We start from the raw sequence: 57,671 nt of genomic DNA, 5'->3' as shown, positions 1-57,671 counted from the left end.
GGTTAATTATTGGAGTGAACTCAAATGAATCTGTGAGGATATTGGTGAATATATGCGCCGAAAACAAGATATGAGATCCATGAAATAGCTGACTGACCGGAAATATTGAAAGGGTAAGCAAACACTGAATCTGTCCATTTGGCATTGCAACGGTCGATATCCTTCTCCGACATATCATAATACCTTGTGGGACGCGGTAGTTATGCCAGCGTAGGAGTAATAAAGATATCGTAAGGTAAAAGCTGGGTTGACAACTCACGCCCAAGCAGGCGAATGTGCTCTATATCATTTGAATGAGTTACACCATTTGTCGGTTACTCACTGAAAAGTAACCTGAAAAATGAATAGTATATCAGTATGTTTTTCTGCACATAATATTTGACATCACATGATACATTAATAACACTGATATTTTTACCTCTAACGGATCTAGGGAAATAATGACTATATATGATCTAAAACCCCGTTTTCAGAACCTGTTACGGCCTATCGTCATTCGTCTTCATCATCTGGGATATACAGCCAATCAAGTCACATTATCCGCTCTGTTTTTATCACTTTTTATCGGTTTATTATTAAGTTTATTTCCCACATCTTCCCTATATTGGATACTGCCTGTTTTTCTGTTTATTCGTATGGCACTGAACGCAATTGATGGAATGCTGGCGCGGGAACATAACCAAAAATCTCATTTAGGCGCTATTTATAATGAGTTAGGGGATATTATTTCTGATGTTGCCCTCTATCTTCCCTTCTGTTTTTTACTCGGTGTCAACAATATCAGCTTGCTGATAATTCTATTTCTTACCATTTTAACCGAGTTTATTGGCGTATTAACGCAATCCATTGGCGCATCACGACGCTATGATGGCCCGATGGGAAAAAGTGACCGTGCTTTTGTTTTTGGTGCTTATGGGTTAATTATTGCCATTTTTCCTTCGGCTTTAAGTTGGAATAGTTATCTGTTTCCTTTTATCGCTATCTTACTCTTAATGACTTGCTATCAGCGGGTTGTCAAAGCCCTGTATGAGATCAGGCAAATTGAACAATCCCAGTCCAGATAAGGCCTCCATAATGTCACAACTATTCAAACAACGTATTGCTGAAGAACACTACTTCACTACATCTGATGATGTATCTCTGTTTTATCGTCACTGGCCACAGCAACAAATTAAAGCAGAAAAAGCGATTATTATTTTTCACCGTGGTCATGAACACTCCGGACGCGTCCAGCATATTGTTGATGAACTCAATCTGCCTGATTTTGCTTTCTTTGCGTGGGATGCCCGTGGTCACGGTCTGACAAAAGGAGCACGTGGCTACAGTCCGTCAGTCGGCACATCAATTCGTGATGTAGATGAGTTTGTCCGGTTTATTGCCGCTGAATATGATATTGCGATGGAAAATATCGTAGTAATTGGTCAGAGTGTCGGCGCTGTGTTAGTGTCCGCATGGGTACATGATTACTCCCCGAAAATCCGGGCGATGATCCTTGCTGCTCCGGCTTTTGATATTAAATTGTATATTCCTTTCGCCACTCAGGGATTGAAGTTGATGCAGAAAATGCGCGGGATTTTCTTCGTCAACTCCTATGTAAAAGCTAAGTTTTTAACCCACGATGAAACCCGGATTGCCTCTTATAATAACGATCCACTGATTACCCGTGAGATTGCAGTCAATATCTTGCTGGAGCTTTACCAAACCTCAGAACGTGTCGTTAAAGATGCCGCCGCGATTACACTTCCTACTCAGTTATTCATTTCAGGCAGTGATTATGTTGTGAACTCAAAACCACAGCACCAGTTCTACCAGCAATTAAGTAGCCCAATGAAAGAGAAACATGTTATGGCAGGTTTCTATCACGATACGCTGGGTGAAAAAGATCGACACCTTATTTTTGATAAGATCCGGCTCTTTCTGGAGCGTATTTTTGCTATTCCACGTTACCAGCATGACTATGCGCAGCAAGATATCTGGAGCTATTCCGCCGATGAGTTTCGTGCACTCAGTACGCCGCTTTCCCATTTCAGTGCCAAAAACCTCGCTTATCAATTAATACGTAAGGCCATGGAGAGTCACTTAGGTAAGGCTTCAGAAGGAATACGATTGGGTCTTACAACAGGGTTTGATTCTGGTTCTACGCTGGATTATATCTACCGAGATCAGCCACAAGGTCAGGGAATTTGGGGGAGATTGCTGGATAAACACTACCTGAACAGCATTGGCTGGCGTGGTATACGGCAACGTAAAATTCATATCGAAACGCTGATCCGACAGGGCATTCGTTGTTTGCATAAACAAAAAATGCCAGTACACATTGTGGATATTGCTGCCGGTCATGGGCGCTATGTGCTTGATGCCATCAATGAATTCAGCAAAGTTGATTCTGTTTTACTGAGAGATTATAGCGATATTAATGTGCGTCAGGGGCAGGCTTATATTGAAGAACGCCATCTGTCAGAAAAAATTCGGTTTGTTATCGGGAATGCTTTTGATGCTGACAGCATAGCCTCAATAACACCTGCGCCAACACTGGGAATTGTTTCAGGCCTCTATGAATTATTTTCTGATAATAATCTGGTCAGAAATTCCCTGCACGGTCTTGCTGAAGCTATTACAGAAAATGGTTATCTGATATATACCAGCCAGCCGTGGCATCCGCAGCTTGAAATTATTGCTCGTGTTCTTTCAAGCCACCGAGAAAATGAACCGTGGATCATGCGACGTCGCACACAAGGTGAAATGGATGCACTAGTGGAAGCGGCCGGATTTGAGAAGTTATACCAGTTAACAGATAACTGGGGTATTTTTTCCGTTTCCATTGCTAAACGTGTTTATCGTTGAAAATAATATGAGCCAGTATTCACTGGCTCATATTATTTTATTAAAACTCTTTATAACGATGAATTAATATCCACATTAATATAACAAAGTCATAAAAGCATCAAAAACAGCATTCGATTGATTTTTATTTATTCAACGCTAACCTATCAGATAACTTTTTGACGTATAACACTTTTATTAGGTAATTAAAGCGATATCCTTATCCCTGTTTCTTATTTCAATCCACTATACACAATGGATTTCAAGATACATCGCGGCGACAAACAACTTGAATGACGAAGTGTATAAAGGGATATTTTATTCTTAGGTCTTACATGAAATGAATACTAAAAAAATCAATGGAATACGGATTTTTAGCGCATTTATTGACGCCTGCTGGAAAGAATCTTACTCTTTCTCCCGTTTTATCAAAGATATCATTGCCGGTATCACTGTGGGTATTATCGCTATTCCTCTGGCAATGGCTCTGGCTATAGGGAGTGGAGTGGCACCGCAGTATGGTCTTTATACCGCCGCAATCGCCGGTATCGTTATCGCCATTACCGGCGGTTCACGTTATAGCGTATCCGGGCCGACTGCCGCTTTTGTCGTCATTCTTTATCCGGTATCACAACAATTTGGCCTGAGTGGCCTATTGATAGCGACACTCATGTCCGGTGTTATCCTGATTGTTATGGGTCTGGCACGTCTTGGTCGTCTTATCGAATATATTCCGCTTTCTGTAACCCTTGGGTTCACTTCCGGCATTGCTATCACGATTGCCACCATGCAGATACAAAATTTCTTTGGCTTGCAAATCAGCGAAGTTCCGGAAAACTATATCGATAAAGTCATTACTCTCTCTCAGGCAATTCCTTCATTTCATTTTAGTGACACAATTATTGGCTTGACTACCCTTCTGATATTAATCTTCTGGCCCAAACTGGGATTAAAGTTACCGGGTCACTTACCCGCTTTAGCTGCCGGAACGGCTGTTATGGGAATAATGCATCTGCTGGGGCATGATGTAGCTACTATCGGCTCTTCATTCAGTTATATGCTGGAGGATGGAACACAAGGTCAGGGCATTCCGCCAATCCTGCCCCAGTTTGTATTGCCGTGGAATTTACCGAATTCGCCTTCTTTCGATATTAGCTGGAATACGATTTCCGCATTAATGCCTGCTGCATTTTCAATGGCTATGTTAGGCGCTATTGAATCTTTACTGTGTGCGGTCATTCTTGATGGTATGACAGGAAAAAAACATCATTCTAACAGTGAGTTGGTCGGGCAAGGCTTAGGCAATATTGCTGCTCCCTTCTTTGGTGGTATCACAGCAACCGCCGCTATTGCCCGTTCTGCAGCTAATGTGCGAGCCGGAGCAACCTCCCCTGTCGCCACAGTGATTCACTCTTTATTGGTATTATTAACTTTACTGTTTCTGGCCCCCATGCTTTCATACTTACCGTTAGCTGCAATGTCCGCTATTTTACTTATTGTGGCCTGGAACATGAGTGAAGCCCATAAAGTGGTGGATTTAATCCGCCATGCCCCCAGAGATGACATTATTGTGATGCTGCTATGCATGTCATTGACAGTTCTGTTTGATATGGTGATCGCAATTACTGTCGGCATTGTTCTGGCATCACTACTGTTTATGCGTAAAATCGCCAATATGACCCGTATCAGTACTTCTGCCATAACAGATGCTGAGAAAGGGTTATTGGTCGTTCGGATTAACGGGCCACTTTTCTTTGCAGCTGCTGAACGTATTTTTACTGAATTAAAAGAAGAAAGTGCTGAATATCAAAACATCATTATGCAGTGGGATGCAGTTCCTGTACTGGATGCAGGCGGGTTACATGCTTTTCAGAGTTTTGTACGCGAGATGGCTAAAGAGTCGAAACAGGTTGTTGTCTGTGATATCCCCTTCCAGCCTTTAAAAACACTGGCAAGAGCTAAAGTCACACCCATTGCAGGGCAACTCAGTTTTTATGCTACTTTACCTAAGGCATTAAAAGAGATGAAAGTGGAATATTCACCTGAAATTTGTGTTTCAGCGGATAAAGCCAGCCATCAATAACTAAAATATGCGGTTACAACGTATAAATAAATATATACCCAATGGATTTCAAGTTGCATCGCGACGGCAAGGAAGTTCATCCCCGGAAGCATAGATAACCGTATATTTATAAAAACGGTGACCGGGGTGAGCGAGCGCAGCCAACAAAGAGGCAACTTGAAAGACGAAGGGTATAACCGCAATTTCAGCAAAAAATTCGATCAGCTCAAAAATTATTTACTGGTATCCAGCTCTGGAAAACCTTTCACTACATCATCAATGGCTTTCATCTGCATCAGGAATGCTTCCAGTTTTGCCAGTGGCAGTGCAGATGGCCCGTCACATTTTGCATTTTCCGGATCTGGGTGCGCTTCAAGGAATAAACCTGCGATACCCACTGCCATTCCCGCACGAGCCAGTTCAGCAACCTGCCCGCGGCGTCCGCCGGAAGCTGCACCGAATGGGTCACGGCACTGTAAAGCATGAGTCACATCGAAAATGATCGGTGAACCGTTGGTTGCCTGTTGCATCACACCGAAGCCCAGCATATCTACAACCAGATTGTCATAACCGAAGTTGCTGCCACGGTCACACAAAATCACCTGATCATTACCGCCTTCTTTGAATTTCTCGACGATATTGCCCATTTGCCCCGGGCTGACAAACTGGGGTTTTTTAACATTAATCACTGCACCCGTTTTCGCCATCGCTTCCACCAGATCGGTCTGGCGAGCAAGAAAAGCAGGAAGCTGGATAACATCAACCACTTCAGCTACAGGTTGTGCTTGCGCGGGTTCGTGTACATCAGTAATAATTTTTACGCCGAAGGTTTGTTTCAGTTCCTGAAAAATTTTCATTCCCTCTTCAAGACCCGGGCCACGGTAAGAACGGATAGAAGAGCGGTTAGCCTTATCAAAAGAGGCTTTAAAAACATAAGGAATGCCCAGTTTTTGTGTCACCGTGACATAGTGTTCACAAATCTTCATGGCCAAATCCCGTGATTCCAGGACATTCATGCCACCGAACAACACAAATGGCAGATCATTTGCGACCCTGATATCACCAATATTAACCACTTTCTGTTGCATGCTTATACCTTCTGTTGTTAAGGGTAAAAAATTTTAATAAAACACCAAATCAGGTGTGAATAACTCTGCCACCATCCACTTAATACCTGCCTACCAATACAATAGTAAGGTTAGTGCAGCACTATGGTTCGGCGTTCTCTATCTATAGAATTAATCTGCATTTTTATCATCTCTGAGATAGGGTCTTCAGGACAATGTTCTACAAAGTAACTCAGATCTGAAACCGCAATATGATCACAATCAAGCTGGGCATAAATAAGCCCACGATCACGGATTTCATACGGGTCATCCGGATCAAACATCAGCACCACTTCACTGGCTTTAAGTGCCAGTTCCATCTTTTTTTCTTCCATCAGAGAAACTTTGATCGTATCAGTGATTTTGCGTACTAAGCTGCTGTTATCGGCTTCCTGTAAGTCTTTCTTTTCCAGCCGGACAGTCGGGCCAATGTTACCTTTCAGCCAGACATCAAGGATATGTTCATTAAGCGTTTCCCCATTCATGGGGTTAATAAACCAGGCAGGTTGATCAGGCAAATCAATACGTAATATTAACTGTGTCGGAAATATTACCGGCGTTATAGGAATAGCCAACATCTGAGCGATATGCACAAATAGCGCACCCAGTGCAACCGGTGCACCCTGACGGGAAGCAATTACACTATCCAGCCATAGAGTATCCGATAGACAGTACACCCCATTTGCTCCACCAAACTTCCACTCCTGATAAAAAAGTGTCAGTAATGATTGCAGTTTTTCTTTATGGTCATTGATTGAAAAAAGTGCCTGCTGTGCTTCTTCGACTAAAGCAGTTAGCTGCTCTGACACTAATGCCTGAGGGAAATCAGGACGAATAGCCTTTGATACCAGAATAATACCATCAATCAGGGGAGCATCATTGAATTCATAATTAGTTATGGGTTTCATTTTTATTCCATCGACCTACCGTGATACGTTCATTACCACCATAATCCTGAAAAGTCACTATCTGATGATAACCCTTCTCTAAAAACAGGTTCCTGACAACTGCTCCCTGTTTCCAGCCATGCTCCAATAACAGCCATCCATTCGGTAATAGAAAATGGCGGGCCTGTTCCACGATTGCCTGTAAATCCGCCAAACCATTTTGTGCGGCAATCAATGCAGTGGCCGGTTCAAACCTAACATCCCCTTCTTTCAGATGAGGGTCATTCTCATCTATATACGGGGGATTACTGACAATCATATCAAATTGTCTGTCACCCACTGCAGAAAACCACTCACTTTGTAAAAAATTCACATTGTGAATAGCTTCTTGTCCATTGACTTTTCCAATATTGATCTTTTCAATATTGTTTTTTGCCAGTGCGACTGCTTCAGGATTAATATCGACTCCCGTGACATGGCAATCACGCCTTTCAGATGCCAATGCCAGAGCGATCGCGCCCGTTCCCGTACCAAGATCGAGGATTTGTGCCGGTGTTTCCGGCAACAATTCAAGTGCTTTTTCCACCAGACACTCCGTGTCAGGCCGCGGGATCAGAGTTGCGGGTGAGACTGCGAGTGGTAATGACCAGAACTCTTTCTCACCAACGATATAAGCGATTGGCTCACCTTTCAGTCGGCGAGCCAGTAAGCCATCAAGCTGAAGGGATTCTTCTCCTGAAATGGACGTTTCGCTAAACGCTATCAGGTAGGTACGGGAGCGACCTGTCACATGCCCTAACAGAATCTCCGCCTCTCGCTTAGGGCTGCTATCAGCAGGCAAATTATCAGATAACTGAGCCGCGGCGTATTGCAGCCAATGTTGATAATTCATTAATCCTGCTCTGACAGTGCTGATAACTGGTCAGCCTGATATTCGGTAATGATTGGCTGGATCAACATATCCAGTTTACCTTCCATAACTTCATCAAGGCGGTATAGCGTCAGGTTGATGCGGTGGTCAGTCACTCGCCCTTGCGGGAAGTTATAAGTCCGGTTGCGATCTGAACGGTCACCAGAGCCAAGCAGGTTACGGCGCTCAGAGGCTTCAGCTTCCTGGCGTTTCTGCATTTCAGCAGCACGAATACGGGCACCCAGCACAGATAATGCTTTAGCTTTATTTTTATGTTGCGAACGTTCGTCCTGACATTCCACCACAATTCCGGTAGGAATATGGGTAATTCGGATCGCGGAATCGGTGGTATTAACATGCTGACCACCCGCACCGGAAGAACGGAAGGTATCAATTTTCAGGTCTGCTGGGCTGATTTCCGGCAATTCAGCTTCCGGAATTTCCGGCAGTACCGCTACTGTACAGGCCGAAGTATGGATACGACCCTGAGATTCTGTTTCCGGCACACGTTGAACACGATGACCGCCTGATTCAAATTTCAAATGCCCGTAAACCTGCTCACCAGAAACCTTCGCGATAACCTCTTTGTAACCGCCATGTTCCCCTTCGTTGGCACTCATAATCTCTACTTTCCAACGACGAGATTCGGCGTAACGGCTATACATGCGGAACAGATCTCCGGCAAATATTGCCGCTTCATCACCACCAGTTCCCGCACGCACTTCCAGAAAACAGTTGCGCTCATCATCCGGATCTTTTGGCAACAGCAATAACTGGAGTTGCTGTTCCAACTCTTCATTACGAATTTTTGCGTCCTTGAGTTCTTCCTGCGCCATTTCCCTCATTTCAGGATCATCAAGCATCATCTCGGCTGTCTGTAAATCATCCTGCGTTGTTTTCCAGGATTTAAAACAGCTAGTTACATCGGTAAGTTGAGCATATTCCTTTGATAATGCACGGAAACGCTCTTGATCAGCGATCACTTCGGCATCACCGAGGTGAGCCAGTACTTCTTCATGGCGTTCTTGCAATGCTTCCAGTTTAGCGACAATAGAAGGCTTCATTCGTAATATCAGACCTTATTTAGAATAGGGTTATGGATCCAGCCCAAGGCCGTCCCGCAGGAGATTCAGGCGTTCTAAATCGCCGTCACTGGCAGCCTTTTGGAGTGATTTAGTTGGTGTATGGATCAGACGATTCGTCAATTGGTGAGTTAACTGGTTGATGACCTGTTCTGCATCAGCACCCTGCTGTATGGACATTAATGCTTTTGCAGTCATCTCAGCCCTGATTTTTTCTGCCTGTTCCCGATATTCGCGAATTGTATTAACTGCGCCCTGCGAACGCAACCAATCCATAAAATGAGTGCTCTCTTGTTGTACAATTCCTTCAGCAATCACAGCCGCTGCTTTACGTTGCGCAAGATTCTGCTGAATAATGGCCTGTAAATCATCAACACTGTACAAATAGGCGTCACTCAATTTCTCAACATCCGGCTCGATATCTCGGGGAACAGCAATATCAATCAGCAGCATGGGTTGATTACGGCGTAATTTTAGTGCCCGTTCGACCATGCCTTTACCAATAATCGGTAAAGGGCTGGCTGTAGAACTGATGACGATATCTGCTTCTGCCAGTCGGGTATCAATTTCCGACAGGGATATCACTTCCGCATTCACCTCATTCGCCAGCGTATACGCCCGCTCTTTTGTGCGGTTGGCAATCATAAGATGGTTAACCCGGTGCTCTTTAAGATGACGGGCGACAAGCTCAATCGTTTCCCCGGCTCCCACCAGCAGAATATTTAACTGAGAAAGCGACTCAAAGATCTGCCGGGCGAGCGTACAGGCAGCAAAAGCGACAGAAACCGCATTCGCCCCAATTTCTGTTTCAGTTCTGACCCGTTTGGCAACAGAAAATGATTTCTGGAACAGACGCTCTAATTCCCCTGACAAGGATTGGTAGCTCTGCGATTCAGAAAAGGCTTTTTTCACCTGACCTAAAATTTGAGGTTCACCAAGCACCAGTGAATCCAATCCGCTGGCAACCCTCATTAAGTGGCTGACAGCATCACTCCCCAGATGCCAGTAAAGGCTCGTGTTGAGTTCATCGTGGCTTAACTGGTGATATTCGCATAACCAATTGATGAGTTGCTCTTTCAGGTTGTCCTGCTGTTCGACACTGAGATACAGTTCGGTGCGGTTACAGGTTGACAGCACAACCCCGCCCCTCACCAGCGGCTGCTGGAGCAGGTTATCAAGTGCCAGCCCTATCGTATCGGGAGAAAAGGCTACCCGTTCACGCAAAGAAACAGGCGCTGTTTTGTGATTTATACCGAGTGCTAATAAAGTCATCTTAACTGCGTTGAGTTATCTGGCATGGGCTCATAACAATATTAATAATCATTCTCATAAACCTACACCTTTCGTAAGGACTCTCATTGGTTGAGCATTCTACTTGATGCAACAGTTCAATAAAAGTCAATCAAACAGTTCGACTATAATTATTCGGGAAATTTTAACGAAACTTCGCTAAATTACCTCCTTGATTATAGACTTTGATTGCACATTACTCGCTATCACACCATTGGGCTACCCTATGAAAATACCATCATTTTTTCGTTTACTCCCTCTCTCCGCTGTTTTGCTGACGGCCTGTACCGTTACACAGGCACCAGACGGAACAGGGTCAATGAGTTCCCCGCAATGGAATGATCGCAAAACACAATTACAAAATTTGACTCATTATCAAACCCGGGGCTCTTTCGCTTATCTGGCAAATGAAAAGAAAGTGTATGCCCGTTTTTTCTGGCAACAATATGCGGCCAATAACTACAAACTACTTCTGCTCAATCCCTTAGGGACAACTGAGCTTGAATTATCTGTTCAGCCAAATATCACCCAGATTACTGACAGTGAAGGGAAAAAATATATCAGTAATAATCCGGAAGAACTGATTTATAAGCTGACCAATATGAATATTCCTTTGGATAATCTGAAAAGCTGGATTATCGGCCTGCCCGGAAATGCCCAAAATTTTGAGCTGGATAAAAACTATCTGCTTAAATCGGTAAGCGATAAAGAAAATGGTGAAATCTGGCAGGTAAATTATCAGGGATACGATACGTCAATGACTCCTGCCTTACCAAACCGGCTGGAACTGACCCAAGGTAAAAACCGTATTAAACTGAAAATGGATAACTGGACTACCCAATAATGACTTTAACCTGGCCTTCTCCGGCAAAATTAAATTTATTTTTATATATCACCGGACGCCGTTCTGATGGCTATCATGAACTACAAACACTGTTTCAGCTTCTGGATTATGGTGATGAAATAACAATTACTCCCCGTCAGGATAATCAGATCCGCCTGCTGACACCCGTTAAAGGCGTGCCAAATGACGATAATCTGATCGTCCGGGCTGCGCGGTTATTACAAGAGCACGCTGAAAAGCAGTCAATCAGCACCCAATACCGGGGCGCAGATATCCACATTCATAAACGTTTGCCCATGGGTGGCGGACTGGGTGGTGGTTCTTCCAATGCAGCCACGGTACTGATTGCCCTGAACTATCACTGGCAGACAAACCTGTCGGATGATGAACTGGCACAACTTGGTGTCACTCTCGGCGCAGACGTCCCTGTCTTCGTTAAAGGGCACGCAGCTTTTGCCGAAGGTATCGGTGAAAAATTGCAACCAGCTTCACCTGAAGAGAAATGGTTTCTGGTTGCTCACCCCGGAATTGAGATCCCGACCCCAAAAATATTCACAGATCCTGAATTAAAAAGAAATTCTCCGATCCGCACTTTACCCGCATTATTACAGGCACCATTCAAAAATGATTGTGAGCCAATCGCAAGAAAACGTTTCCGTGAGGTTGAACAGCTTCTTTCATGGCTGTTAGAATACACCCCGTCACGCCTGACCGGGACAGGTGCATGTGTTTTCGGCGAGTTCGAATCAGAAGCATCAGCCCGTAAGGTGTTAAATCAAGCCCCAGAGTGGATGCAGGGCTTTGTTGCGCGTGGCGTTAATATTTCACCATTGCATACATTTCGCTGCAAACAAACAGCTCTGGGATAAACATGTTATTGAACCAATGGATCGTTGTTTTGCTTTAATGAGTAGCGGTTTGATTGGTCAACAATATCTCTCTGGACGCAAGCCTGAGGTTTTTCTCGTGCCCGATATGAAGCTTTTTGCTGGTAATGCCACCCCTGAACTAGCACAACGTGTTGCCAACCGTCTGTACACAAGCCTGGGAGACGCTGCTGTCGGTCGTTTCAGCGACGGTGAAGTCAGTGTTCAAATCAATGAAAATGTACGCGGTGGCGATGTATTCATCATCCAGTCCACTTGTGCACCAACCAATGATAACCTGATGGAATTGGTCGTTATGGTCGATGCGCTGCGTCGCGCTTCTGCCGGACGTATTACTGCGGTAATTCCTTACTTTGGTTATGCCCGTCAGGATCGTCGTGTTCGTTCAGCGCGTGTGCCTATCACTGCCAAAGTCGTTGCGGACTTTTTGTCCAGCGTTGGTGTAGACCGTGTTCTCACGGTTGACCTGCACGCCGAGCAGATCCAAGGCTTCTTTGATGTTCCGGTTGATAATGTATTTGGTAGCCCAATCCTTCTGGAAGATATGCTCCAGAAAGGGCTGGAAAACCCGATTGTTGTTTCTCCAGATATTGGTGGTGTTGTTCGCGCCCGTGCTATTGCTAAGCTGCTGAATGATACTGACATGGCTATTATTGATAAACGCCGCCCACGTGCAAACGTTTCTCAAGTTATGCATATCATTGGTGATGTTGCAGGCCGTGACTGCATTCTGGTTGATGACATGATCGACACAGGTGGCACGCTGTGTAAAGCCGCTGAAGCACTGAAAGAGCGCGGAGCGAAGCGGGTGTTTGCTTATGCAACTCACCCAATCTTCTCTGGTAATGCTGTAGAAAACATCAAGAACTCAGTGATAGATGAATTTATTGTCTGTGACACAATTCCTCTGTCTGATGAGGTCAAGGCGTTGAACAAAGTTCGTACTCTGACACTGTCTGGCATGCTTGCTGAAGCAATCCGCCGTATCAGCAATGAAGAGTCAATCTCTGCCATGTTTGAACACTAAGATATAAGCCAGTGCAGATTTTGAGCACAAACTTATACAAGTGATTAAATAAATCATCGCTGAAAAAACCCGTTGGTGCGCCTGTACCAGCGGGTTTTTCTGTTTATTTAACAATCAAATGAAATAATTAGATATTGGTTTAGTTAATCAAGGTAATATTCACAATATAAAAATAATCATCCATATCAACAAGTTAATCTGATTTATGATTAATATCTCCGGAAAACTTGCCATCGACATATCCGAACAGAAAAACAGCTAGTACATCAGTGCATAACAAATCATCTGGTACGTCCAGTTCTCTATAAACGTAACAATACTGGTGCGCCCGTGTGGTTGCTGCTAACCTGTCGCCGTTTTGAAAACTGACGATAAAAATACCTTAAAAAAACAACAATTATGTTAGTAAATATTTTTCATCAAAAAAGTTAAAATTATCTGATGAGATAAATTTCAGGCTCATTTGGACTACTCAGACAGGAAACACCATTCAATCCAGAAAAGTTGTTCCCCATAGATTATTGATCTGACCAGCCAGATATCAATCAGACATATTCAACCTATCAGCACCTTCAAACTTATGAAGAGGCGTCGCTTAGGCTTTGCCATTAAAAAAGCCGATGTTGCTGATAAATAAAAACTATTTAAGTAAGGATAATGCTAATGAAAAAGGCATTTTTATTCACACCAGCACTGTTAGCACTTTCAATCAGCACCATTTCTCATGCCCATGCTTATGACAATCTTTATGTTTTTGGCGATAGTTTGAGTGATACCGGAAATACTAAAGGTGTAGAACGTTTCACAACGGATGGTAAAACTAGCCAGCTTTATAATGAATATCTTGCTAAAAAACTTGCAAATATCGAATTAAAACCTTCCAGTGAAAAAGGTGGCACTGGCACTAACTATTCACAAGCAGGATCGACAGCTCTTAAAGAATATAGTGAGCGTGGTCTTGGGACTAAGGAACAGGTAAACCAGTACTTGGCGCAGCATAATCAACAGGCTGACTCTAATGGGATCTATATCCATTGGGTAGGTGGGAATGATCTTGCTGCGGCTCTAAAAGCTGGTGCGAAGTTAAAAGCTATTAACGAAGGAATTTTTCCTCGCCCTAAAGATCCTAAAGAAATGCCTAAAAGTCCCGACATAATCGTCAAAGATAGTGCAAATGCTGCTGCGAGACAAATTAACCAATTGGTGAATGCTGGTGCTGGATTGATTATTGCACCAACTGTGCCTGACGTTGGTACGACGCCTGAATTACTAGAAAATGTCCTCACAGGAGCGTTTAATAAGGTAGGTATTACAGACCAAGCAAAAATAGACGAAAAGTTGCGAAAGATTCATGATGGAATTAATTTATTCTCCACACCTAGTGATTCAATACGTAATGAAATTCTCAAAGGTGCTTTGAAAAAAATTGCAGAAGAGGCACATCCAATTGCAAAAAATGCAACTGAAGCAGAAAAAGAAGCTGCTGAAAAAGCTGTTAAAAAAACATATAAAGCTCTTCTTGCAGGCTATGATGAAGCTAGCAAAGGTGCCACTAAACTCACAAATGATTATAACAATCAGGTAGAAGACATAATCAACCAGAGCAACGGTAATATCCTGCGTGCTGATATTAATGGCCTGCTACATGAAGTAATCGCTAATCCTTACAGTTATGGTATTCAAAATACATTAGGCTATGCTTGCCCTCAGGGACAGTCATCTAGTGTATGTATCTCCAACAAAGACAAAGATAAAAATCCTGAATTCAATAACGAAATGGAATTTTTATTCTCCGATAGCTTCCACCCGTCACCGCTAGCACACAAAATTATGGGCCAATACATAGAATCCATCTATATTGCCCCATCACAGGTTATGACCCTGAATCAGGTCAACCGTGCTCCGGTTAAAGGTACCCGTGCTTCCCTTGATGGTCATCTGCAACAACTGCGCAGCGGTGGTAATGAACAGGGGAAAACGGGTGTATTCGGTGGCTATAGTGGCGGCCGTAATACCACCTTTACATTAGGTGGCGATTATCAGTTAACAGAGCGTTTGTTACTGGGTGCCCTGTACTCGAACGATAATACTGAGCGTTCCCCAACCTCTAACTTCTCCTATCAAAGTGATGCACATGTTGCCACTGCCTATGGCTTGTGGAATGTATTTAACAAAGCGTGGTTAAGTGGTGATCTCCACTATGCGGACATCAATTACGATAGCTTAACCCGTAGCATCAAACTGGGTCAGGCAACTCGCAGAGAAGTAGGCTCAACTACCGGTAGACAATGGGGTGCACGCCTTACTGCAAACTGGGATATTCCAGTCACCAACATCGTAACCACCAGCCCGATTGTGCAGTTCAGCTGGGATAAAGGTGATGTTAAAGGCTATCGCGAATCTGGTCATCAAAGTTCGTCTATGCACTTCAGTGACCAGAGTTACACCTCTAAAATCTCTACTTTGGGCTGGCGTGTAGATACTCAACTGGGTCGTTTCAACCCATATGCGTCTGTTCAGTTTAACCACCAGTTCGGCGATACTCAGTCTAAAATGCGCAGTGCCATTAACTCCACCCAAACATCATTTGTTGTGGATAGCGTCAAACAGAGCAAAGACTGGCGTCAATATACGGTAGGTGCGAACGCCAATCTTTTCGGTAACGTACGCGGTTTTGCATCCGTCACCCGTAATGAAGGCAGTGTACAAGATGCTAACTATGATTTCAGCTTAGGTATCAACGCCAGCTTCTGATTTTGTAAGTAATAAAGCCGATATAAGTCGATTAGTTTTAATCAGCTGATTAATTAAAAATGCAGGGCACAATATTGCCGCCCTGCATTTTTTCATCCCCTTCAAACCCCTTCCTCAGCCTAAATCCGCATAAAACTTAACACTGAAATAATATCAATATACTGGGTCAACTATTTCAGACACACTGGTCAGATATCACATTATCTACAAATAATTCAATGTGATATGGATTATTTTTTACGTTTGAACATACTCTAATTTAGTCAATTGTTATCAGATGGTTAACAATTTGATCAAAATCACAAAATATTTAACCTGTCAGCACCCCAAAACTTCCGAAAAGGCGTTGCTCAGACTTCGTCATTAAAAAAATTGGGGAACTGATAAATAACAAAAACTATTTATGGAGAATGCCAGTGAAAAAGGCTTTTTTATTTGCACCTGCCCTATTAGCGCTTTCAGTCAGCACCATTGCTAATGCTCAGTCTTATAATATTCTTTGTACGAATGGAAATAGTTTAAGCGATAGTGGAAATAATGGAGTCTACACCTCTGACCAAAAAGAAGTGTATAGCCAATATGTTTCTCGGGTATCACTTAACCAAGACCACTTTAGTTCAAAACATGGTGGCACCAATCTTGCAGTAGGTGGTGCAACAGCTATCAGTAAGTTGAATCCTAAAAATCCTGATAATACAACAGATAACCAGCTCAAAGACGTTCTGAGAAATAATAATTGCGTAGATCCTAATGCTATCTTTATACACTGGATAGGTGGGAACGATATTGCTCAAACGTTACAAAATACTTTAGGCGATCCCAATAAAGCATATAGTGAACTTATAGAGAGTGCAGAAGCAGCTGCAGGGCAGATTAACCAACTGGTGGATGCAGGAGTTGGGTTGATCATTGCACCAACCATTCCTGATGTTGGTATGGCTCCTAGAGTGTTAGACGAAGTTTTAACAATGGGATTGGAAAAAGAGTTAAAAAATAAAGGAATATCAGAGGACAAAATTAAAGTTATTATAAAAGGAACTTTAGGTAAAGTTCACTCAGATATTAATGATGCTGATCTCCCTAATGGTGAAGCACGTCATCTGGCTCTCCAAAAAGTCTTTGATTCTCTGGCTCAAAAAGCCAGTAAAGACTTTAATTTAGACGCTGAAAAAGTAAAAAAAAATCTGACTGAGGGATATTCCAAAGCCAGTATGCTCGCAACAAAGTACACTAAAGATTATAACAAGATAGTGGATGATAAAATCAGCGCAAATAACGGCAATATTCTACGTGCCGATATCTACGGTCTATTGCATGAAGTTATCGATAATCCATTTAGTTATGGTTTTAATAATAATCTTGGTTATTCCTGTGCCGTAGGTAAAAGCTCCCGTTACTGCAAGTCTGAAGATGCTGACTTTGATAAACGCAAAGAGTTTATATTCTCTGACAATTTCCACCCATCACCTCTGGCACACAAAATTATGGGCCAATATATAGTATCCACCCTTATCGCCCCATCACAGGTTATGACCCTGAATCAAGTCAACCGTACTCCGGTTAAAGGCACCCGTGCTTCCCTTGACGGTCATCTGCAACAGCTACGCCATACCGGCAATGAACAGGGAAAATTTGGTGTCTTCGGTAGCTATACCGATAACCGTCATGATTCCTTTACGTTAGGCAGCGATTACCAACTGGCGGAAAACTTTTTACTGGGCGCTCTGTACTCCAACAACAAATTTGATCGTTCCTCTGTTTCTAACTTTACTTACGAAGGCAATGGACATGTGGCAACCGGTTATGCACTGTGGAACCTCTTTGATAACGCATGGCTGAGTGGTGATATTCACTATGCCCGTATCAATTACGATAGCCTGACCCGTAATATCCAGCTTGGTCAGGCAAACCGAAAAGAAACAGGCTCAACCACCGGTAAAGAATGGGGTGCCCGCCTTACCGCTAACTGGGATATTCCTGTCACTGATATTGTCACCACTAGTCCGATTGTGCAGTTCAGCTGGGATAAAGGTGATGTTAAAGGTTATCGCGAATCCGGCAATAATAGTTCTGCCATGCGTTTCAGTGACCAAAATTACACCTCTAAAGTCGGGACACTGGGCTGGCGTGTAGATACCCAGCTGGGTCGCTTTAACCCATATGCGTCTATTCAGTTTAATCACCAGTTCGGTGATACCCAGTACAAACTGCGCAGTGCGATGAATAAGTCCGACAAACTATCGTTTGTTACGGATAGTAGCAAGCAGGGCAAGGACTGGCGTCAATATACTATAGGTGCGAATGCCAATCTGTTCGGTAATATCCATGGTTTTGCTTCCGTTACCCGTAATGAAGGCAGCTCACAGGATCCAAACTACAATTTCAGTCTGGGTGTTAGCTCCCGCTTCTGATTTGATGTCGTAAAAAATAAAGCGCAAGGGGAAGAATCTCTCCCTTGCGCTTTTCTTTTTCCATCACATTTTCTCTTTCTATATACATACATCCGCATCACGTTGATTTTTCGTATAAGTAACCAGAAGTAATATCGTATTGAAATTATCAGGGAATATAAGGAGTCAACTCTTAATCCAACAATATCGGGAGGATAAGAGCTGAGAGGAAAGCAATGGTTACGTTCTCTGGAGAACTCCAATGAAAAAAATACTTTTCGGAATATCAACTACAACACTACTTTTATCCAGTTTCATTACAAATTCCTATGCTTATGACACTACCTATGTCTTCGGCGATAGTCTGAGTGACGGCGGAAATAACGGGCGTTATACAACCGACGGAGCAAATAGTGAACTGTATGATGAATATGTGAGCCGCCACATTACCGGTAAAGACTTAACTCCTTCCAATAAAAACGGAACTAACTACGCTGAAGGAGGTGCAACTGCATTGCCGATGCCAAAGCACCACGATACAACAGAAAATCAGCTGGAGCGTTATCTTAAACAACATGGAGGAAAAGCCGATCCAAATGGTATCTATATTCATTGGGTCGGTGGTAATGACATTACTGCTGCTTTACTAGCTTATAATATTATTTTGGATGATTCTAAAAAATCAAATGAAATTGTTAATGCCAGTGCAAATGCTACATCAAACCAAATCAACACTCTGGTGAAAGCCGGAGCCGGGCTAATCATCGTACCAACCGTTCCTGATGTGGGAACAACGCCCAAAATTATGGAAGCACTAATTGAAAAGGAATTAGTCACCATGGGCAAAACTCCGGAGCAGATTAAAGAAATATTAGAAAAGATCCGTCAGGAGGTTAATAAACACGATATTCCCAGCGGTGAAGCCCGTGAAATGGCGATTGATAAACTCCTCGAAGAATTGGCCAAAAAGTCTGGAATAGATGTAAGTTTACTGAAGTATGCTTATAACAAATACCGCCAAAAAGCCTCCGAGTTCACTGATAGTTATAACCAACAAGTAGATGATAAAATCAGTCAAAGTCATGGCAATATCCTGCGTGCTGATATTAATGCCCTACTACACGAAGTCATGGAAAATCCCTATGCTTACGGTATTCAGAATACATTAGGTTACCCATGCCCTCAGGGAAAATTTGCTAATGAGTGTTCTTCACAAGATAAAAATTTTGATAAAGACAAAAAATTCTTATTCTCTGATGGCTTCCACCCAACCCCATATGTTCATCATGTCGCCGGTCAATACATTACCTCAATCTATACTGCACCATTCCTTGTGGCATCACTAACTAGTGTTAATCAACTCCCGGTCAAAGGTGTTCGTTCATTCCTTGATGGCCACTTACAGCAGCTCCGCGATGCCGGTAATACACCGGGAAAAATCGGCGTATTTGGCGGTTATACACATAGCGGTAATGATACCTTTACGTTGGGTAGTGACTACCAGCTAACAGATAATCTATTACTGGGAGCGCTCTATTCTCACTACGAGGATGAACGAACTTTAGCTTCCAGCTACACTTATGAAGGACTGGGACATACTGTCATCGCTTACGGACTGTGGAATCTCTATGACAACGCGTGGCTGAGTGGTGATCTCCATTATTCGCATATAAATTACGATAGCCTGATCCGTAATATTGAGCTTGGTGAAGCTACCCGTAGAGAAATTGGTTCAACATTGGGTAAACAATGGGGTGTCCGCATTACTGCCAACTGGAATATTCCTGTTAATGAAGTCATCACTACCAGCCCGATTGTGCAGTTTATCTGGGATAAAGGTGATGTTAACGGTTATCGTGAACACGAAAATAACAGTACATCCATGCATTTTTCTGGTCAGAGATATACATCTGAAATTGGTACACTGGGCTGGCGTGTAGACACTCAGTTCGGTCGCTTTAATCCTTATGCTGCTATTCAGTTTAATCGCCAGTTCGGGGATCTCAGCACTAAAATACGCAGTGCTATTAATGCCACCAAAACTTCCTTTGTAGTGGAAAGTAGTAAACGGAGCAAAAACTGGCGGCAATACACTCTTGGGATGAATATGGGACTGGTCAATAACCTACATAGTTTTATTGCTGTAACCCGCAATGAAGGTAGCGGTGAGGAGCCTGACTATAATGTCAGTCTGGGAATTAATGCAACATTCTAAGATTTATTACCTTTCAAGTTGCAGCGTTATCAGCTGCAACTTGAAATACGTGAATAATTCAGCTAACAAAATATTCGTTTTATATTGTGTGCAATGCTAATAATAGAGTTATATCAAAATATAAATATATCTTAATAAAATTACGAATGCTTATGTTGTTTTTTGCGACGATAGCGCTCATCATAATTTTTCAACCACCAATACTTATCCGTAATATGCTCCCGTCCTCCAAGACTAGCGCCACCCAACCAAATAAGTGCACCGACAAATAACCCTACGAGTGCAACTCCCGCAAAAAATTCAGATTCCTTAATACTAAATATATGACTGAGCAAGACATAGGCTAGACTAATAAGCATCCCCGCCATACCTAATCCCATAAAAATATTGCCCAGAATAAACGCTTTTTTACGTCCCATAACCAACCTCCAATACTTTTTGTGAACGTAATTTGTTTACAAACGAACTCAAAAGCACGAAAGCGGATGCCTCCTATTTATTATAGCCATAGTATTAAAAAGGTTATTGCGCCAGTGATCACAAACTGTACAAATTTTAACTTATTTTTAATACTGACATCCTATTATCTAATATCATAATCAATTTTGTACTCAAGCTCTGAGGCAGGTAAACTAGGCCTCTTTTTTTAATACATTAATGCCAATAAGCGAATTCAAACTGTGAGTAACATAAAATTAATCGTTGGTCTGGCAAACCCCGGGGCTGAATATGCTCAGACCCGTCATAATGCAGGAGCATGGTTTGTCGATTTATTAGCACAGCGCCATAACCAGTCCTTAAAAGAAGAAAGTAAATTTTTCGGTTATACCGCTCGCATTAATATGAACGGGCAAGATGTCCGCCTACTGGTGCCAACGACATTCATGAACCTCAGTGGTAAGTCTGTTCTTGCCCTGGCCGGGTTTTACCGTATCCAGCCGGATGAAATTCTGGTTGCACATGATGAGCTTGATCTCCCGCCGGGTGTGGCAAAAATGAAACTGGGCGGCAGTAATGGCGGGCATAACGGACTAAAAGATATCCAGAACAAATTTGGTAATAATCCTAATTTCCATCGTCTGAGAATTGGTATCGGCCATCCGGGCGATAAAAACAAAGTTGTGGGATTTGTCCTTGGCAAACCGCCTGTCAGTGAACAAAAGCTAATTGATGATGCTATTGCAGAAGCATTAAGCTGTACTGATATTCTTATGAAAGATGGCATGAACAAAGCCATTAACCGCCTGCACGCATTTAAAGCCAGTGCCTGACGGGAGTACATGGCACGTGATGCTATTGCGTGTATAATGGCGCCAATTTTATATAACTCACCAGCAGGCTATGCTCTGGGGCTTTTCCGGCCAGACAAAGAGCATCTTCATTGTTGGTGTATAAGTAATCAAAGGTGATAAATTTATGGGATTCAAATGCGGTATCGTTGGCCTGCCTAACGTCGGGAAATCTACATTATTCAATGCGCTGACCAAAGCAGGTATCGAAGCAGCAAACTTCCCTTTCTGCACTATCGAGCCAAATACCGGTGTTGTTCCGATGCCGGATCCACGCCTCGACAAGCTGGCTGAAATTGTTAAACCACAGCGCATTCTGCCAACCACAATGGAATTTGTGGATATTGCCGGTCTGGTAAAAGGCGCGTCAAAAGGCGAAGGTCTGGGTAACCAGTTCCTGACCAACATTCGTGAAACTGAAGCGATTGGTCACGTTGTACGTTGCTTCGACAATGACAATATCATTCACGTTTCCGGTCAGGTTGATCCGGCGGCTGATATTGACGTTATCAATACTGAACTGGCCCTGTCAGATCTGGAAACCTGTGAGCGTGCTATCCAGCGCGTCCAGAAAAAAGCCAAAGGTGGCGATAAAGACGCTAAAACTGAATTAGCCGCGCTGGAGAAATGTCTCCCGCACCTTGAGCAGGCAGGCATGTTGCGTGCTTTAGATCTGAGTGCGGAAGAGAAAGCCGCTATTCGTTACCTGAGCTTCCTGACTCTGAAACCAACAATGTACATTGCTAACGTCAATGAAGATGGTTTTGAAAATAACCCACATCTTGACACCGTGCGTGCTATTGCTGCGAAAGAAGGCTCTGTAGTTGTTCCTGTTTGCGCAGCAATTGAAGCGGATATCGCAGAACTGGAAGATGAAGACCGTGAAGAATTCATGGCTGAAATGGGGCTGGAAGAACCGGGCCTGAACCGTGTTATTCGCGCCGGGTACGAACTGCTGAATCTGCAAACCTATTTCACCGCGGGTGTGAAAGAAGTCCGCGCATGGACAATTCCGGTTGGCGCAACCGCACCACAAGCAGCGGGTAAAATCCATACTGATTTTGAAAAAGGATTTATCCGTGCCCAGACTATCTCATTTGAAGATTTCATCACCTATAAAGGTGAACAAGGTGCAAAAGAAGCGGGTAAAATGCGTGCAGAAGGAAAAGAGTATATCGTTAAAGATGGCGATGTCATGAATTTCCTGTTTAACGTGTAACTATTCCCTTCCCCCCTTCCAGTTCAGTGGAACAACTCGTAACTGACGAGTTTTAATATAAAGGCGGCGTTGATATCATAGACAGATTCAGCGCCGCACTAAAAAATATTACCAAAACCCTCTTTTTACTACTGGCTAAATATTTAACCCTCATATACATTTTGTCTTGCAAGTTATTTTTTTCTTCGCCGCTTAGCATTTTATAAAAATACCCTGAATAATGAAGTCACATTTACCAAAGGTGGAATTATTGCAATGAAATTCCAGCCTGATATGAATAACGAAACATTGGTCAATGGTGACTCAGTACTTATCCCGATCCCGTATTCCGCCGCAACTAATATCCGCTGGAACGGTCAAGGGATGGACAAGAGCCTTGCTTCAAGTACTTCTGCCCATCAACAAATCGAAGAATTGCAAAAATAACTTAGTGAATTAAATATATGTAGTTTTAGTAGCGAGAATTGGAGCCCTGACTGGAAATATACAGATGCTTATCAATTACGCAAATTAAAAACAGCATACTTAGGTTTAGTTGATAGGATTGGTAATATATTTAACTAATACTCTGGCAACACGATTAATTTATTCCGGAAGGGACTCTTTTCTTCCGGCTTTCCCCTTATCTATCTTATAGTCAATAGTTCCCGCATTAAGCCCCGGAAACCTCATTAATGGTTTAAGTAACATTCAGGTTAACTATATTACAGTAAGATAGTATCAAATCCGCCAATCCACTGACATTACCTGATAAATGGCAGCTTTCAGTTACATTCAGGAACATTTCAATCAAATAAAACATGAAGATTAACCATAAATGACTGCTATGAATAAGTTATTTAGGCAAGAAGCCTTAGATAATAAAAAATCCAGATGGACGGGTAAGGCCATATTAATAGCAAAAGTTCCTGCATGGGTTATTTGTGTTGCTTCAATCGTTTTTCTGACTATTTTATTTCTTTTTATTACTTTTGGGAATTATGCAAGACGTATTAATGTTTATGGCGAAGTCATCACTAATCCTCATCCAATAAATATTTTAGCTTCTCAACAAGGCTTTATCTTAAAATCATTTGTTAAAGTCGGTGATAGCGTAAAAAAAGGCCAGAAAATTTATCAGGTTGATATCAGCCAAGTGACAGAATCCGGAAAAACCAGCACCAACGCGCAAAACTCCCTCAAAAACCAGCTAACGCAAATAAACAAGATCATTGAAAATATTGAACATAATAAAAGTGTTACTTTAGCCAGTCTTGAAGAACAAAAAAATCAGTATGAGCTATCGCATGAGAAGGACAGGATCATTGTAGAAAATGCACGTCAGGGAGTTGAATTTGCAAAAGAAAATATGAAGAACTATAAAATTTATCAGCAACGGGGGCTTATTACAAAAGATCAGTTTAATAGCTACGGTTACTCTTATTACCAGCAACAAAATATGTATCAAAACCTCTATAGCCAATACATCAGCGATTCATTAAAAATCACCAGCCTGAATAGTGACATCATGCTGAAAAAAGCCGATTTTGATAAACAGATTTCACAATATAAAATTCAGCAGGATGATTTAGAACAAAAATTAACTGAAATGAATGTCAGCGGATCGATATTTGTTACTTCTCCTATTGATGGGCGGATTGAATCCCTGAATTTTACCGATGGTCAAATGGTTGTCACAAATGATAATTTAGTTCAGGTAAGCCCAGATAATGTAAAGCCAACTTATTATTTAATTTTGTGGGTTCCTAATAGCAGCTTACCTTATATCAAAAAAGGCGATGGTATTAATATACGCTACGATGCTTTCCCATTTGAAAAGTTTGGCCAATTTTCAGGGGACATCAATAACATTTCTTATATTCCAGCCACTGCTCAAGAAATGTCTCATTACAGAAGCTCACCAGTAAATGTCCCCGGAGATAAAACCGAATCATATTATAAAGTTCTGGTTAGCCTGAAGAAAGAACAGTTCAATTATAACGGAAGAAAATTATATTTATCCAACGGAATGAAAGCTCAATCGACCTTTTTCCTTGAAAAAAGACCGCTTTATCAGTGGATGTTCTCACCATTCTATGACATGAAAAAAACATTAACAGGCCCTCAAAAATGAATAAAACCTCTTTTGAAACTATCACCGAAAGATTAAATCTAGGATTCAGAAGAAGAGTTCCTAAAATTTTGCAAACCGAAGCGGCCGAATGTGGATTAGCCAGTTTAGCAATGGTATTTCATTATCATGGGCTACAAATTGATTTATCCAGTCTACGCAGCCAATTCGGGATTTCCACCCGCGGCGTAACGCTGACGACACTGATCAATATTGCCACTACCCTTAAGTTCAAAACCAGAGCTGTAGCACTGGATCTTGATGAGCTTCAAGCATTAAAAACACCTTGTATTTTACATTGGGACATGAATCATTTTGTCGTTCTGGTTAATGTAAGAAAAAACAAAATCACTATCCATGATCCTGCATTCGGGCAACGTGTGATGACTTTTGCGGAAGTATCCAAACACTTTACTGGCATTGCATTAGAAGTATGGCCAGGTAGTGAATTTGTTCCGATAAAAAAACAAAATAAATTACGCATTATCTCCCTGCTGACTAATATTCAGGGAATTAAATCGACACTGAGTAAAATATTTTTCTTATCTCTGGTTATCGAAGCAATTAATATACTCTTACCAGTCGGAACTCAATTAATAATGGACCATGTCATCATCGCTCAGGATCATAGCCTTCTGAAGATTATTTGTTGTGGTTTACTCTTTTTCATTTTATTTAGAGTCAGTGTATCCACATTGCGTAGCTGGACATCCATTACTATGGAAGCATTTGTGGATGTACAATGGAAATCCGGTGTATTTGATCATTTAATGAAATTACCTTTAGCCTACTTTGAAAAACGTAAATTAGGTGATATTCAGTCCCGCTTTGGCTCACTCAGTGTAATACGGACAACTTTCACTCAAAATGTTATTAACAGCATTATTGATACTATTATGCTGGTTAGTGTTTTCATTATGATGCTGCTTTATGGTAACTGGCTAGTTTGGGTTGTATTAGGGTTTACTATCATTTATATCATAATAAGATTTATAACCTACCAATATTTCAGACAACTCTCTGAAGAACAGATAGTTAAAGATGCCAGAGCCAATTCTCATTTTATGGAAACATTATATAGCATTAATACATTAAAGGCACTTGGTCTATGTGATAGCCGGGCAAAATCCTGGTTAAATCTGAATATTGATACGCTTAATGCAAATACCAGACTTAACAAGATAGGCTCCATTTTTAATATTGTTAAGGCTTTTATTTCCACGAGTGAGCAAATTATCATTTTGTGGTTAGGAGCATCATTAGTTATAGATAATCATATGACACTTGGAATGTTTGTCGCGTTTAATTCATATCGTGGGCAATTTGCTGACAGAGCCAGTAATTTAATTGATATGGCAATGAAATTACGCATGTTAAACTTACATAATGAAAGGATTGCCGATATTGTACTTACTGACACAGAAAAAGAAACGCCAGATAGGGATCTCGGTTTTTCAGGAAAATCGGTTAATTTAACCATCCATGATTTACATTATCAATATGACAGTTTATCAAAGCCGATTATTTCTGGTTTTAATCTCCATATTAATGCGGGAGAAAGTATCGCCATTGTTGGCCCGTCCGGGGCCGGGAAAACGACATTAATGAAGCTCATGAGCGGTTTATTAGAGCCAAATAAGGGGACAATTCTAATGAATGGGCTTGATATTAATGTTATTGGTTTAAATAACTACCGAAAATGTATTGCCTGTGTTTTACAGGATGATAAATTGCTTTCCGGTTCTATCGCAGAAAATATATCCGGGTTTACCCACTCACCAGATGTACACTTCATTCAGGAATGCGCTAAACGTGCAAATATTCATGATGATATTTTATTGATGCCAATGGGATATGAAACACTGATTGGTGAGTTAGGTAATGGATTATCAGGTGGTCAAATACAACGGCTATTGATTGCAAGAGCGCTGTATCGTCGCCCAAGCATCCTATTTATGGATGAGGCAACCAGCCATCTGGATTTAGATAATGAGTCATATATTAATGAGTCAGTATCTTCATTAAAAATTACCCGAATTATCATTGCGCACAGGCCTTCAACTATTCAATCAGCAGAGCGTGTTATTTCTATCTCTGGCTCTGGGGCTCCCTAATAACCCCATCTGGCAGAATTGATAATATCTCAGAGTAATCTCTGGTGAGAAAAGGTTTTTTTACTCTATAGAGAATAATTTGTGGTCTATAAAAAACCACCCACTCTAATAAAATAGAATGGGTGACTCTTGCCATATGAATAATTAATTAAACATTATCAATAACTGAGTCTGCGAATGCTTCCCCTTTTTTCATAGTTCCCTTAATATGCTCTCCCTTCTCTTTAGAGACAATACCCGCCTCTTCCAAGCCGTCTACTATGCTTTCACCTACTTTTTCAAACACACCCAAAAGCCCTTTAGCGAACTCTTTCCAGCCAGCACCAGCGACTTGCTCCATTTCTTTTTGATTTAACTCTTTCATATATTACCTCATTATAATTAGGATACTTACTTCAACGATTAAAATATTATTAGCCTTAAAAACCACAATGTAGAATTAATATTCTTATTCATAGTTTCATCTCTGCTACGTCATTACCATATATCACTCAACATTAACTTTTATTAAACCGCTTTGCTATTAATACATCAATTATCACACTCTTAATCATAGTAAATAGACTCCATGCTTTACTCATAAAAATATATAATTAAAAATAATAACCATTATATTGTTAAAGTTAACATTGAATTTGTTATTTATTTCCAATGATTATCTAATCATAAACTTTAATTGTAACTTATTACATCGCGAGTTTATTGTGATCTTCATCCATTAAAACATTAGAAATTTTAATTTAAATCAAAAATATAAACAGAGTATATACTTAATGAATTTCATAAAGCAGCACAATAATAAAAAAACCACTCCACCTCTCAGAAGATCTTGGTTTATTTGAATAACATAAAAACCAGTCCCTCTAATCAAATAGAGAGGCTGGTTCAGGTATAAAATGCTCTCGAATTTAAAAATAAAACCTATTATCTTTTATAGCAAAAATACAACGTAGAAATCACAGGATATGAAAAATGACTTCTTCTAAAACATCTTATTTTCCTTTTATTCCTTATGTATGATTACCTAACACCATTTATTACTATCTCGTACCTTACCAGTTACATTATGCAATTAACACTCTAGAGAATTACTATTTCCTTGTTCAAAATAAAAATAAATCATCAACTATTGATTTTTATTAACCAAACTAGAATCACTCTCAATATTCCATCAATCATTCTCACCTACGTTTTCCTGATAAATTCGATTCATATTATTCATGATGCTATTGTGTAACTAAGCGTGACTATTTAGCCATGTTCTTATTAATCATTCTGACTAACAAGATCCAACAGCCTCCACCATTATAATAACTTCTATCTATTAAGGAAAAAGACCACCTATAATAATTAAGGAAAAACCCGTTATATGTGAACTGTGAAATTTATCACGGTTTAACTTTATTCATATTTTCATTCATAAATCTTCCTTGAATTTTCACCAGAAAAAAATAACCATTACGGGTCTCATTGGCTGGTGTATATTTTTTATATTACCTATAACCTCCTATAATGGTTTAGTTTATGACTCTAATTGTTTATCTTTATCGCCAATCTTGGATATTGCTGCTTCTATCAACAATATTTGCATTGATCAGTGGATTTTCCGGGGCGTCAGTAGTCGGTATGATTAGCCAGGGAATTACAGGAACGGTTAATCTGACTTCATTTATCTGGAACTTTTTTGGTCTCTGTATTCTTTTTTTTGTTACGAAAACACTATCAGAAATTATGTTGTCACATTTGACTCAGGCAACCATTTATTCCCTGCGTCTAAGCCTGAGTAATAAAATATTACGGGCACCTTTTAAAAAATTGAACCGCTTTGGGAAACATGGGTTGCTGGCCGTTCTGACTAAAGATGTTGATGTGTTTATCCACTCTTTTATGTTAGCTCCGACTGTTTTTGGTAATATCACACTTATCATTGCCTGTTTCGGTTATTTAGCCTGGATTTCATGGCAGCTATTTATCATTTTGGCTATTGTCTGTCTGGTAACCGCTTCTCTCTTCTATTTTTTGGAAAAACGTCCTATACGCCTGATGGAAGAAATGCGTGAGCAGGTAGATAAAATCTACCTCAACTTTCAGCAACTGATCGATGGCAGCAAAGAACTGAAACTTAATAGACAAAAAGGTAATGCGTTTATTGATAAAGTTATTTCCCCTGCTGCACTAAAATTTAAAGAGATCTGTATCAAGGCAAACAATAACTATGCTTGGGTACTGAATGCCGGTTCTGTGATCTTCTATATTGTTATCGGCCTGATGATTTTTGTCATTCCTATCTGGCTGCCTCAGGAACCGGCAACTTTAATGACAGTAACTCTGATTGTTCTGTTTTTGTCTGGCCCTATCAGTGAGGTTATCGGTGCAATTCCTGAATTAAGGCAGGCGGAAGTTTCATTACAAAAAATGAAGCGACTGGATAGCGAGCTGGAAGAATCTTTGTATGTACAGCAGGCTAACACCCCGGACCCATTTTTAACCGAAAAACCATTATCTCTTGAGTTAAAAGATATTATTCACCACTACACTACTGACAAAGAAGATCGGGAATTTAAGCTAGGGCCTATGAGCATGACTATTTCTCAGGGTGAAATAGTTTTTATTGTCGGAGGTAACGGGAGTGGAAAGACAACACTTGCCATGCTATTAGTCGGTTTGTTCGAACAAGAATCCGGCTCTATCATACTTAATGGCACCAAAATGGATGAAACGAATAATGAACATTATCGCCAGTATTTTTCGGCCGTTTTCTCCAATTATCATCTATTCGATCAACTATTAAATACCGGTACGAATGTTACTGAAAAAGCAACTCACTATATTGAAGCCTTGAACATGGGTCACAAAGTCAAAGTAATTGACGGGCAATTTTCAACGACTGATCTTTCCGCTGGTCAGAGAAAACGATTAGCTTTAGTTGCTGCTTATTTAGAAGACCGCCCTATCTATCTATTTGACGAATGGGCTGCGGATCAAGACCCTGTATTTAAAAGAATCTTCTATACTGAATTATTGCCGGAGCTAAAATCCCGTGGCAAGACTGTTATTGTTATTAGCCATGATGATGCATATTTTGATATTGCAGAACGTGTGATTAAATTGGAAGATGGACATATTAAGGAGATAAAAACCAGTAGTCATCATCCTAGCTAAAAATGATCCAGATCAATAAAATATTTATAATAAATATATCCTCGCCCATTTTAAGAGCCTCATTAAAACAGGCTCTTTTTTTTTAAACTATGTATTATTATTTGAAATACTCTTTAATATTAAAAGTTAATAGCAGCAATACGAAAGACAACGGGGCTCTAATAAAATTAGATATACAATAACGTTGCTGTCACTCTGTAAAATAAGTTTATTTAATATATAATCCATTACCTTAAATTCAATAATAAAGACAAGAAATAGTTTATATAAAGATGAAATTAATTTATAACTTTCCTAGAAAACTCCACTCATATTATCGTTGTTATTTTTTTTATTGTGTAATACTTTCGCCACATTAATTTTCTTATTAGAAAATATATCTCTCTGAAATTTATTTAGCCAATGTCTTTGGCTTTAATTCTGTTCCATTTTTTTGTTTTATCAGTTCTGAAAATTTTGTTTTTCCATATGCCCATAAAAGGGGAGCTATAAAATGAATCATCCTGAAACATTGAAACCATTTGCTTTATCTGAAGCACAAAGCAGTCGTTGGTTTCAATATCAAATTAACCCGGCCCAGAGGGGGCAGAATAATAGTGCATTTTGTGCCAGAGTCAGAGGATTAACTGCTGAGAAATTAGAAGAAGCACTTAATCATCTGATAAAACGCCACCCTATGTTACGGGCTAGTTTTGGTCAATATGGCGGTAAACTGGGATATCAAATAGCAGAAAATGCAATTGTTACAATCAAAAAACATGATGCCCGGGATCTGGATGCAGAAACGCTTCAACAGCTAGTCCACAATGACTGCTGGTATCCCTTCGATCTCGAAAATCCGCTGCGTATTTATGTTAGTTGGTATCAATGCCATGATCAGGAATGTGTCATGGTATTAACCTTTGACCATATTGCCGTTGATGGCTGGTCCTATTGGATATTATTGGAAGAACTCGGCATGCTTTTAACCGGACAGGAATTACCTCCTGCCGCAGAACGGAGTTATCAGGATTATGTTACCTGGCAACAGCAGTGGCTTAATAGTAACAATGCAAAAAAACAACAGAAATTCTGGATTGATAATCTAAGTGGTGAGTTAACCGAATTACAATTACCCGTCAGCAGTAAATCAAGCGTCAGTGCCCCCTCTTTTGTAGCAGATAAAATTACGGTTGCTCGTAAACTCCCCGATACACTGGCCGCAAAATTAATTGCTCTGACACCAAAATATCATAATAGCCTGTTTGCCATTTTTCTGGCTGCCTATCAACTCCTGCTACATCGCTATACAGGTCAGGATGATATTCTGGTCGGCTCTATCATGCCCGGTCGTAGCCGCTCTATCTGGGGCAAAGTCGTCGGTGAATTTATCAATCCGGTTGCCTTACGCGCCCAGATCAAGGGTGAGATGACAGTACAGGAACACATCTTACAGGCCGCTAAAAGCATTCGTCAGGCAATTGAGCATCAAAAATACCCGTTTGCGAAAATACTGGAGCACATTAAGTTACAGCGCAATGCGGATACCCATCCAGTTTTCCAGACAACCATGACTTTCCAGCAACCCAGATATGTCAGTAACCTGACATCGTTATGGATGGATCAGAGTGGTACCACCACAGTGGGCTGGGGAGGCGCAGAACTCCGCTCTTTCCCATATCCTTATTATGCTGAAATGCCTGTTCCATTAATGATCAATCTCATTGAAATCGATCAACAGATTAATTGCGGTTTTCATTACGATACCAAGCTGTTCGATTCTGAGTTTATCACTCAGCTAATGGACAATTTTTTCACTTTATTAGCAGCCATAGCAGATGATGACCAGCAGGTTATTAGCCATTTACCATTAATGGACAAGCACCAGCTTCAGCAGGTACTCGGTGATTTTAATGCAACTAACGTCTCCTACCCGAAAGATGCTCTGATCCACCAGCTATTCGAGCAACAGGCTGACCATACACCAGAAGCGATGGCGCTGGTTTATGGCGACAGTCAGCTGACTTACGATGAATTAAATCGCCGGGCCAACCAGCTGGCTCATTACCTGATTGGGTTAGGGGTGCAACCCGATGACCGGATTGCTATTTGTGTAGAGCGCAGCCCGGAAATGATAGTCGGATTGCTGGGTATTCTCAAAGCCGGAGCCGCATATGTTCCGCTCGATCCGGCCTATCCGGCTGAACGGCTGGCCTATATGCTGGAAGATGCCGCTCCCGTCGCGCTGCTCACTCAATCTTCCCTGACTGACCGACTGGAAAATACCCCGACAATCGTGCTGCTGGATGACAGCAATTTATCAGCCTTTAACCAGATGCCGGATACGAATCCCGATCACCGTACAATTGGGCTGAATTCTCACTATCTTGCGTATGTGATCTACACCTCCGGTTCCACCGGAAAACCCAAAGGGGTCATGGTAGAACACCACAACGTCATCAACCTGCACATCGGGTTACAGTTGATGCTCGATCTCGCTCCGTCAAGTCGCGTAGCGCTGAATGCCAGCATTGTGTTTGATGCCTCGTTGCAAAGCTGGTCGCAATTGCTTGCCGGCCATACGCTGGTCATCATTCCGAACGCTATCCGTACCGATGGGCCACAGCTCTGGCGTTATTTCGAACATCATAAAGTAGATATGTTTGACTGCACTCCCGTGCAGCTGCACGGGTTGTTAAACGCAGGTTTAGGCACCAGTACCGGTTATCAGCCCAGACTGGCATTAATCGGCGGGGAAGCCATTCACCCTGCCGTATGGTCGCGTTTACAGCAGATAAAAACGACCCGTTTTATCAATGCCTATGGGCCAACAGAATGTACGGTTCAAGCCACCTTCTGTCCGGTGGATAGCTCCCTGCCACTTCCCAGTATCGGCAAACCGGTGGCTAATACCCAAATCTATATTCTTGACCCTAATGGCCAGCCCACTCCTCTGGGAGTCACAGGTGAAATTTATATCGGTGGTTCCGGCGTGTCCCGCGGTTACCTGAATCGCCCCGAACTGACAGCAGAGCGCTTTATCGCTGATCCTTTTGTCACTGCCCCAAACGCTCGTCTGTATAAAACCGGCGATCTGGGACGCTGGCTGTCAGATGGTAATATCGAATATCTGGGTCGTAACGATTTTCAGGTCAAGATCCGGGGATTCCGCATTGAACTGGGTGAAATTGAAGCCCGTCTGGCTCAGTGCGCAGGAGTTCAGCAAGTCGTCGTCATTGCCCGTGAATATGATACGGCAGATACGCGGCTGGTTGCTTATATCGTTCCTGACTCAGACATCACACCAGGCATCTCCGAACTGCGGGAGCAATTGAGTAGTAGCCTGCCCGAACACATGGTTCCCAGCGCCTTTGTCATGCTGGAGGCTTTCCCGCTGACAGTGAGCGGAAAACTGGATCGCCATGCTCTGCCTGCTCCGGACTATTCATCAGTCAGCTCTCAGGAATATGCAGCACCGCAAGGGGAAACCGAAGAACAACTGGCAGATATCTGGCGGACGATACTGAAAATAGACCGGGTCGGTCGTCATGACAACTTCTTTGAACTCGGCGGGCACTCGCTTCTGGTGCTGCAACTTCAGTCCAAGGTTAATGAAATCTTTGAGGTTGATCTTTCCATTCAACAACTGTTTGCACATCCCTCAATCAGTCAGCTTGAAGAGTGCATTATCAACGCTCAATTAATGCAATTTGACGCAGGATCCCTACAGGGTCTTTATGAATCGATGGAATAAATCTGGCTCTCGAATGGTACTTAACAATGAATAATAATGAATTAATTTCTTTACCATTAGCTGAACGGAAAAGGCTACTTGAGTTAGCCAAAGCCGCCAAGCTCTCCCGTCAATACACGCAAAAAACTGAGATCCTCCCTCAGCCTCGCAAGGGTGATATTCCCTTGTCCTGGACACAGCAACGACTCTGGTTTCTGACCCAGTTAGATTCATCTGCTCAAACGGCATATCACATGCCTGTGGGATTACATCTACAGGGTCAGCTTAATCAGAGCGCACTACAGGCTGCGCTGGACAGGATTGTCGCCCGTCACGAGATCCTGCGGACAACGTTTATCTCCACTAACGGAACCGCCCGGCAGGTTATCGGGCATCCCGACAGTGGGTTTGCTTTGACGTCTGAGGATATCCGCCATTTACCAGAGCCAGAACAACAGGCAGCCGTCGAAAAGCGTGCTCATGACGAAGCTGTCAGACCTTTCGATTTTATCTGTGGGCCATTACTCAGAGGTCATTTATTGCATTTGGCTGAAGATGAATATGTTCTGTTATTAACACAACATCACATCATCTCGGATGGCTGGTCTGTCAGATTATTAATTCAGGAACTTTCCACGCTTTATCAGGCTTTTAGTCAGGAACAACCGGATCCATTGCCTGAATTATCTCTCCAGTATGCTGATTACGTACTCTGGCAGCAGCAATGGTTACAGGGCGAACGGCTCGAAACACAGTTAAATTACTGGCGGGAGCAGTTACAGGATGCGCCTGAATTACTCGAATTACCCACTGACAAACCCCGTCCGATACAACAGAGTTATAAAGGTAATCGTGTTGAGCTGGCATTTCCTGCTGAACTGAGTGCCGGTTTGAAAAATCTCAGCCAGCGTCATGGAACGACTCTATTTATGACCCTGATGGCAGGCTGGGCGGTATTACTTTCCCGTTTCAGCGGGCAGGACGATCTGGTCATAGGAACACCCATTGTCAATCGCCAGCAACCTGAGCTGGAATCATTAATCGGTTTCTTTGCCAATACGCTGGCATTGCGTATTCAGTTAAGTGATAACCTAAGTGTCAGTGAGTTGCTGACACAGGTGAAAAAGCGCGCACTGGGCGCTTATGCACATCAGGATTTACCCTTCGAACAACTTGTTGAAGCGCTGCGACCTACCCGCAGTTTGAGCCACAGTCCTATTTTTCAGGTCATGCTGACTCTTGATAACCAATCAGAACAAAAGCAGTTTGAGTTAGCAGGATTAAAATTGAGCGAACTTCCTCTGGTCAGAGAAAGTGCTTACTTTGATTTGACTCTCACACTCTATGATACAGAAAACGGATTAGTCGGTGATTTAGAATATGCCCGGGATCTGTTTGAACACGCTACCATTGAACGGATGGTGGACCATCTGCAAACCCTGCTGGCGGCTATGGTGGCGGATGAGACACAACAAGTCGCCGATTTAGCGCTGCTCACACCACAGCAACGCACACAGCTCCTGACCGAATTCAGCACCACAGAAGTCGCCTATCCGCAGGATCTGTTACTGCAACAACTCTTCGAACAACAGGTATCACGCTCACCGGAGTCCGTCGCGCTGGTCAGTGACGGGCAGCAGCTCAGTTACACCGAACTGAACCGGCGAGCCAACCAACTGGCCCATGCCCTGATTGCCGCTGGTGTCAAACCGGATGATCGAGTGGCGATTTGCGTTGACCGCAGCCCGGATATGATCATTGGCCTGTTCGGTATTCTGAAAGCCGGCGCCGGTTACGTGCCGTTAGATCCGGACTACCCGACAGAACGACTGACTTATATTCTGTCTGATTGTGCCCCGCAATTATTGCTGACCCAGCAACACTTAGCCGATCGTCTGACGACCGATATTCCTGTTTGGGTGATGGACGAAACCGATTACCTGAACACAATGGCACAGCAGCCGACTCATAATCCTGACGCTCACTCGCTGAACCTGTTACCACACCATCTGGCTTATATTATTTACACTTCTGGCTCCACCGGACAGCCGAAAGGGGTGATGATTGAACACCGTCAGGTCGTCAATTTTGTTCATGTTCAACGTGAAATAAATGAACTGACTCCAACGGATCGGGTGCTGCAATTCACATCGGTATCCTTTGATACAACAGTATCTGATATTTTCGCCACACTGGCGACCGGCGCAACGCTGGTACTGCGTCCCGCTCATCTGCGTATTCCTGACAAGGCATTCGGTCAGTTCCTGCGGGATCAGGCCATCACCGTGTCCGATTTACCCACCGCATTCTGGCACTTATGGGTACAGGAAATGGCGGCCGGTCGCTGCGGTTTCAGCCCTTCTTTACGGCTGGTGATTGTTGGCGGAGAAAAAGCCGAATTACGCCATTTCAATACCTGGCAATCTTTGCCTGAAACACAGGCCTGCCGCTGGATAAACTCTTACGGCCCGACCGAAACCACCGTAATCGCCACCGTATGGAAACCGGAAAATCGGGCACTCTGCCTGAACCAGAACGTGCCGATTGGTTACCCGCTGACCAATACCCGCCTCTATATTCTCGATACTCAGGGACAACCTGTTCCTATCGGCGTGGCCGGCGAGATTCATATCGGAGGATTAAGCGTTGCCCGTGGCTACCTCAACCGCCCAGACCTGACCGCGGAGCGCTTTATTACTGATCCGTTCAGTACGCAATCGAATGCCCGTATGTATAAAACCGGTGACCTCGGCCGCTGGTTGCCGGACGGTGCGATTGAATATCTGGAGCGCAATGATTTTCAGGTCAAGATCCGCGGATTCCGCATTGAACTGGGGGAAATTGAAACCCGGCTGGCCCAGTGTGACGGAGTCAAGGATGCGGTTGTGGTGGCTCGCGAAGAGGAAAATGGTAATAAACGTCTGGTCGCTTATCTGGTGCCACAGCCGGGAGTTACGCTTGATTTGCTTCAGTTGCGCGAACAGTTAAGCAGCCGCCTGATGGAGTATATGCTGCCCGGCGCTTATGTCATTCTGGAGGCCTTCCCCGTCAACCCGAATGGTAAACTGGATCGCAAAGCCCTGCCTGCGCCGGACAGTTCTGCTATCGTCCAGCGTGAATATGCTGAACCGCAGGGAGAAATGGAGCAAACACTGGCTGATATCTGGCAGACACTACTTGGTCTGGAGCAGGTTGGTCGTCATGATAATTTCTTTGAGCTGGGAGGGCATTCGTTATTAACCGTGCAGGTTGCAGCCCGTTTACGCGAAAAACTGAACATTGAAGTCACCTTGCAGGATCTCTTCACCTACCCCACACTGGCGGATTTAGCCCAGTCTCTGGGGAATGCCACCCAATCCACTCAGTCGGTTATTCTGCCCGCGGATCGCCAGCAACCTTTACCTCTTTCCTGGGCCCAGCAGCGTTTATGGTTCCTCGCGCAACTGGACAGCGCTGCGCAGGCAGCCTACCACATTGCCGGCGGGCTAGAATTGCGGGGCCAGCTAAATCAGGCCGCGTTACAGGCCGCGCTGGACAGGATTGTGGCCCGACATGAAATTCTGCGTACCACGATTACCGTTATTGACGGAGAAACCCGTCAGATTATTGGCAACCCTGACAGCGGATTTTCCCTGATATCGCAGGATCTCAGTCCGTTATCCCCGGCGGAGCAGCAAATCGCCCTGAAAGCGGCAGAGCAAGCCGAAGCTGACCAGCGTTTTGACTTTACACAAGGGCCGTTAGTCCGCGCCCAACTGCTGAAAATCAGTGATGAATACCATATTCTGCTGGTGACTCAGCACCATATTGTTTCTGACGGCTGGTCACTGAATGTGCTGATCAAAGAGTTTTCGACGCTTTATCAGGCTTTCTGCCAGCAACTGCCCGATCCGCTTCCCCGCCTGCCCATTCAGTATGCGGATTATGCCGTGTGGCAACAGCAATGGTTACAGGGCGACAAATTAGCACAGCAGGTGAATTACTGGTGTCAGACTCTACAGGATGCGCCGGTATTACTGGAACTGCCAACAGATCATCCCCGCCCTCTGGAGCAGAGCTACCGCGGAGATCTGGTCGTTTTCACCCTGCCAAGTGAGTTAAATGCCGGCTTACTCGCCCTGAGCCAGCGACACGGTACTACCCTGTTTATGACCCTGCTGGCAGGCTGGGCGATTTTATTGTCCCGACTGAGTGGTCAGCAGGATATCGTAATCGGTACCCCCGTTGCCAACCGCCAATACCGTGAACTGGAGCCGCTGATTGGCTTCTTTGTTAATACGCTGGCGTTACGGGTCAGACTGGAAGACAACCCGACGGTCAGCACGCTGTTAGCGCAGGTTAAAGCTCATGCGCTGGCCGCCTATGCCCATCAGGATTTACCTTTTGAACAATTGGTGGAAGCGTTACAACCGCCGCGTAGCCTGAGTCATAGCCCGGTCTTTCAGGTGATGATGGGGCTGGATAATACTTCCGGTTCATCAGGATTCGATTTGCCAGACCTGACTATCAACCACCTGCCCTTAGACAGAAAAACAACTCAGTTTGATGTGTCCCTGTCCTTCAGTGAAAGCGAAAACGAGTTAGTGGGGGAACTGGAATATGCCAGCGATCTGTTTGAACACGCTACCATCGAACGGATGGCGGAACACCTGCAAACCCTGCTGGCGGCTATGGTGGCGGATGAAACACAACAAATTGCGGATTTAGCTCTGCTTACGCCACAGCAACGCACACAGCTCCTGACTGAATTCAGCACCACAGAAGTCGCTTACCCGCAGGATCTGTTACTGCAACAACTTTTCGAACAACAGGTGTTACGCTCACCGGAGTCCGTTGCACTGGTCAGTGACGGGCAGCAACTTAGTTACACGGAACTGAACCGGCGAGCCAACCAGCTGGCCCATGCCCTGATTGCCGCTGGTGTCAAACCGGATGACAGGGTCGCCATTTGCGTTGACCGCAGCCCGGATATGATCATTGGCCTGTTCGGTATTCTGAAAGCCGGCGCCGGTTACGTACCGTTAGATCCGGACTACCCGACAGAACGGCTGGCGTATATTCTGTCTGATTGTGCTCCGCAGTTATTGCTGACTCAGCAACATCTGACAAATCGTCTGACAACCGATATCCCTGTTTGGGTGATGGACGATATAAGTTACCAGAACACTTCGGCACAGCAGCCGGCTCATAATCCTGACGCTCACTCGCTGGGTCTGTTACCACACCATCTGGCTTATATTATTTACACTTCCGGCTCCACCGGACAGCCGAAAGGAGTGATGATTGAACACCGTCAGGTCGTGAATTTTGTCCATGTCCAGTGTGCAGCCAATGAGCTGACCCCGGCAGATCGGGTACTGCAATTTACTTCCGTTTGCTTTGATACGACAGTCGCCGATATTTTCGCTACGCTGGCGACCGGCGCAACGCTGGTACTGCGTCCCGCTCATCTGCGTATTCCTGACAAGGCATTCGGTCAGTTCCTGCGGGATCAGGCTATTACTGTTTCCGATTTGCCGACTGCATTCTGGCATTTATGGGTACAGGAAATGGCGGCCGGTCGCTGCGGTTTCAGCCCTTCTTTACGGCTGGTGCTGGTCGGCGGAGAAAAAGCCGAATTACGTCATTTCAATACCTGGCAGTCTTTGCCTGAAACACAGGCTTGCCGCTGGATAAACTCCTATGGTCCGACCGAAACCACCGTTAATGCCACAATGTGGAAATCGGATAACCATGAATTCTGCCTCACCAACGCCGTGCCTATTGGCTACCCGCTGACCAATACCCGCCTCTATATTCTCGATACTCAGGGGCAGCCTGTTCCTATCGGCGTAGCCGGCGAGATTCATATCGGAGGATTAAGTGTCGCCCGTGGCTACCTCAATCGCCCTGATTTGACCGCAGAGCGTTTTATTACCGATCCGTTCAGTCCTCAACCGAATGCCCGTATGTACAAAACCGGTGACCTTGGCCGCTGGCTGCCGGACGGTACAATTGAATATCTGGAGCGCAATGATTTTCAGGTCAAGATCCGGGGATTCCGCATTGAACTGGGGGAAATCGAAGCCCGGCTGGCTCAGTGTGACGGAGTCAAGGATGCAGTGGTAGTCGCGCGTGAAGAGGAAAACGGCAATAAACGTCTGGTAGCTTATCTGGTGCCACAGCCGGAAGTTACGCTTGATTTACTTCAGTTACGCGAACAGTTAAGCAGCCGTTTGGTGGAATATATGCTACCCGGCGCTTATGTCATTCTGGAGGCCTTCCCCGTCAACCCGAATGGCAAACTGGATCGCAAAGCCCTGCCTGCGCCGGACAGTTCAGCCATTGTCCAGCGTGAATATGCTGAACCACAGGGAGAAATGGAGCAGACACTGGCCGATATTTGGCAGAGTTTATTGGGAGTAGAACATATCGGACGCCATGACCACTTCTTTGAGCTGGGCGGGCACTCCTTGTTAACCGTACAGGTCGCAGCCCGTTTACGGGAAAAACTGAACATTGAAGTGACCTTGCAGGATCTCTTCAACCACCCCACACTGGCAGATTTAGCCCAGTCTCTGGGGAATGCTATTCAATCCACTCAGTCGGTTATTCTGCCCGCAGACCGCCAGAAACCTTTGCCCCTTTCCTGGGCCCAACAGCGTTTATGGTTCCTCGCCCAGTTGGACAGCGCTGCGCAGGCAGCCTACCACATTGACGGCGGACTAGAATTGCGGGGCCAGCTAAATCAGGCCGCGTTACAGGCCGCGCTGGACAGGATTGTGGCCCGGCATGAAATTCTGCGTACCACGATTGCCGTTATTGACGGAGAAACCCGTCAGATTATTGGCAACCCCAGCAGGGGCTTTTCCCTGATATCGCAGGATCTCAGCCCGTTATCCCCGGCTGAGCAGCAAATCGCCCTTAAAGCGGCAGAGCAGGCCGAAGCTGACCAGCCTTTTGACTTTACACAGGGGCCGTTAGTGCGTGCCCAATTGCTGAAAATCAGCGATGAACACCATATTCTGCTGGTGACTCAGCACCATATTGTTTCTGACGGCTGGTCACTGAATGTGCTGATCAAAGAGTTTTCGGCGCTTTATCACGCCTTCTGTCAGCAACAGCCTGATCCGCTCCCCCGTCTGCCCATTCAGTATGCGGATTATGCTGTGTGGCAACGGCAATGGTTACAGGGCGACAAATTAGCACAACAGGTGAATTACTGGTGTCAGACCTTACAGGATGCGCCGGTATTACTGGAACTGCCAACAGATCACCCCCGTCCTCTGGAGCAGAGCTACCGCGGAGATCAGGTTATTTTCACTCTGCCGCATGAATTAAAGGCAGGCTTACTCACCCTGAGCCAGCGGCACGGTACTACCCTGTTTATGACCCTGCTGGCAGGCTGGGCGATTTTACTGTCCCGACTGAGCGGTCAGCAGGATATCGTAATCGGTACCCCTGTCGCCAACCGCCAATACCATGAACTGGAGCCGCTGATTGGCTTCTTCGTTAATACGCTGGCGTTACGGGTCAGACTGGAAGACAACCCAACGGTCGGTACCCTGTTAGCGCAGGTCAAAGCCCATGCGCTGGCCGCCTATGCTCATCAGGATTTACCTTTTGAACAGTTGGTGGAAGCATTACAACCGCCGCGCAGCCTGAGTCATAGCCCGGTCTTTCAGGTCATGATGGCGCTGGATAATACTTCCGGTTCATCAGAATTCAATTTACCAGACCTGACCATCAACGAGCTGCTCTTAACCAAAAAAACAACTCAGTTTGATGTGTCACTGTCCTTCAGTGAAAGCGAAAACGGGTTAGTGGGGGAACTGGAATATGCCAGCGATCTGTTTGAGCACGCTACCATTGAACGGATGGCGGAACACCTGCAAACCCTGCTGGCGGCAATGGTAGCGGATGAAACACAACAAGTCGCGGATTTAGCCCTGCTTACGCCACAGCAACGTACACAGCTCCTGACCGAATTCAGCACCACAGAAGTTGCTTATCCGCAGGATCTGTTACTGCAACAACTTTTCGAACAACAAGTGTTACGCTCACCGGAGTCTGTTGCGCTGGTCAGTGACGGGCAACAGCTCAGTTACACCGAACTGAACCGGCGAGCCAACCAGCTGGCCCATGCTCTGATTGCCGCCGGCGTCAAACCGGATGATCGAGTGGCGATTTGCGTTGACCGCAGCCCGGATATGATTATCGGCCTGTTCGGCATCCTGAAAGCCGGCGCCGGTTACGTGCCGTTAGATCCGGACTATCCCACTGAGCGGCTGGCTTATATTTTGTCCGATTGTGCCCCGCAGTTATTGCTGACCCAGCAACATTTAGCCGATCGCCTGACGACCAATATCCCTGTTTGGATGATGGACGAAACCGATTATCTGAACACCGCGGCACAGCAGCCGGCTCATAATCCTGACGCTCACTCACTGGGCCTGTTACCACACCATCTGGCTTATATTATTTACACTTCCGGCTCCACCGGACAGCCGAAAGGGGTGATGATTGAACATCGTCAGGTCGTCAATTTTGTTCATGTCCAACGTGAAATAAATGAACTGACTCCAACGGATCGGGTGCTGCAATTTACGTCTGTATCCTTTGATACGACGGTATCTGATATTTTTGCCACACTGGCGACCGGTGCAACGCTGGTACTGCGCCCGGCACATCTGCGTATTCCCGACAAGACATTCGGTCAGTTCCTGCGGGATCAGGCCATCACCGTGTCCGATTTACCCACCGCATTCTGGCATTTATGGGTACAGGAAATGGCGGCTGGTCGCTGCGGTTTCAGCCCTTCTTTACGGCTGGTGATTGTCGGCGGAGAAAAAGCCGAATTACGCCACTTCAATACCTGGCAGTCTTTGCCTGAAACACAGGCCTGCCGCTGGATAAACTCTTACGGCCCGACCGAAACCACCGTGATTGCCACCGTATGGAAACCGGAAAACCGGGCACTCTGCCTGAACCAGAACGTGCCGATTGGTTACCCGCTGACCAATACCCGACTCTATATTCTCGATACTCAGGGGCAGCCTGTTCCTATCGGCGTGGCCGGCGAGATTCATATCGGAGGCTTAAGCGTCGCCCGTGGCTACCTCAATCGCCCAGATCTGACCGCGGAGCGCTTTATTGCCGATCCGTTCAGTCCGCAAGCCGATGCCCGTATGTATAAAACCGGTGATCTTGGCCGCTGGCTGCCGGATGGCACGATTGAATATCTGGAGCGCAATGATTTTCAGGTCAAGATCCGCGGATTCCGCATTGAACTGGGAGAAATTGAGGCACAATTGGCTCAGTGTGAGGGAGTCAAAGATGCGGTTGTGGTAGCACGTGAAGAGGAAAACGGGAATAAACGTCTGGTCGCCTATGTGATCCCACAACCAGGAATAACACTGGATATTATTCAACTGCGTGAACAACTGAGCAGCCGCCTGATGGAGTATATGTTGCCCGGAGCTTACGTCATTCTTGATGCCTTCCCCGTGAACCCGAATGGCAAACTGGATCGCAAAGCCCTGCCTGCGCCGGATAGTTCAGCCCTTATCAGCCGTGAATATCAGGCTCCTCAGGGGGAAGCAGAACAACAGCTGGCAGCTATCTGGCAGACACTGCTTGGTCTGGATCAGGTTGGCCGTCATGATAATTTCTTTGAGCTGGGCGGGCACTCCCTGCTGGTTGTCAATTTGATTGAAGAACTTCGCCAGCGTGACCTTACACTAGAAGTCAGTACGGTCTTTTCTTCTCCGACACTGATGGCAATGGCATCACGCATAACGGATACAACAATCAGTGACAATGTCACTTTCACGGTTCCGCCTAATCTGATTACTGATGACAGCCATTCCATCACACCGGACATGCTGCCGCTGATCACGCTGACCCAGAATAATATTGACCAGATTGTTGCCAACGTTCCCGATGGTGTTTCGAATATTCAGGATATCTATCCATTAGGGCCGTTACAGGAAGGTATTTTGTTCCACCACTTGCTGGAAACTAAAGGCGATATTTATCTGGATAATCTGCTGATGACTTTCGACAGCCGGACACGTCTGGATACATTCCTGCTGGCACTGCAACAGGTTATTAATCGTCACGATATTCTGCGCAGCGCATTTCAGTGGGACAATCTGCCGGAGCCGGTACAGGTGGTTTATCGTCATGCTCCTCTGCCCGTTACCGAACTGGAGCTATGCGCCGGTACGGATACAGCACAGCAATTACGTGATGCGACCGATCCGCGCCAGATACGCATGGATATCACCAATGCTCCATTACTATCCGCCAGCATTGCCAAAGATCCGCATACCGAAAACTGGCATCTGGCATTGCTTTACCATCATCTGGTTTGTGACCATCTGTCACTGGAAATGATCTTCAATGAAGTGCAGATATTACAGCTCGGGCAAAATGAGCCTCTGCCGCCTTCTCTGCCTTACCGTAACTTTATCGCTCAGATCCGGGCCGTTCCGGTTGAGAAACATCAGGACTATTTCCACCAGCTTCTGGGCGATGTGGATGAACCGACTCTGCCGTTTAACTTACTTGATGTGCAGGGGAACCATGACGAGCACCATAAGATAGAGGAAGCCGGTCTGGAGCTGGATGATAAGTTATCGCGCCAAATACGCGACTGTGCCCGCCAGCAGGGTGTCAGTGCTGCCGTTCTGTTCCATGTCGCATGGGCACAGGTTCTTGCACAATGCAGCGGACGGGAAGATGTTGTTTTCGGCACCGTGCTATTAGGCCGATCACTAAAAGGTGCAGATACTTCTCAGGTTCTTGGTATGTTCATCAATACCCTGCCCGTGCGCATAATGTTGCAGGAACGTACTGCACAACAGGTGGTACAGGAAACTTATCAGCAGCTCAGCACATTGCTTGAGCATGAACAGACGCCGTTAGCAATCGCCCAGCGTTGCAGTGGTATTCAGGCGCCTCAGCCCCTTTTCAGCAGCCTGCTTAATTTCCGTCATAGTCAGCATAACGATCAACAGGCTGATTCAGCCGTATGGCAAGGTATTCAGACCTCCGGTAGTGAGGAGCGCAGTAATTACCCACTGTCATTGGATGTCGATGATTTTGGTAACAGCTTTGCCCTGACTGCGCAATGCAACCGCCAGATTAATCCGGCCCGCATTAACGCTTATATGGATACCGCACTGAAAGCGTTGGTGATGGCCTTACAGGAAATGCCGGAACAGGATATCCACTCCCTCAATATCCTGCCACCAGCAGAACTCACTCAGCTACTGGAAGACTTCAACAGCGACAAAGTTGACTGCCCACAGGATATGTTACTCCAGCAACTGTTTGAACAGCAGGCAGCCCTCACGCCGGACGCCGTAGCGCTGATCCACGCTGCAAATAATGGAGAGTCTAAACTCACCTATAGTGAACTGAATCAGAAAGCCAACCAGCTGGCCCATGCCCTGATTGCTGCCGGCGTCAAACCGGATGATCGGGTGGCTATTTGTGTCGAACGTGGTCTGGATATGGTGATAGGTTTATACGGTATTTTAAAATCCGGTGCGGGATATGTACCGCTGGATACTGATTACCCTACCGAACGACTGAACTATATTTTGTCAGATTGTGCACCGAAGTTATTACTGACGCAGCAGCACTTACATAGCCGCTTATCGACTGATACGCCTGTATGGATGCTGGATGATAACAGCCATATCGAGTGTATAGCCCGGCAGCCAATCCATAACCCTGATCCGCAACAACTGGGACTGGCAGCGCATCATCTGGCTTATATCATCTATACCTCCGGTTCCACCGGGCAGCCGAAAGGGGTGATGATTGAGCATCACAACGTGGTTAATTTTGTTCATGTTCAACGTCAGACCAATGAACTGACGCCGTCTGACCGTGTACTTCAGTTCACTTCGGTAGCGTTCGATACCACTGTATCAGATATTTTTGCCACACTGGCCGCAGGTGCAACCTTAATTATGCGCCCGTCAGAACTGCGTGTTCCCGACAGCGCTTTTGCTCAATTCCTGCAACAACAGCAAATCACAGTGACTGACTTGCCTACCGCTTTCTGGCACTTATGGGTACAGGAAATGGCCGCAGGACGTTGTGGCTTCAGCCCTTCTCTGCGTCTGGTGATTGTCGGCGGAGAAAAAGCGGAACTGCGTCACCTGATGACCTGGCAGACACTACCGGAAACCCGTTCATGCCGCTGGATTAACTCTTACGGCCCGACTGAGACGACGGTGATTGCCACCGTTCTGAAAGTGGACAGTCATCCTGCCTATAGCGCAGAAACACTACCAATTGGTTATCCTCTCGCCAACAGCCGTATCTACATACTTGATACGCGCGGAAAACCTGTACCTATCGGTGTTTCCGGTGAAATTCACATTGCTGGTGCCGGTGTAGCGCGGGGTTATCTGAACCAGCCTGAACTGACTGATGAGCGTTTTATTCCGGATACGTTCAGTGAACAACCGAATGCCAGAATGTACAAAACCGGGGATTTGGGTCGCTGGTTACCGGATGGAACAATTGAATACCTCGGACGGAATGATTTTCAGGTCAAGATCCGCGGGTTCCGCATTGAGCTGGGAGAAATAGAAACTCAGCTGGCAGCCTGTGAAGGGGTCAAAGATGCTATTGCCATGGTGCGTGAAGACGAAACCGGTGATAAACGTCTGGTGGCTTATTTAGTTCCACAGCCTGATGCGCAGCTGGATATCGCTGAGTTACGTGAACAGCTCAGCACTCATCTGCTGGATTATATGATCCCCAGCGCCTTTGTCGTAATGGAAGCCTTCCCGCTGAATCCGAACGGCAAGCTGGATCGCAAATCCCTGCCGGTTCCTGACCGCTCTGCAACCGCTACGCGGGCGTATGAAGCACCAGAGGGGGAAACAGAACAGCAGCTGGCTGCTATCTGGCAAACCTTACTGGGGCTGGAGCAAGTCGGTCGTCATGATGATTTCTTTGAGCTGGGAGGAAACTCATTATCAATCATGCAATTATCGGCAAGACTACAAGAAGAGTTCCATCTGGAAATTTCAATTACGGATATTTTCCGTCATTCGGCATTAGCCAAACTTGCTGAGCTTATCTTATCAAAACAAGTGGAAACCTTTTTCGATCAGGATATTGAAGATATGCAAAAAGAGCTGGAGAACCTATCTGAAGATGAGTTGCTTGCCATGTTAAATGGAGAACAACTAGAGGGAAATAAACTATGAGCAAAAATGAACAGACACTGAATCAATTAAGGCAGGCTGTACTCCAGAAGAAACTGAAAGAGCGTATGCAAAGTAGCCTGACAACCGAAAAAGCACCGATATCTGCCCGTGATCCGCAGCAGGAGATCCCGCTATCCTGGGCGCAACAGCGCCTGTGGTTCCTCGCTCAGTTAGATCCGGCTGCCCTGACGGCATACCACATTCCTGCAGCCCTTCATCTTAAGGGCCAACTGAACACCGCGGCCTTACAGGCCGCGCTGGACAGAATTGTCGTCCGCCATGAAATCCTGCGCACCACCATTGGGCTGGCAGAAGACGGAGGAGAAGGCACGGCACGGCAAATTGTTCATGGGAAAGATTTCGGTTTCTCTTTAAATATGCAGGATCTAAGTCTGTTAACCGAAGATGAGCAACAAACTGCTATCCAGAACGCCATCTCATTTGAAGCCAGTCATCCTTTTGATTTCGAAAACGGCCCCCTGATTAGGGGCCAGTTATTCAGACTGGCAGAAGATGAAAATATTTTGCTACTCACCCAGCACCATATTATTTCTGATGGCTGGTCAGTTAACGTCATGATGCAGGAGTTTTCCACGCTTTACCTGAGCTTCTGCCACGAACAGCCTGATCCATTACCGCCATTAAAAATTCAGTACGCAGATTATACGCTCTGGCAACGGAAGGAATTACAGGGCAAGGCACTGGAAAAGCAGCTGGATTATTGGCGTAATACGCTACAGGATGCGCCGACACTTCTGACACTCCCTACTGACCGACCCCGTCCGGCACGGCAAACTTATGCCGGTGGGGAAGCACTGGTTACCCTGTCACCGGATTTAACCGGAAAATTAAAAGCCTTTGCGCAACGTCATGGCATTACGTTATTTATGACGCTGCTGACCGGCTGGTCAATACTGCTTTCCCGTCTCAGCGGGCAACATGATTTAGTCATCGGCACGCCAGTCGCTAATCGTAGGTATCGCGATCTGGAGCCGTTAATCGGCTTTTTTGTCAATACATTAGCACTGCGGGTTCAGTTACAGGATAATCCGACCGTCAGCGAATTGCTGGCACATGTAAAAGCTCATACTGTCACGGCTTTTGAAAATCAGGATCTCCCGTTTGAACAATTAGTTGAAGCGTTAAAACCACCGCGCAGCCTGAGTTATAGCCCGGTTTTTCAGGTTATGATGTCTCTGGATAATACTCCCGGACAACAGCAGTTCGAATTACCGGGATTAACGATCAGCGAACTGGATTTATCCGAAAACAGCTCCCACTTTGATCTCTCCCTGTCTCTGCATGACACGGATGAAGGCTTAATCGGCGAACTGGAATATGCCAGCGATTTGTTTGATCAGGCAACGATGGACCGGATGGCGGGCTATCTGCAAACACTGTTAACGGTTATGGTGGCTGATGATACTCAGCGTGTGGCTGATTTACCGTTACTGACACCGAATGAACGTAATCAGTTATTGGCCGGCTTTAATGCCAGAACAGCCTCCTATCCGCAGGAAATGTTACTCCAGCAACTGTTCGAGCAACAGGTCGCCCATTCCCCCACCAGCCCGGCATTGGTCAGCGGAGAACAACAACTCACCTATCATGAACTGAACCAGCAGGCGAACCAGCTTGCCCATGCCCTGATTGCTGCCGGAGTACAACCGGATGATCGGGTAGCAATTTGTGTCGAACGGGGCGCAGATATGATCATCGGGCTGTTTGGCATTCTGAAAGCCGGAGCCGGTTATGTGCCGTTAGACCCGGAATACCCGACTGAACGGCTGGCCTATATTCTGTCAGACTGTAAGCCGAAGCTGTTACTGACTCAGGAACACTTACAAAGCCGCCTGAGTACTGAAGTTCCCGTCTGGATAATGGACAACGATCACTATCTGGATAATGTGGCACAACAACCTACCGACAACCCTGAACCGCATCAACTGGGGCTGAAACCGCATCATCTGGCTTATATTATCTACACTTCCGGCTCAACAGGTCAGCCGAAGGGAGTGATGATTGAACACCGTCAGGTCGTGAATTTTGTTTATGTCCAGCGTGAAACAAATGAACTGATACCTTCTGATCGGGTGTTACAATTTACCTCTGTTGCCTTTGATACCACCGTATCCGATATTTTTGCCACACTGGCCGCCGGAGCAACATTAGTACTGAGATCGGCCTCGCTGCGCATACCCGATAAAAACTTCAGCCGGTTCTTACAGGAACAGGCAATTACCGTTTCCGATCTGCCCACCGCTTTCTGGCATTTATGGGTTCAGGAGATGGCCGCCGGTCGCTGTGGTTTCAGTCCTTCTTTACGGCTGGTGATTGTCGGCGGAGAAAAAGCGGAATTACGTCATTTCAATACATGGCAAACTTTACCTCAAACTCAGTCCTGTCGCTGGATCAACTCCTATGGCCCGACGGAAACCACCGTTATTGCGACGGTATGGAAACCAGACAACCAGGAATCCGGCCTCACCAATACCGTTCCTATCGGTAGCCCGCTCACCAATACGCAAATTTATATCCTTGATACGCAGGGGCAGCCGGTTCCTATCGGCGTTGCGGGTGAAATTCATATCGGTGGTGCAGGTGTCGCCAGAGGTTATCTGAATCGCCCTGACCTCACTGATGAGCGGTTTATTGCCGATCCGTTCAGCCAACAAGCCAATGCCCGCATGTATAAAACCGGTGATCTCGGGCGCTGGCTACCAGACGGTACGATTGAATATCTGGAACGCAATGATTTTCAGGTCAAAATACGTGGGTTCCGTATTGAACTGGGCGAAATTGAAGCACAACTGGCTCAGTGTGATGGAGTCAAAGATGTTGTGGTGACTGCCCATGAAGATGAAAGCGGCAATAAACGTCTGGTCGCTTACCTGATACCGCAGCCGGAGACAATACTGGATATCCTCCAGTTACGTGAACAACTAAGCACGCAATTGATGGAGTATATGCTGCCCGGTGCTTACGTCGTTCTGGATGCTTTCCCACTAACACCCAACGGGAAAGTCGATCGCAAAGCATTGCCGGCACCTGACCATACCGCCATCATCAGCCGGGAATATCAGGCACCGGAAGGAGAAGCAGAACAACAACTGGCAAGTATCTGGCAGGAGCTGTTGGGGCTGGAACAAGTCGGACGCCATGACAACTTCTTCGAGCTGGGCGGACACTCACTACTGGTCGTCAGCCTGATTGAGAAACTCCGTCAACATAGCCTTGCCATTGATGTCAGTGCGGTATTCGCATCCCCGACACTGGCAGCTATGGCGACCAATTTAACTCAGCAAACCGAATCTGACACAAACAACACGCCTGTGCCACCAAACCTGATCCCTGATAACTGTCAGGCGATCACACCGGATATGCTGCCACTGGTAACGCTGTCTCAGGCGAATATCGACCAGATAGCCTCACAGGTGACAGGTGGTGTCAGTAACATTCAGGACATCTATCCACTCGGGCCATTACAGCAAGGTATTCTGTTCCATCATTTGCTGGAAACAACCGGTGATACGTATCTGGATAACCTGCTGATGACTTTCGACAGTCGTTCACGTCTGGATACATTCCTGCAAACAGTGCAACAAGTCATTGAACGCCACGATATTCTGCGCACTGCCGTCTATTGGGAAAATCTGCCGGAGCCGGTACAGGTCGTTCATCGCCATGCCCCCATGCCTGTCACAGAGCTGGAACTGTCGCCCGAAATCAATGCGGAACAACAAATTCAGAGCTATACCGACCCTGATATCGTCCGTATGAATATCAACAAAGCGCCGTTATTATCTGCCAGCATTGCCAGAGAACCCAATAGTGATAAATGGTACTTATCCTTACTTCACCACCATCTGGTTTGCGATAATTTATCGCTGAAACTGGTATTTGATGAAGTCAATGCCATGTTACAGGGTCAGCATGAACAACTGCCAACAGCGTTGCCTTATCGTAATTTCATTGCCCAGACTAAAAATATTCCCCTTGAACAACACCAGTCCTATTTCCGTCAGCTACTGGGAGACGTAGAAGAGCCGACCCTGCCATTCGGCCTACTTGATGCTAAGGACAGTGGCGATAAAGTTGTGGAAAATGTTCTGACGCTGGATAGTGATTTTTCCCGGATGGTTCAGCAATGTGCCCGCCAACAGGGGGTCAGTACCGCAGTTCTGTTTCATGTTGCCTGGGCACAGGTGCTGGCTCAGTGTAGTGGCCGTGACGATGTCGTCTTCGGTACCGTTTTAATGGGGCGGTTACAAGGCGGTAAAGAAACAGAAAAAATAATGGGAATGTTTATCAATACATTACCCATTCGGGTTATTCTGCAAGGGCGCAATGTTCAGCAAACAGTTCAGGAAACTTACCGGCAACTCAGCACATTACTGGTACATGAACAGACACCTCTGGTTATTGCTCAGCGTTGCAGCGGTATTCCCGCTTCTCTGCCACTGTTTAACAGCCTGCTTAATTTCCGTCATGGTTCAGATGAAACGGAGGAAGATGAGCAGGAACTCGCATCAATCTGGGAAGGCATTGAAACGTTTAACACTAAAGATTCCCGCAGCAATTATCCTTTATCACTGGATGTTGATGCCTATGATGATCAATTTGAACTCACCATCCAATGCAGCCAACAGATTGACCCGAGCCGCATTAATGCCTATGTGGCAACCGCACTAAAAGGTCTGGTTACTTCATTATTACAAAACGCGACTGCGCAAAATATTCAGACAATCTCCGTCCTGCCACCAGCGGAAAAGACACAGTTACTGGTGGATTTTAACGGCGCTGAAATCGCTTATCCGCAGGATATTCTGCTCCACCAGCTATTCGAACAGCAGGTTTCTTGCACACCAGATTCCATTGCGCTGGTGAGTGGTGATGAGCAGCTCAGCTACGCTGAACTGAACCAGCAGGCCAACCAACTGGCACATGCTCTGATTGCCGCGGGTGTACAACCGGATGATCGGGTAGCAATTTGCGTTGAGCGCAGCCCGGATATGATTATCGGCCTGTTCGGCATTCTGAAAGCCGGTGCAGGCTATGTTCCGCTGGATACTGATTATCCGACTGAAAGACTGGCTTACATTCTGTCTGACTGTAAACCGAAGCTATTACTGACTCAAAAACATTTACAGAACCGGCTGGCAACAGAAGTCCCAGTCTGGTTAATGGATAGTGAAGCGCATCGGATCAATGTGGCACAGCAACCTACCCACAATCCTGAACATCCACAGTCGGGGCTGGCACCACATCATCTGGCCTATATCATCTATACCTCCGGCTCCACCGGGCAGCCCAAAGGCGTGATGATAGAGCATCGTAATGTGGTTAACTTCGTTCACGTCCAGTGTCAGACTAACGAATTAACCCCCTCTGACCGTGTGCTGCAATTTACTTCTGTGGCTTTCGACACCACCGTATCGGATATTTTTGCAACACTGGCAACCGGCGCAACCCTGATCCTGCGACCTGCCGATCTCCGCGTACCAGATAATAACTTCGGTCGTTTCCTGCGGGAGCAGAAAATTACCGTCACCGATCTCCCCACCGCGTTCTGGCATCAGTGGGTACAAGAACTGGTCGCAGGACGATGTGATTTCAGTCCTTCGCTGCGTCTGGTTATCGTTGGGGGCGAAAAAGCCGAGCTTCACCATCTGACACTCTGGAAATCACTGGCTGAAACGCAACATTGCCGCTGGATTAACTCCTATGGCCCAACTGAAACCACCGTCATCGCAACCGTATTAAAAGTGGATGGTCATTCCCGATATACCGAACCAACTCTGCCTATTGGTTATCCATTAACCAATACCCGCCTATATATTCTCGATAGACAGGGACAGCCTGCTCCTCTCGGTGTTTCCGGCGAAATTCATATCGGCGGTGCAAGCGTTGCGCGAGGGTATCTCAATCAGCCTGAGCTGACAGCAGAACGCTTTATCCCTGATCCATTCAGCCATCAAACTGATGCACGTATGTATAAAACAGGTGATTTGGGATGCTGGTTGCCGGACGGTACGATTGAGTACCTCGGACGCAATGATTTTCAGGTTAAGATCCGCGGGTTCCGCATTGAACTGGGAGAAATTGAAGCCAGACTCTTCGCTTACCCCGGTATCAAAGATGCGATTGTTATCGTGCGGGAAGATACTCCGGGCGATAAACGTCTGGTGGCCTATCTGGTGCCACAACCGGGTACAACTCTCGATCTGGAAAACCTGCGTCACTCTTTGCACGTAAACTTAGCCAGCTATATGATCCCCAGTGCTTTTGTGATTCTGGATACATTCCCGCTGACACCTAATGGCAAACTGGATCGTCGGGCATTACCGGCACCGGATAAATCTTCCGTTATCAGCCGCAACTATGAAGCCCCTATCGGTGAAACAGAAGAGCTCATTGCAGCGATATGGCAGGACGTACTCCGGCTGGAACAAATAGGACGCCATGATCACTTCCTTGAGCTTGGTGGTCATTCCCTATTAACCCTACAGGTTGCTACCCGTCTGAATCAGGCTTTAGCTAAGGATATCAGTATCCGCGATCTGCTGGTTTACTCGACAATCAGTGAACTGGCAGCATATATTCAGTCAGACGCGCCACTGCCACAACAGCAAAATATAGTGACTATCCGTCAGGGGAATGGTAATACCTCACTGTTCCTCATTCACGCAGTCAGTGGTGATATTCACTATGCCTACAATCTTGAGCCCTATATAGATAATGACGAATTATCAATTTATGGTGTTATTGCCAGCGATACCTACGCAGAGGAAGGCATACAGCTTACCATCGACAACATGGCTCAGGAATATATTAAATGCATTCGTCAGGTACAGGCACACGGCCCTTACCATCTGGCTGGATGGTCATCAGGCGGAACGATTGCTTATGAAATGTCCCGCCAGTTAATTGCCGATGGTGAAACAGTAAACTTTATCGGGTTACTGGACAGCGCCTCTGATTATGTAGATTTCTACTCATCGGAAGAGCAACAATCCGGAATGATGTTTGAGAAAAGTTTGACACTGCTCGAACTACTCCCGGACGATATCCCAGAAGACATTAGCGATGAATTCTACAAGTTAGCCGATAATCGTGATTTCGACGCGATGTTAGTGTTAGCTGAGAAGCTCAATTTGTTACCACCGAATGTCACACGTGAAAATGTCAGTGATCTTGTGCAAATGCGCCATAACATCTCTATGGCAGCTAATCGTTACATTCCAGCAATGATACATGCTAACGTCACGCTGTTCAGAGCAATGGATGAAGTTGCCGCAGGAGGAAATATGACCCTAAAATGGGACAATATTTTACCCAGTGAGCAGCTGACTATTATCCCGATTAAAGGAGATCATGACTCGATGATGATGCAACCCAATATTCAGGATACGGGCAAAGCATTACTTCAGGCTCTAATGAATAATCAATAAGACAGTAAAAAGAATGAACCACCTCTATAAGAGGTGGTTCCAGAAAAGTAACTTTTAAAACATGAGTAAAAATAATAAACACAAAATCAAATTTCGTAACAACAACTTCAAAATTTATTGTTTAAAATAATTATTTTTACATTAGTTCCCTGGTGGGCAAAACAAAGAATAAAAATTAAACCCTGAATATTAAGTTCTATATAATTACACGCTAATAAAATAGAAAATATACTTTATTCACATGATACATTTTTAGTATGTAACTGAAAGTCTACTCTGTTTCTTATTTTTACCTCCTGCATTATAATATATACAATCATAAGGTAAATTTATAACACACTAAATCTTATAAGATGATATCAACGAGACAACATAATGCAAGAGACGAACAATAAAAAAATCGACTAAAATCGATATTTCCGCTTCACACATTTCAAAAAAAATTTAAGCTTTAATAAAAAAATATCAATTCATCCATTTCAGGTTAATTAAATTTTCATCTCCAATATCTTTATCGTGACTTTTAAATCCAGCCATTAATATAGCCTAATTAACCATCGGGATATTTAATATAACACGAGTTAAATTACCAATTGTAAATTATGAGGTCGCTATAAGAATAACAAATCAGAATCTGCTGATGTAGACGATTAAATAATGTCATATAATCCGTCTATTTTTGGGAGGTAATAAAAAATGAAAGTCATTCAGATAACCGATATCCACCTGACACAGAGCAGAGAACATCAATTATTTAATGTAAACCTGTATGACAATTTTGATACTATTTGTGAGGAAATATGCCGCATAAAGGGAATTACTGAAATAGATTTAATCATTGTTTCCGGTGATATAACAAATGATGGTGATATCGATGCTTACCGATATTTCTTCAAAAGAATGGATTCATGTCAGACTCCCTATATTACAATAGCCGGAAATCATGACCTGAAAAATAATATTGATACCGTAATTACAGAGATAAAACCAAAATATAATATCACTTCCGGTGAGTATAATGATAAAAATTGGTTCATTACTTATGTTGATACTGTCGTTAAAGGTGAGGATTATGGCTTTATTACACAAAATAACCTTGCTGAATTAGAAAAAAGAATCATTTTAAACAAGAAATTTAATACTGCGGTATTTATGCATCACCACATCATACCGGTTGGTACACCCATTGTGGACAGTTGTATGCTGGAAAATGCCGCAGATCTATTAACATTATGTAAAAAACATAAGGTGAAATTTATCGGCTGTGGTCATGCTCATACTTCGCGTATCTGGCATCAGAATGATATAACAATCAGTGTTGCACCCGCAGTTTCATTCCAGTGGTTATTAGGTACAAATACCGTTAAAACAACAAAAAGTTCTGGTTTTAATATTATTGATTTTTCAGAAAATATATCAGTAACTTCATGTAATTACTAAAGTCCTTCTCAAGTTGCAGCATAAGCAACTTGAGAGTGTATTGCGGCCCAGTATATGACTTAATTATCAGAAATCGGCTTTAATTTAGCCATAAAGTGGCGCAACACTGGCGGCTCATAATTAAATGTTAATCCACAAATATCAGCAGCATGCTGTTTTAATTCAATAAAGGCTTCAACGACATAATCCATATGATCATTGGTATAAACACGGCGAGGGATAGCTAGCCTCATCAATTCCATCGGTGATTCTTTTTGTTTACCGGTATCTGGGTCGCGCCCAAGCAGTAAAGAACCAATTTCTACACTTCTGATACCCGCTTCCAGATATAGCGCGTTATTTAATGCCTGAGCCGGAAATTGATCGCTTGGAATATGCGGTAAAAATAGTTTTGCATCCACAAAGACAGCATGCCCACCAACCGGATATTGAATAGGAATACCCGCCTTTCTTAGCTGTTCACCTAAATAAGTCACCTGATGAATGCGATAAGACAAAAAATTCTCATCCATACCTTCTTCAAGCCCAATCGCCAGTGCTTCCATATCACGCCCGGCAAGCCCACCATAAGTCACGAACCCTTCATTCGGAATACAGCGGATTTTTACCTCATTAAATAGATCTTCATTATCACGAACAGAGCAAAGGCCACCGATATTCACCATGGGATCTTTTTTTGCCGACATCGTCAACATATCGCCATATTGATACATCTCCCTGACGATCTCTTTAATTGACTTATCTGCGTAACCTTGTTCCCGCTGCTTAATAAACCAGGCATTTTCACAAAAACGGGCTGAATCAATGACCACCGGAATATCATACTGTTTCGCTATTTCATACACAGCTTTCATATTAGCAAGAGAAACCGGCTGACCGCCCGTGCTATTGCAAGTTATCGTGACTATAATGGCGACTACATTATTTTCACCCTGTTCTTTGATTGTGTGTTGAAGTAAATCAATATCAAAATCACCCTTCCAGTCATAATAACTGCCGGTATCAAAAGCCTTATCTGTAACAACATTGATAGCCTTCGCATGATTTAATTCCACATGCGCCATCGTAGTATCAAAATGAAAGTTAGAAATAAATACCGGGTCTTGCGCTCCGCCTTTTAATTTTTTCCTTTCGATCAAGGCAGGAAATAAAATCTGCTCAGCACCACGGCCCTGATGAGTAGGAACCGTATGCGCGTATCCAATTAATTCTTTAACTTTATCCACCAAACGATAATAACTACGCGATCCGGCATAAGCCTCATCTCCCATCATCATACCAGCCCACTGCTGATTACTCATGGAGCCAGTGCCAGAGTCAGTCAATAGGTCGATATACACCATATCAGAAGGCAGCATAAACGGATTATACCCCGCAGCTTCCAGCGCAATTTCACGTTCTGCACGTGTTGTCATGCGGATATTTTCTACCATTTTAATACGAAAAGGCTCAGGAATGCGCTTCATTTTAATATCTCTAATTAGAAAAATAACAATAAATCACATTATATTGTCAACAAGCGTTAATATTTTTTAGTGGGTAGGTATTATTTTATCTATAGATAACGCGTTAAAATTATTTCCATTAAAAAGGAATTTGGGGATGATAAGATAAGGACTGAAATACACAACATTAATAATGTATTCAAAGTATCAATTAAAATGTAATTTACTCATATTA

At 44.6% G+C, this 57,671-nt stretch carries 27 protein-coding genes; 19 read left to right on the top strand and 8 right to left on the bottom strand.

Annotated features, from left to right (window positions below; all coding sequences use genetic code 11):
- Positions 1-440 precede the first annotated feature (440 nt).
- The 3 genes from AACX68_RS19180 (at position 441) to dauA (ending at position 4,906) form a co-directional block, all read left to right on the top strand.
- On the top strand, positions 441-1,064 hold the full coding sequence (locus tag AACX68_RS19180) for a CDP-alcohol phosphatidyltransferase family protein (RefSeq protein ID WP_228858233.1): 624 nt from the start codon (positions 441-443) through the stop codon (positions 1,062-1,064).
- A 10-nt stretch (positions 1,065-1,074) separates the two neighbouring features.
- Positions 1,075-2,844, top strand: a complete 1,770-nt coding sequence (locus tag AACX68_RS19175; protein WP_228858232.1) for a bifunctional alpha/beta hydrolase/class I SAM-dependent methyltransferase — start codon at positions 1,075-1,077, stop codon at positions 2,842-2,844.
- 319 nt (positions 2,845-3,163) lie between these two features.
- Positions 3,164-4,906, top strand: a complete 1,743-nt coding sequence (dauA, locus tag AACX68_RS19170) for a C4-dicarboxylic acid transporter DauA (RefSeq protein ID WP_228858231.1) — start codon at positions 3,164-3,166, stop codon at positions 4,904-4,906.
- Positions 4,907-5,118: 212 nt separating this feature from the next.
- Here the strand turns inward: dauA and kdsA are convergent, their stop codons facing one another.
- The 5 genes from kdsA to hemA form a co-directional block, all read right to left on the bottom strand.
- A complete protein-coding gene (gene kdsA, locus AACX68_RS19165; protein WP_228858230.1) occupies positions 5,119-5,973 on the bottom strand; it encodes a 3-deoxy-8-phosphooctulonate synthase in 855 nt (284 codons plus the stop codon).
- A 110-nt stretch (positions 5,974-6,083) separates the two neighbouring features.
- Positions 6,084-6,899, bottom strand: a complete 816-nt coding sequence (gene sirB1 / locus AACX68_RS19160; RefSeq protein WP_228858229.1) for an invasion regulator SirB1 — start codon at positions 6,897-6,899, stop codon at positions 6,084-6,086.
- Positions 6,883-7,770, bottom strand: coding sequence for a peptide chain release factor N(5)-glutamine methyltransferase (gene prmC / locus AACX68_RS19155; RefSeq protein ID WP_228858228.1), 888 nt, complete (start codon positions 7,768-7,770; stop codon positions 6,883-6,885). The genes sirB1 and prmC overlap by 17 nt, the downstream gene beginning before the upstream one ends.
- Positions 7,770-8,852, bottom strand: a complete 1,083-nt coding sequence (gene prfA, locus AACX68_RS19150) for a peptide chain release factor 1 (RefSeq protein WP_228858227.1) — start codon at positions 8,850-8,852, stop codon at positions 7,770-7,772. The genes prmC and prfA overlap by 1 nt, the downstream gene beginning before the upstream one ends.
- A 30-nt stretch (positions 8,853-8,882) precedes the next feature.
- A complete protein-coding gene (hemA, locus tag AACX68_RS19145) occupies positions 8,883-10,142 on the bottom strand; it encodes a glutamyl-tRNA reductase (RefSeq protein ID WP_099124763.1) in 1,260 nt (419 codons plus the stop codon).
- Between the two features lie 244 nt (positions 10,143-10,386).
- On the opposite strand from hemA, the gene lolB reads away from it, so the two are divergent.
- The 6 genes from lolB to AACX68_RS19115 all read left to right on the top strand — a co-directional run bounded on the left by lolB (position 10,387) and on the right by AACX68_RS19115 (position 20,277).
- Positions 10,387-11,004, top strand: a complete 618-nt coding sequence (gene lolB, locus AACX68_RS19140) for a lipoprotein insertase outer membrane protein LolB (protein WP_228858226.1) — start codon at positions 10,387-10,389, stop codon at positions 11,002-11,004.
- Complete coding sequence (ispE, locus tag AACX68_RS19135; protein ID WP_228858225.1) at positions 11,004-11,873, top strand: 4-(cytidine 5'-diphospho)-2-C-methyl-D-erythritol kinase; 870 nt, start codon at positions 11,004-11,006, stop codon at positions 11,871-11,873. Before lolB ends, ispE begins: the two co-directional genes overlap by 1 nt.
- A gap of 97 nt (positions 11,874-11,970) precedes the next feature.
- Positions 11,971-12,918: a ribose-phosphate diphosphokinase gene (prs, locus tag AACX68_RS19130; protein ID WP_141554498.1), complete on the top strand. Its 948-nt coding sequence runs from the start codon at positions 11,971-11,973 to the stop codon at positions 12,916-12,918.
- Positions 12,919-13,581: 663 nt separating this feature from the next.
- Positions 13,582-15,672 (top strand): autotransporter domain-containing protein, encoded by a 2,091-nt coding sequence (locus tag AACX68_RS19125; protein WP_228858224.1) that lies wholly within the window; start codon positions 13,582-13,584, stop codon positions 15,670-15,672.
- Between the two features lie 416 nt (positions 15,673-16,088).
- Positions 16,089-18,083 carry an autotransporter outer membrane beta-barrel domain-containing protein gene (locus AACX68_RS19120; RefSeq protein ID WP_228858223.1) on the top strand — a complete coding sequence of 665 codons (1,995 nt, stop codon included), beginning with the start codon at positions 16,089-16,091 and terminating at the stop codon, positions 18,081-18,083.
- A gap of 241 nt (positions 18,084-18,324) precedes the next feature.
- Positions 18,325-20,277 carry an autotransporter domain-containing protein gene (locus AACX68_RS19115; RefSeq protein ID WP_228858222.1) on the top strand — a complete coding sequence of 651 codons (1,953 nt, stop codon included), beginning with the start codon at positions 18,325-18,327 and terminating at the stop codon, positions 20,275-20,277.
- A gap of 140 nt (positions 20,278-20,417) precedes the next feature.
- Here the strand turns inward: AACX68_RS19115 and ychH are convergent, their stop codons facing one another.
- Positions 20,418-20,696 carry a stress-induced protein YchH gene (gene ychH, locus AACX68_RS19110; protein ID WP_099111203.1) on the bottom strand — a complete coding sequence of 93 codons (279 nt, stop codon included), beginning with the start codon at positions 20,694-20,696 and terminating at the stop codon, positions 20,418-20,420.
- A 261-nt stretch (positions 20,697-20,957) separates the two neighbouring features.
- Between ychH and pth the strand changes: the two genes are divergently transcribed.
- The 5 genes from pth (at position 20,958) to AACX68_RS19085 (ending at position 27,009) form a co-directional block, all read left to right on the top strand.
- Positions 20,958-21,548, top strand: a complete 591-nt coding sequence (pth, locus tag AACX68_RS19105) for an aminoacyl-tRNA hydrolase (RefSeq protein WP_228858221.1) — start codon at positions 20,958-20,960, stop codon at positions 21,546-21,548.
- Positions 21,549-21,693: 145 nt separating this feature from the next.
- Complete coding sequence (gene ychF / locus AACX68_RS19100) at positions 21,694-22,785, top strand: redox-regulated ATPase YchF (RefSeq protein ID WP_228858220.1); 1,092 nt, start codon at positions 21,694-21,696, stop codon at positions 22,783-22,785.
- Positions 22,786-23,040: 255 nt separating this feature from the next.
- On the top strand, positions 23,041-23,211 hold the full coding sequence (locus AACX68_RS19095; protein ID WP_228858219.1) for a hypothetical protein: 171 nt from the start codon (positions 23,041-23,043) through the stop codon (positions 23,209-23,211).
- A gap of 391 nt (positions 23,212-23,602) precedes the next feature.
- Entirely contained in the window at positions 23,603-24,898 is a 1,296-nt protein-coding gene (locus tag AACX68_RS19090) for an HlyD family secretion protein (protein WP_228858218.1), read from the top strand.
- The gene (locus AACX68_RS19085; protein WP_228858217.1) at positions 24,895-27,009 is read left to right on the top strand and encodes a peptidase domain-containing ABC transporter; all 2,115 of its coding nucleotides are present in this window, start codon (positions 24,895-24,897) and stop codon (positions 27,007-27,009) included. The genes AACX68_RS19090 and AACX68_RS19085 overlap by 4 nt, the downstream gene beginning before the upstream one ends.
- A gap of 148 nt (positions 27,010-27,157) precedes the next feature.
- On the opposite strand, the gene AACX68_RS19080 is transcribed toward AACX68_RS19085, so the two are convergent.
- A complete protein-coding gene (locus AACX68_RS19080; RefSeq protein WP_228858216.1) occupies positions 27,158-27,373 on the bottom strand; it encodes a hypothetical protein in 216 nt (71 codons plus the stop codon).
- Positions 27,374-28,533: 1,160 nt separating this feature from the next.
- On the opposite strand from AACX68_RS19080, the gene AACX68_RS19075 reads away from it, so the two are divergent.
- The 5 genes from AACX68_RS19075 to AACX68_RS19055 all read left to right on the top strand — a co-directional run bounded on the left by AACX68_RS19075 (position 28,534) and on the right by AACX68_RS19055 (position 55,991).
- Positions 28,534-30,171: a cyclic peptide export ABC transporter gene (locus AACX68_RS19075; protein WP_228858215.1), complete on the top strand. Its 1,638-nt coding sequence runs from the start codon at positions 28,534-28,536 to the stop codon at positions 30,169-30,171.
- 493 nt (positions 30,172-30,664) lie between these two features.
- On the top strand, positions 30,665-33,904 hold the full coding sequence (locus AACX68_RS19070; RefSeq protein WP_228858214.1) for a non-ribosomal peptide synthetase: 3,240 nt from the start codon (positions 30,665-30,667) through the stop codon (positions 33,902-33,904).
- A gap of 26 nt (positions 33,905-33,930) precedes the next feature.
- A complete protein-coding gene (locus AACX68_RS19065; RefSeq protein WP_228858213.1) occupies positions 33,931-47,100 on the top strand; it encodes a non-ribosomal peptide synthetase in 13,170 nt (4,389 codons plus the stop codon).
- Positions 47,097-54,551 (top strand): amino acid adenylation domain-containing protein, encoded by a 7,455-nt coding sequence (locus AACX68_RS19060; RefSeq protein WP_228858212.1) that lies wholly within the window; start codon positions 47,097-47,099, stop codon positions 54,549-54,551. The genes AACX68_RS19065 and AACX68_RS19060 overlap by 4 nt, the downstream gene beginning before the upstream one ends.
- Positions 54,552-55,247: 696 nt before the next feature.
- Positions 55,248-55,991 carry a metallophosphoesterase family protein gene (locus tag AACX68_RS19055; protein ID WP_228858211.1) on the top strand — a complete coding sequence of 248 codons (744 nt, stop codon included), beginning with the start codon at positions 55,248-55,250 and terminating at the stop codon, positions 55,989-55,991.
- Between the two features lie 59 nt (positions 55,992-56,050).
- Here the strand turns inward: AACX68_RS19055 and tnaA are convergent, their stop codons facing one another.
- Entirely contained in the window at positions 56,051-57,457 is a 1,407-nt protein-coding gene (gene tnaA, locus AACX68_RS19050; protein ID WP_228858210.1) for a tryptophanase, read from the bottom strand.
- Between the last annotated feature and the right edge of the window lie 214 nt (positions 57,458-57,671).

The sequence above is a fragment of the Xenorhabdus sp. PB61.4 genome, assembly GCF_963894935.1.
Classification (GTDB): Bacteria; Pseudomonadota; Gammaproteobacteria; order Enterobacterales; family Enterobacteriaceae; genus Xenorhabdus; species Xenorhabdus stockiae.
Note: the sequence above shows the minus strand (reverse complement) of the source record. Positions and strands in the feature narration are given on the sequence as shown.

Coding starts and splice junctions, on each gene's coding strand:
- hemA (WP_099124763.1), bottom strand. CDS start 10,142: ATGACTTTATTAGCACTCGGTATAAATCACAAAACAGCGCCTGTTTCT.
- ychH (WP_099111203.1), bottom strand. CDS start 20,696: ATGGGACGTAAAAAAGCGTTTATTCTGGGCAATATTTTTATGGGATTA.
- AACX68_RS19070 (WP_228858214.1), top strand. CDS start 30,665: ATGAATCATCCTGAAACATTGAAACCATTTGCTTTATCTGAAGCACAA.
- AACX68_RS19125 (WP_228858224.1), top strand. CDS start 13,582: ATGAAAAAGGCATTTTTATTCACACCAGCACTGTTAGCACTTTCAATC.
- AACX68_RS19075 (WP_228858215.1), top strand. CDS start 28,534: ATGACTCTAATTGTTTATCTTTATCGCCAATCTTGGATATTGCTGCTT.
- AACX68_RS19080 (WP_228858216.1), bottom strand. CDS start 27,373: ATGAAAGAGTTAAATCAAAAAGAAATGGAGCAAGTCGCTGGTGCTGGC.
- ychF (WP_228858220.1), top strand. CDS start 21,694: ATGGGATTCAAATGCGGTATCGTTGGCCTGCCTAACGTCGGGAAATCT.
- kdsA (WP_228858230.1), bottom strand. CDS start 5,973: ATGCAACAGAAAGTGGTTAATATTGGTGATATCAGGGTCGCAAATGAT.
- AACX68_RS19055 (WP_228858211.1), top strand. CDS start 55,248: ATGAAAGTCATTCAGATAACCGATATCCACCTGACACAGAGCAGAGAA.
- AACX68_RS19065 (WP_228858213.1), top strand. CDS start 33,931: ATGAATAATAATGAATTAATTTCTTTACCATTAGCTGAACGGAAAAGG.
- tnaA (WP_228858210.1), bottom strand. CDS start 57,457: ATGAAGCGCATTCCTGAGCCTTTTCGTATTAAAATGGTAGAAAATATC.
- lolB (WP_228858226.1), top strand. CDS start 10,387: ATGAAAATACCATCATTTTTTCGTTTACTCCCTCTCTCCGCTGTTTTG.
- sirB1 (WP_228858229.1), bottom strand. CDS start 6,899: ATGAAACCCATAACTAATTATGAATTCAATGATGCTCCCCTGATTGAT.
- prfA (WP_228858227.1), bottom strand. CDS start 8,852: ATGAAGCCTTCTATTGTCGCTAAACTGGAAGCATTGCAAGAACGCCAT.
- AACX68_RS19115 (WP_228858222.1), top strand. CDS start 18,325: ATGAAAAAAATACTTTTCGGAATATCAACTACAACACTACTTTTATCC.
- ispE (WP_228858225.1), top strand. CDS start 11,004: ATGACTTTAACCTGGCCTTCTCCGGCAAAATTAAATTTATTTTTATAT.
- prmC (WP_228858228.1), bottom strand. CDS start 7,770: ATGAATTATCAACATTGGCTGCAATACGCCGCGGCTCAGTTATCTGAT.
- dauA (WP_228858231.1), top strand. CDS start 3,164: ATGAATACTAAAAAAATCAATGGAATACGGATTTTTAGCGCATTTATT.
- AACX68_RS19180 (WP_228858233.1), top strand. CDS start 441: ATGACTATATATGATCTAAAACCCCGTTTTCAGAACCTGTTACGGCCT.
- AACX68_RS19175 (WP_228858232.1), top strand. CDS start 1,075: ATGTCACAACTATTCAAACAACGTATTGCTGAAGAACACTACTTCACT.
- AACX68_RS19090 (WP_228858218.1), top strand. CDS start 23,603: ATGACTGCTATGAATAAGTTATTTAGGCAAGAAGCCTTAGATAATAAA.
- AACX68_RS19085 (WP_228858217.1), top strand. CDS start 24,895: ATGAATAAAACCTCTTTTGAAACTATCACCGAAAGATTAAATCTAGGA.
- AACX68_RS19095 (WP_228858219.1), top strand. CDS start 23,041: ATGAAATTCCAGCCTGATATGAATAACGAAACATTGGTCAATGGTGAC.
- AACX68_RS19060 (WP_228858212.1), top strand. CDS start 47,097: ATGAGCAAAAATGAACAGACACTGAATCAATTAAGGCAGGCTGTACTC.